This window comes from Allosalinactinospora lopnorensis (genome assembly GCF_000981225.1).
Taxonomy (GTDB): domain Bacteria; phylum Actinomycetota; class Actinomycetes; order Streptosporangiales; family Streptosporangiaceae; genus Allosalinactinospora; species Allosalinactinospora lopnorensis.
Window position 1 is genome coordinate 1 of the sequence record NZ_LAJC01000017.1, and the last position, 57,333, is coordinate 57,333.

Genomic DNA, 57,333 nt, shown 5'->3' on the forward strand with positions numbered 1-57,333 from the left:
CCCTGGCCGAGGCCGGCCCGGCCCTGGCCGACGTGGCCGCCACCGCGGCCCACCCGCCGCGACCACCACCCCTGCCGGGCTGTTGTGGTGGCCTGCAGCACCGGCGAGGCCGCCGCGGCACTGGAAGCACTGGCCGCAGGAGTGCCCCATCCCGCCCTGGTGGGGCCGCGGGCGGCTGCGCGGCGCCGTCCACGCGTGGTGTTCGTCTATCCCGGCCACGGCCACCACACCGAGTCCATGGGGCGCGGCCTCAGCCAGCACGAACCCGTCTACGCCGAGGCGCTGGCCCACGCCCACACCGCGCTGGAGCCCCACCTCGACCAGCCGCCGTGGACACCGGGAAGCGGCCGACCTTTGGTGGGCATGCACACCACCCAACCGGCCGGGGTGGCCCACCAGATCGCGCTGACCGCGTTGTTGGCCCACTGGGGTCTCACCCCGGATGCGGTGGTGGGCCACAGCGCCGGCGAGGTCGCCGCCGCCCATGCCGCCAACATCTTGTCCCTGGCCCAGGCCGCGCATCTGGTCGCCGAGCGCAGCCGCCTGCTGCAACGCGCCGCATCCCGGGGCGGGATCGCAGCCGTGATTCTCGGCGCCGAACAGGCGCACGCCGCGTTGGCCGCCTATCCCGGGCTGCGTGTGGCCGCTGTCAACGGGGCGCGCTCCTGTGTGGTCGCCGGCCCGCACCCCGACCTGCACCACCTGTGCGGACGCCTCAACGCCGATGGCATCACCACCCGTCTGATGCCCGATGCGACCCCCGCTCACCATCCCGACCTGCTGGCCGACGAGGCCGCCCAACTCGCCGCCGCCCTGCAGGGCCTCGCCCCCCAGCCGGGCACGATCCCGCTGTATTCCACCGCCACCGGCCGCCGCATCACCGGCACCGACCTAGATTCGGCCTACTGGGAACACCAGCTGCTGAGCACCGTGCAGCTGCACCCCACCATCCAGACCCTGGCCCAGGACGGGCCGCCGTGCGTGTTCATCGTGCTGGGTGCGCGCCCGGTGCTGGCCGCCGACCTCGCCGACACCCTGGCCCGCCTGCCCGGCCATGAGGCCGCTGATCCGCCGGTCATCAGTCGCCGCGCCGAGGCCGCCGAACACACCGGTTGGCTCGGTGTCCTGGCTGCGGCCTACACCCGCGGCCTGGTCCCGCGCTGGCCCGCCCCCACCGGCCTGCCCGCCGCTGAGTTGCCCCCGCGCGCTTGGGCCCGTCCCACCCCGGGACGTCGTCCACACCGTGCGGATCTCAGCCAGCGTCTGGCCCAGGCTCGCACCGCCGGCCAGCGACGCGCGGCCATCACCGCCGCCCTGACCGCCTTGATCGCTCCCCTCCTAGCCGCCCGCCGCGGCGACCCCACCGAGCTGGCCCCCGATGCCGACCTCACCGAACTGGGCCTGGAATCGCTCACCGTGGTCGCGCTGCGCTACCAGATCACCCGCCTGGCCCCCGAGCTGGCCGACCTGCCCACTACCCACCTCCTCGTTCCCGGTGGCGCCACCACCGTGCAGCGCCTGGCCACCGCCATCGAGAACCACCTCACCGCCACCGAGCACCGGGCCTGCGCATGAACACACCACCCCCTCACCACTTCGGCCGCACCCCATTGCTTGGGCCGGCGTGCCGGCACCGGGGACGAAGTCCACACCGCGTGCTGCCCCCGGGCGTCCACCACCGCCGGACCAAGACCCCCGGCCTGACCTCCTGGGGCACTGCCGGCTCATGGCCGCGCCCTGCTTGTTCCCCTCGGGCTTCTGCTCCCCGGCGGGGCGTGGCCACCTGCCCATACCCGCCCACACCCTCGTGAGGATTCCATGCACCACCTCTCCGACGATGATGACGAGGTCTGCCTCACCGCCTGTCCTCAGATTCCCATCAACACCGGTGAACCCAGCATTGCCCGGGTCTATGACGCGGTGTTGGGCGGCAAGGACAACTTCGCCGTAGATAGGGAGGTCGCGGTCAAATTCGTTGAGGTGCCAGGGGCCGGCGAGATGCCCTTCGACAACCGGCGCTGGCTGGCCCGGGTCACCCGGTGGCTGGTGGGCGAGGCCGGAATCCGCCAGATCATCGACCTGGGTTCCGGCCTGCCCACCACCAGCAGCATCCACCAGTTCGCCGGCCAGGTGGCCGGCGACGTCCGGGTGGTCTATGTGGACAACGACCCCATCGTGCTCGCCCACGGACGCGCCCTGCTGGTGGAGAACGACCGCACCACCGTTGTCACCGCCGACGTGCGCGACCCCGACAGCATCTTCACCAACCCCGACCTGCGGGCGCTGATCGACCTGGAACAACCGTTCGCGGTGCTGCTGGCCAGCGTGCTGCACCACCTGCCCGAGGGCGAGGACCAGCGGGTGGCCGCCGAGTTGCGTGCCTACCTGCACTCCGGCTGCTACCTCGCCATCGCCAACTTCCACGACCCCGGCCCCAGCGACCCGCGCGCCCGCGGGATCGAGACCGCGCTGGTCGAGGGTGGACTGGGCTCGGGGTGGGTGCGCCCCTGGCCCCAGCACCGCATGTACTTCGGCGGGCTCGACCTCGTTGAGCCGGGGCTGTGCCCGGTCAACGAGTGGAAACCCGACGCCGAGACCCCCACCGACTCGCCCGTGCACCACCTCTACCTCGGCGGTGTGGGCTACCACCCCTGACCCGGCACACACCCTTTCCTTCTCACTCATGCGCCACCGAGTGCTGAAGGCAGCGCACCGCCCCGAAACCACAAAGGACTTCCCACCGATGACCGATGATGCCGATCCGTGCTCCAATATCCCGCCGAGGATCGACACCAGCCACCCGCATTCGGCGCGGATCTGGAACTACTGGTTGGGTGGCAAGGACTACTACCCCATCGATCGGGAGATGGGCGAGCGGATCCAGCAAATCTTTCCCGGCATCGTCGACTACGCGCTCCAGGATCGGGCGTTCCTCGGTCGCGCGGTGCGCCACCTCGCCGGGGAGGTCGGCATCGACCAGTTCCTCGACATCGGCACCGGGTTGCCCACCGTCGACAACACCCATGAGGTCGCCCAGAACATAACGCCGCGGGCCCGCGGCGTCTACGTCGACAACGACCCTCTTGTGCTGGCGCACGCCCGCGCGCTGCTGGTGGGTTCTCCTGAGGGGGCGACCGACTACATCGACGCCGACCTGCGCGAGCCGGAGACGATCCTGCGGGAGGCCGCTCAGACGTTGGACTTCCGCCGCCCTGTGGGGTTAATGCTGCTGGGGGTCGTCAACTTCATCGCCGATGACGCTGAGGCGCGCTCCATCATTCGCCGGCTCAGCGACGCCCTGCCCCCGGGCAGCTACCTCGCCCTCGCCCATCCCACCATTGCGGTCGCCGATGCGCAGATGCGCGCCGACTTCCAGATGGCGGTGCAGGCGTGGAATCGGTCCGGCGAACCCAAGCTCGTCCTGCGCTCCCCAGAGCAGCTCGGTTACCTGCTCGACGGCCTGGAGCTGCTAGAGCCCGGCATCGTCACCTGCGCCCGGTGGCGGCCCGATCCCCTCGACATCGGGGAGATCCGTGAGGTGCCCATGCTCGCGGTGATGGCGCGCACGTGAGGCCACCGCATACCCCCGCGCGGCCACCACGACCAGCCCGCCGACCTGCGTGGTGACCGCGCGGGCCCAGCCGGGCTGCGTCCCCGCGAGGGGCGCCGCCCCTCCACACCGTCCTTCGAAACACCCCTTGATCAGAGGAAAACCTGACATGGCTCCTTCTCCTATCGACCCCGGTAGCGCCCGCGCCTCCCAGTCCAAGGGCAGGAAGTTCCACACGCAGGGACGCACTGGGGAGCGGGAATGGTTCTGCCGCTCATGCGCGACCACCGAGATCAGCACTGAGATGCCGGTGGGCTGGTACCGGCTCGATCGCAAGTTCGCTTACATACAAGGCCAGGTTGGCAGCGAGAGCCCGTTTGTGCGGCTGGGCCTGTACTGCTCGATCGCATGCTTTGAAAAACAGATTCCGCGTCTTGAGGGCATCGAGGCTGAGGTGGATTCCGGCGAGGTCGATCCCAGAGAGTTCGACGAGATGAGGCGTCGGCGCTGACTGCGCCGCATACAGGTTCCCGCGCGTTAGAGGCCGGCCTGCCACACCGACGCCATAGGGATCCGGGCTACTCCCGGGCAGGCAAGAGGCACCGCCGCAACCGAGGTCGAAAGGAACACCATTGTGCCACCCCTGCGTCTCCTCTCCCGGAACTTGCAGTACGGAGAGGGCCGCGACTCCACCGGTGCCCGCCATGACCGGTGGGAGGCGCTTGCGGAGATGATCCGCGCCAGCGGCGCCCATATCGTGTTGCTGCAGGAGGCTGCGGGCTGGTGTGAGCACAATTTCCAGCAGGCCGCCCGCGCCGAACGGGACTTAGGGATGCAGGTGCCTTGGGACGCGCTGGAGCCGGGCCAGTCCACCACCATGCCGATTCGCCCCTTGTGGCCCCTGCGATGAAAGCCCTTTGAGCGTCATGGACGTCGACACTCTCGTCTTCGACTTCGCCGGCACCCTTACGTTGCGGCGCAGCACGACGGGTGATCATGTGTACCGGAACCCCACTGGTGCCCACCTACACCAGGTCCTCGCCGAGTACGGATGCGCGTTGCCCCAGCAGGCGGCCTGCGACCTCGATGACGCCTTCCTGCGGTATCGGCGGTTCGGCGATACCACGGTGATGGCGCTGCTGCTCGAGCAGACGCTGCACCGCCACGGCATCATCCCGCCCATCTGCCCCAGCGCACTCGCCCACATGGTGATCGAACGCGCCGGAGACCACCCCGTCGATCCCGCGGCTGCCGCGACCCTGCAACGCCTGCATTCCCGCGGTTATCGCATCCTGATCGCCGCCAATTCCACCCGCACCCGGCGCCAGCGCCAGCGCACGCTCGACCAGGCGGGACTGTCCTTCATCACCCCGGTGCTCTCAAGCAACGTCGGTACCGCCAAGCCCGACGATGCCTTCTACCAGCACCTCCTCAACACCGCCGGCACACGCCCGCAGCGGATGCTCTTCGCCGGAAACCAGCTCATCGAGGATGTCCTCGCCCCGCTCAGCCACGGCATGCACGCCTGCCTCGTCGACACCCACCCCGAGCGCGGCCAAGCAGAGCGCGCCCGCCGTTTCGACACCGTGGTGATCAACCACGTGCGGGAACTGCAGGAGATCCTGCCCACCCGAGCCGTGCCGCACCGCCGCCAAGCACGAGGGGGGCCAACCACGCAGAAACGTGTGCGCTGGCGCCTCACCACAGCATTCCGCCGGGTTCCGCCCCCATCAAGCAAGGGAGTGATCTGCTGATGCACCTGCCCGTGGCCTTGTTCAACTACCAACGCGGCGGAAAACAGCCCGACGGCAGCTACGACTTCACCAGGCTGGCTGCGGCGTTCTCGATCGGGATCCCCACCCCGGCGCTCATCGTCAGCCTGCCTGGTACGTTCCCACGGCCAGAATCGGTCACTTTTGGTGACTTTGTTCGTTAGATGCGTTACCGTTGCCCGGTGCTCGGGGCCTCCCCAAGTCGGAGGAGAGGCGCTGAGCGTGAGGCAATGCCCGATCGACGTCACGTACGTGGGGTGGGGACGCTGGTTAGCGACGCGAGCGCATGTCGCGTGTTGCTGTTGGATGCTTGTGGTGTTCTCGTTGGTGAGCCGATGGGGCCGCTGTTCTCGGCGGTGGTTGTGTCGAGCGGTCTCCATGAACGGGTCGTGAAGGACGTCTTCCGCGATCAGCTTCGGGATGATCTCTGGAGCGGCCGGATCTCCACCGGTGAGTTCTGGGAGCGCTTCGCGTTCGCGGTGGGGCTTGATCATGCATCACCTGAGTGGCATGAGGTCCTTGTTGATGCGATGGAGCCATTGCCTGCTGCTGCGCTCGTTCCCGACTGGGCTAATCGGGCGCGGTTGGCCCTCATCTCGAATCACCGGCACGAATGGTTGCTCCCCGTACTGCGCAAACACGGGTTGGAGCAGTACTTCCATGCGCTGGGAATCTCCAGCGCGACCGGTGTGGTCAAGCCTGCCCCCGAGGCGTTCCTCCGCGCTCTTGGCGACCACCCGCCGCATGCGGCGTTGTACGTCGATGACAAGGACGCCAATGTGCGGGCGGCACACGGGGTAGGTATCGCCGCCGTTCAGGCTGATCCGGGTGGGGCGTGGATCGACGAGGTGGAGAGGTGGCTTGGACCTGAGTCCGGCAGCGTGCGTGTTCGACCGGAAGTTCATCGACCAGATGCCCGAGATCGTCGCGGGTCTCTCCAAGGAGGTTGATGACCTACCCGTGCTGGACCGGCACTGGGTGTTCTACGGAAGTCAGCCCTTGGGGGCCGCACAGGCGACCAGTGATCTGGACGTGCTCCTGGTCCACGACGAGGCAGGGTGGCCAGTCCACCGGCGCAGCGCGGTGTGGAATGGCATCCCCGTCACGATCTATGTGCTGAACCGCCAGGACCTGTACTCCGACGGAGCGGATCGGCGGTTCGGCGGGTACTTCGCGCTGAAGCTGTTCGGCCCCTTCATCACCGACAACTCCGCTGATGAGTCAGCTTTGGCCTCGATGGTGGCCGACTTCCTGGCGCCGATTGCCCACGCGAGCGCGCTGAGGTGGGGCCGGTCGTCATGGAGCGCTGACCAACTTGTCGCTCATGCGCATCTGGCGTTCCTGGACCTGTACCCCGATGCGGCCTCCTACTTGGCCCGGCTGCACCGGGATCGCGAGCTGTTCCGGCGGGTGTGGCACCACCAGCGTGCTGTCTATCTGACAGCCCTTCAGGCCAACGGGCACGTCCAAGACACTGGTGATGGTCTCTGGCGCTACGAACCCGATTCCCTCGTCGATGACCTGCCACGGGAGCGGTCGCGGTGCGCGGCGCGGTTCTGGGCATGCGGTGCGGTGTTCCACGAGTCCGACCCGGGCTTCCCGGACCTCTACTTCCACAAGGCGGACGCCGCGGCGACACGGGCCGAGCAGGGGCACATATACCGCGTTCTTCAACGCGTGGTGGCGGGCGGTGTTCTGCCATGACGCGAGGGCTGGAGTGGTGGCACCGCCAGTGCAACGCGGCGACCGCGCGGCGCGAGCAGCAGCGCGTCCGCCAGTTCGGCCTGCACCCGGTGGTCTCGGAGCCACGCACAGACGTCGAGCTTCCCGGTGAGGTGTGGGCCTGGCAGGTGCCGGCGCCTCGACGCGAGAGTGGTGACGTGGGGATCTCGCCTCCGGTCCGGGTCGGCTTCGCGGGCAGCCACCCCCATACCGGGCACCTCGGGTTGGCGCGCGCTGCCAGCGAGCTCACCGGCCACGACGGAACGATCCTGGTGTTCGATGCCTCCGGCGATGGCAACCGGCGGATGGTCGATGCTTTCCGCGCGGCCTTGGACTACTTCGCTATCGAGGTACCCGAGGTTCGCGTCATTGGCGATGACCCTGAGGTACGTCACTTCCAGCGGCAGGCGGCTCGCTCGCTGCCGCTGGCTCGGGTTCGCCGGATCTACGGGTTCGACGCAACGACGAACCTGGCCTCAGCGCTCGACGTCGCTGACATGCTCGCCTTCTTCCTCTTCACCCCCGGTGACAGTGATGCTGCTGGGGTGGCGTTGGTCGATGCCCCGCAGGCGCCGCACTCGGCCGCGCTCAACCACGCGGCCCGGGCGCTCGACATGACACCGCCCGCGCTGCTGTACCGGCGCCTCTTCCCGCACCTGCGCCGTGCTGGCGAACGCGGGAGTGTGCGCGAGGCCGCCTCGGTGATGTTCCTCCACGATGACGAGGACACCGTGCGCGCCAAGTTCGGCCGCGCGATCACGGGCGGGCGTCCCACCATCGCTGAACAGCGTGCCTACGGCGGCGATCCCACCCGGTGTTCGGTCTTCGCGACCGTTGAGCTGCTGTGTTCTGCGCATCGGGCACAGACCATGCTGGATGAGTGCCGGGCGGGCGAGGTCACGTGCTCTGGGTGCAAGGCGAAGAACACCGATGCCGTGGTCGCCGGGATGCGTGCGATCACCGAACGACTCAGCACGCGCCGCGCCGGGACATCCCCTGATGTTGGGCCCGCAGTGCAGAGAACTGCCCGGGCGCTGCATCGGCCCCCGCCGCGCGAGTGCGAGGAGCTGGAGTCGGCGATCGCCGCGCGAACCGGCGCCCGCAGTGATCAGGTCGTGGCGGGCAACGGCTCGACCGAGGTCATGGACTGGCTGTTTCGGCTGCAGGCCCAGCCCGGCACGGAGGTCGTGGCCACCGAGCCCGCCTTTGAGCTCCACCGTGACCTCGCGCAGCGACACCGGCTCACCTACGTGCCAGTCCGCTGGGATCCCGCCACGTTCACCCCCGACCTCACGGAGCTGGGGCGCGCCATCGGGGAGCGCACGGCGCTTGTGGTCGTGGAGCTGCCGCATTCGGTCTCCGGAACCGCCGTATCCCTCGATACCGTCGTCGAGCGTCTGGTGCCCAGGCTGCCCAGCGGCGCCCGGCTACTCCTCGACTTGGCCTACGCCGACTTCATGGACCCCCCACCCCAGCTGTCCGCTGAGTTCGTTGAGGAGCACCCGGAGATCGTGGCCTGCGGCACCCTGTCGAAGGCCCACTGCCTGCTGGGGGCACGCGTGGGTTATGCGCTGACCGCAACGGTCACAGCCAAACGGCTGCGTCAGCAGCGGCTGCCGTATGCTCTCGATGCGCTCGCCACTGCCGCGGCGGAAGCATCGCTTGCCGATAAGGCGCGGGTCGAACAGACGATCCAGGCCAACCGCATTGCCCGTGCGCGCCTGAGGGCCGCACTCGACGAGCGCAACATCCCCTACGTTCCCAGCCAGGCGAACTTCCTGCTGATGAATCTCACGGGCTTGCACCAACCGGTCGTCGATAGACTTCGAGCGCGGAACGCCCGGTATCGAGACGGTCACCGCTGGGATTTGCCCGGGTGGATCCAGGTCCACCTGATCGATGTCCCCACGGTCACCCCGGTTATCGAAGCGATCGAAGCTGCCGTGCCGGGCCGCCCGTGACGCGCGTGTACATCGACGACCGACCAACACCTACGAAGGACCCCACCGCCATGACAGATCAGCGGATGCTCACCGGTGACCGGCCCACCGGAAAGCTGCACCTGGGCCACTACGTGGGCAGCATCGCCAACCGGGTCAAGCTGCAACACCAGTACGAGACCTGGCTCATCATCGCTGATCTGCACATGCTCACCACCAAGAACACCCGCGCCGACATCGACCAGGTCTCGGCCAACGCCCGCCAGATGGTGCTCGACTCCCTGGCCGCGGGCATCGAGCCCGAACGCGCGACCTTCTATCTGCAGTCGGCCATCCCGGAGATCGGCGAACTCAACACGCTCTTCCAGAACCTGATCACGGTGGCGCGCCTGGAACGCATCCCCAGCCTGAAGGACATGGCCCGCGACGCCGACAAGGAAAACGAGATGCCCTACGGGCTGCTGGGCTACCCGGTCCTGCAGGCCGCCGACATCCTCTGCGTCAAGGCCAACGCCGTCCCGGTGGGCAAGGACAACCACGCCCACGTGGAGGTCACCCGGGAGATCGCGCGCCGGTTCAACCACCTCTACGGCGAGACCTTCCCGATCCCCGAGCTCATCACCAGCGAGGTGTCCTCCCTGGTCGGCACCGACGGCCAGGCCAAGGCCAGCAAGTCCCTGGCAACGTCATCTACCTCTCCGACAGCGCCGAGGAGGTCCGCACGAAGGTCTCGGCCATGTACACCGACCCCAACCGGGTGCGCGCCGACATCCCGGGCACGGTCGAGGGCAACCCGGTCTTCGTCTACCACGACGCGTTCAACGACAACCCGGCCGAGGTGGCCGAGCTCAAAGACCGCTACCGGGCGGGCACGGTCGGCGACGTCGAGGTCAAGGACAAGCTCGCCGCCGCGCTCAACCGGTTCCTGGACCCCATCCGCGAGCGCCGCGCCACATTTGAGGCCCAGCCTGGCCTGGTGGACCAGATCATCGTGGAGGGCACCGAGCGCACCCGGCGCGAGGTCCAGCAGGTGGTCTTCGAGGTGCGCAAGGCCATGGGACTGGCCGGGGCCTACAACCAGCTGCGCCGCAAGGCCGAGCGGGCACAGAAGAAGGCAGCAGCCCAGACCTGACCCCGGCCCCACCCCCATGACGCCCAACCTCATAGGCACCAACCCCACCTGCGGGAGCCGCAGGAACGGCACGGCGCGCAGCGGCTCCTCCGGTGCGGCGGTGCACATCGTCGAACGCCCCAACGGCTCACGCGTAGCAGTCAAGATCGCCGAGTCTCCGCGGGTCTCGGCGCTGCGCCAGGCCGCGGCCCGGGACCAGATCGTGCCGTTCTTCGGCGATCGCCTTCCCCGCGTGCTCTACGCGGGGCGTCATGCAGGCCACGACATCCTGATCAGCGAGTGCCCCTCCCCGGACACCTTCGCTGAGACGGTCAGCGAACACGGCCCCACCCCCGACCTCCTGGACACCTGGGCCGAGATCGTCGACCAGCTGGTCGCCGTGTGGAAACAGTCCGCCCGGCCCGGATACAAGCCCGCGAACGCGACCCGCAGCCACCAACGCCGACTCCAACGCGCGGCCGATGGGCTGGCCTACACCTTCAATGCCCTGGGAGAGCGCTTCACCGACCAGCACCGCTTCATCGTCAACGGTGCTGACCTCGGCACGTGGAACCAGCTACAACACCGCCTCGCCGCACTCCCCCCACCGGACTTTCGTGTCGCCTGCCTCGGCGATCCCCAACCGGCCAACATCCTGCTCACACCGCAGCTGCAGTGGTACCTCATCGACTGGGAATGGGCAGGACGTCACCATGACTGGCGCATGATGGCCAGCCACCTGCTCGCCTGGTGGTTCGTCGAGGAACTCCTCGACCGCACCCGTGGCACGCTCGCCACCGCGCCGAACCGGATCGCGCTGACCTACACGCCACCGGACCTCGACACCGTACGACCGTGGGCGAGCCGCGCAGCACACGCCTTCCACGCCATGACAACGCGCCGCGAGCACGACCGCGACCACGCCGCGCTATGCCTGCACATGGCCATGCTGCTACTCCGTGAGGTCCCCCGTAGCGCGACCAGCGGCAACCATCTCATCGCCCCGCTGCTGGGCGAGGCGCTGCGCCTGGTCGACGCGGCCCACGACGGGCCTGCCCACCCGCTGCAGCCGGCACCCACCGCCCCGTCCCCGAGGAGCAGCCAGTGACCACCTTCGGCCTCGCCCTCCCGCACTACGACGCCCTCTTCCCCCAACACGCAGTCACGGGAGCCCACCGAACCCAGGCAGCGCTCGACTACGCCCACCACGCCGAAGAGAACGGCTTCACCGAGGTGTGGGTCTCCGACCATCTCTGGCTCGACCTCGACGCTGGCCCGCGACGGCGCTCTCCGGACTGCTGGACCCTGCTCGCCGCCCTCGCAGCAGCGACACGCCGCATACGCCTTGGCTCACTCGTGACCAACGCGTCCCTGCGCCACAGCGCCCTTTTCACCCACCAGGTCGCCACCGTCTGCGACATCGCCGGCGACCGCGTCGACGTGGGGCTCGGCGCCGGGTGGAGCGCACCGGAGTTCACCGAACTCACCGGAACCGTGCCCCCCGTGCAGGAACGCCTCCAAGCGGTCGAACACAGCGCTGATAGCGTGCGTCACCATCTCGGAGCCGACGCGCCCCCGATCTGGGTCGGGGGAAAGCGCCGCGGGATCCTGACAACCGCCGCACGCATAGCAGACGGGTGGAACCTCGCCTGGGATCCCACCCCGCAGACCTACCGCCACCGGTCACGCATGTTCGCCAACGCCGCCAAAGAGGCAGGACGCGACGCTTCTGGCATATCGCATTCGGTCGGGCTGACCACCTTCCTCGGCAGCGACGAGGACGACCTCCACCGCCGCTGGAGGCACCTACAACGGTGGGTACCCGGAGGCTACCTGGACAACGCGAACTTCGACGCCTGGCGAAAGCGTGGCCTCATCGGCACCCCCGAAGAGGTTCGCCACCGAATCACGCAGTGGAAAGAACTGGGCGTCAGCCACATCGTCTGCGCCTTCGGGATCCCATACGGTATCTGCGACGACGAACAACTGAACCTCTTCACCAAGACCATCCTGAAGTAGAAGGGTTCATGCGGGTGCTGACCAGGGGAAAGGCGGCCTGCCTCCCTGAGGCTCTAGAGCTGGCCGTTTCGTACGTCGGCGAGGAAGCGCGCCCACTCCGCGGCCGGGAACTCCAGGTGCCCGAGGTAGCGATTCTGGGTATCGCGTACTCGGGTAGGTACTCCTTCAGCTACCTCGACGCAGCTGCCCTGGGGTCCGCTGTAGCTGCTGGTGGGCCACCCAGACTACGTGTCGCCATCGAGTCTTTCCTGGGCTCATTCCATCAGGTTCAGCGTGGCCTCGCTGGACAGTGCTTCGCTCCGCAGAGCTCGGAAGACGGTGCCACACTGCCTCATCTGGTCCGGGTCGTCGATGAGCTACTCGCCGACCATGTACTCCGCGGGGGCGACCGTAGAGCCAGCACCGCCGAGGCGCTCCCTCCGGGTCGACCCTTTCACCGCGACCTGGGCGCCCTCACGACGGTGCAGCAACCATAGGCCATCTGCCAGCCCCGGGGTGTGCCGGGGCAAAGCTGGTGCTGCGAATCCGACCACGTGAGCCTGCCGCCTGGCCCACTTCCCGCTCACGTGGGACGCGAGGCGCGGATGTGAGGCAAATGCGCGGCGATGGTGCGAGCGTAGTCGACCAGCCGCGCAAGCAGTTGTTCGGCACGCTCGTCCAAAGTCTTGTCGTCCTCCTCGGCCCAGGTGGTCTCCTCAAGTATCTCGCCTGCGGCCAGTCGCCGGTGGGCCTCGACGAGCCCAAAGGCAGCCGCCAGCGCCTCCTCCACCGCCTGGGAAGCCGCCCCCACCGCCGCAACGGTGGCCTCCTTCACGCCCCGGTTTCGCAGGGCCTCGACAAGCTCGCCTGTATCCGGCAATGCTGGCGCCTGGCACTGATCCCACACCGCGCCCCACAGGCGCTGGCGCAACGCCTCGGGCTCTCCCGATTCCACCAGGATCACGCCACCGTCAGCGTCAGAACGAATCGCCAACCCACAGCGCCTGGCCGCCGCCTGTGCCGTAGTCACCGGATCGGCGGTGCTGCCCGCATCACCGCCCATCGGTCCGGTGGCCAGGTGCAGGCTCAGCTCGGCGAGCTGCCGGTCGGATTCGGGGATGGGCGCAAGCCGGTCAAGCTCATCTGGCCGCAGCCCAACGGGGTTGGCCGCCATCACCCGCACTGGATCCGGGGAATTGTCGCCGATGGCCGATTGCACCGCGAGGGCGGCGACGTCGGCCCACCAGGACACGAACGCCCGCACCGCCCTGCGGTGACGGTGAAACGCTTCCAAGGCCAGATCCTCGCGCAGGGAGATCACCGAATCGGCCGGGGCCCAGAAGGTGGCACCGTCGTTTGAGGTGCGCTTCAGCAGCCGTTCCACCTCCTCGACCCTCTGCTCGGCGGCGGCCTGATCGGCCAGCAGGGCCTCGGTGGCCGTGTCCAGCTCGTCCAGCAAACGATCGAGGTCTTCATGCGTCATTGCGGTGGCCGAACAGCTGATCACCACTGGCTGGGGCGAGGCGGGTGAGATCAACTTGGCTCCTTGTCCGTGGGACCTACGGCGACCGGGTCAGAGTAGCGAGGCATCCAGCTCGTAGGGGCCAAAACGGTGAAACCCCCCACACGGGATAGGCCCTGGCCGCCCTCGTCTGGCATGTGCGCCCCCGTGGGATTCTCGGCGAGTGCCGCTAAACGCGCCGCCTGCTGAGCCTGCTTTTGGGTGATGTCGGTGGGGCGGGAGTGGACGCAGCACACTAATAATGCGAACATGAGTTCGAATCTGCTGGTCTTCCCCCTGGTGGATGACGGTGCTGTGCGTGCGGTCATTGTGGGAGGGGGCTTTTGTCGGGTTCGGGGGCGATGCAGCGCGCGCACCTACGAGCGGCCGGCACCCCAGGCCAGGTGGTGCGCCCTGCTGCGGTGGCTGCGCGTTTGGGGGTGCTGCCGGCGCTGCGCCCGGTGGTGGGTGAGTTGTCGGCGGGGGCGTTGGTGTCAGTGGGGGGCGCTGGCGCGGCGTCGCTGGGGGTCGCGTTGGCGGCCGGGGCGTGCCACGAGCAGGCCTGGGCCGCGGTGGTGGGCCTGCCTGAGTTTGGGGTGCGCGCGGCTGCTGGGATGGGGGCTGACCTCTCGCGTCTGCTGCCGGCCTGTTCCAGGCGTTCGCTGTAGCGCAGCGACAGATACTGCGACCCGCGGTCGCAAGTGATGGATGAGCCCGGTCCCAGAGCGGACGCCGTGTGCCCACAGCGCCTGCTCCAACGCGTCCAGCACGAGCTCGGTGCGCATGTGCGAGGCGAGCTGCCAGCCCACGATCATCCGGGAGTAAACGTCGAGGACGAAGGCGACATAGGCCCATCCCGACCAGGTGCGCACATAGGTCAGATTGGCCACCCACAGCCGGTTGGGGCCCCTGGCGTCGAAGCACCGGTCTACCAGGTCGGGCGGAGGCGCGGTTGAGATCTGGGCTGAGGTGGTAGTGCGGCGCCGCCGCCCGCGGATCACCCCTCCAGCCCTGCGGTGCGCATGAGCCGCCCCGCGGTGCAGCGGGCCACATCGATGCCCTCGCGCCGCAGCTGATGATGGATGCGCCGAGCACCGTAGACACCGCCAGAGGCGGCGTGGACGCGCTCGATGTGCTGGGCCAGAACCCGGTCGTGGTGGGCACGCATGCAGGCGGGGCGTTTCCTTCGCGCGTAGTAGGCCGATTCCGACAGGTTGAGTTCCCGGCATAGGGGCCCGACCCCGAAGCGTGCACGCAGATAGGTGAGTCAGCGCGTCGGCCTTGTCCGGGGTTGGTCGAGCTCGGTGGCGAAAAACGCGCTCGCCGCCTTGAGAATGTCGTTAGCACGTTTGAGCTCGGCGTTTTCCTTGCGCAACCGGCGCAGTTCCTCACGTTCGACAGTGGTGAGCCGGTCGTCGCGCCCGCCGGTGCCGGCTTCACCCCTGGCGGACCCAGTTGCGCAGGGCCTCACGGTGGATGCCCAGATCCTGGGCCACATGCGCGATCGGACGGCCGGTGGTGCGAACCTCGCGCACCGCGCGCTCGCGAAGCTCCTCGGGGTAGGTGCGTGGTGGTGCCATCGTTCGCTGACTCTCCAATCACCAGAGGCTAACCCCTGGTCAGAGACTCTACGAAACCCAGTACAGGTCAAGTGGCAGGAGTGCAAGCGCTCGCGCACTGTCGTTTGGCAGCAACCGTGGCCCGTCGGGATCTGCTTCCCCGCCTCTCATCACGATGGCGCCAAGCGATCCAGCCACGATAGCAAGCCCAAACCCCAACCCGTCGTTGACGACGCGCATAGTTCGGGCCAAGGGATCCTGCAGACTCCGTCCTGCTTTACCTCTGGGGTTCTACTGCGAATCCTTGAGCAACCGAGGACCAGGCGCGGGGCAAGTTGGCACGTATCGTGCGCTAACGCTCCTTGACTTGTGAAAACGCGCCCAACGAAGGAATGCGTGGCCACCGCCGCATGAATTGGTCATCTACCGGTCGACAAGGGTCCGCCCGACCAGCATCCTCTAGGGCAAGCGTCGGCAGGAGCGGCCGGCTCGGAGGACCGTGAGAAAGGGCGGCATGGGGCGGAGGCGTGCACCGGCGGTGGGAGATACGACGCTCATCGCGCTGGTCGAGTGGATCCGTGGGCTGATGGATGAGCGAGGGCAGACCTACGCGGCAGTGGCGAGCAAGATCCCGTGCCACCCGTCTACGCTCTCTCGCGCGCTGTCAGGACACAGCATCCCGTCCTGGCCGACGGTGCAGCGTATCGTCGAGCGGTGCGGCGGCTGCGAGCAGCAGGCATGGCGACTGTGGAAAGACGCCGACTCGGCTCGCCATGCCCAGCAGGTCCGTGAACTGGAGGGCTATCCACCGCCAGATCTCTGCTCCTACGATGATCTGGTAGAGGCCCTGCGCGATCTGCTGGTGCGTCGGCGGATATCTCAGCGGGAGCTGGTACGCCAGGACGACAGCGGGATTCTCCGCCGCTCGACGGTCGGAGCGATCTTGCGCTGGGAGCGCAGCCTGCGCCTAGAGGTGACCATCGCCCTTGTCCAGTCATGCGGGGTGCCGGAGGCAGCCGTTGACGACTGGGTGGCCGCCTGGCTCCGCCACGGACTGCCCTTCGAGGAGGCTATGGATCGCAGGAGGCGTCGGATCGCCTACGTGCGACTGCGTCCCCCGAGGCACTGGCGAGGTAGCTGGCGGTGACATCGACGAGCCAGCCGCCCGTCGCGACAGGTCATCGAGAGATCCCTCCTCAGCCGTGGGCACAAGCGCTGAAGTCTGGTTCCGTGGCCAGTCTTCTCGCGCTGGTGTGCTGGCAGGGAGGTCCGTGGGCGGTGCTCGCCTTGGCGCTGGTCTTCCTCACGGCCGTTGGCCTGCTCATCATTGTGCTGGTGTGGCTCTCAGATGAGAGCGTCAACCGACTTTTCCGTGCCGCTCGGCTTGTGCTGAACCGCGCTGAGCCCTCGGAGCAGCACCAGCGTTCGTAGTCGGTCTTGTCCCTCGGGCCACGCAGCAGGGAGCGGCTTCGGGACGCGGCCTCGCTCCCCGGACCATTGGCTGAACGAGCTGCTCGGACGGGACAATGACTCAACGCGCAGCGACCGTCGTTCACGCCTGGAATGATGGTGCGAAGCAACTTCAGGCAGGCCACCGGGCCCGCGTGCATTCCTCAGTCAACGAGGTAGTGGGCTTGGATGTAGGCGACGGTGGAGTCATACGGCTCTCCCACCGGCTTCAAGGCGTACTTGCGGAAGACCGCGGCGGTGGCACGGCGAACGCCGCGGTTGCGAGCCTCGGCGTTGTCCCATGACTTGGCGAGGGTCTCAGTGACCACCCGGTCGATCTCCTCGGCCAGGTTCCTCTCCGTGATGGTGAGTCCGGAGGGCGCGTGCTCGCGGATAATCCTCGACAAGACACCCACGTGGTCGTCGTCCAGCTTGACGACGGCTTCGTCGGGGTGCTTCTCGGCGTCCACGATTGTGCGGGCAATCCGGAGCGCTTCGGACAGGAACTCCAGCGCGTCCTGGGCGTTCTGGATGATCCGGTCTCGCAGTTGCTTGATTCGCTCCGCGAGTGCGGTGTACTTCGCAGACTCCGGTTCGACGCCCTTATCGAGGGCGGCCTTGATGCGGTCCAGGATCTCCGCCGCCGACGGCGGCGCCTCATCCTCGTCGTCCTTGCCGGGCTTGGGACGGACGAGGGACATCAGCTCCTTAAGAAGGGCGATTCCCCGGGCATCCAGGACGAGAGGTTCCTCTTGGGAGGCAACCACGGAGAAAGAGTGGACGTGGGCGTTGATGATGTCCAGGACCATCGGCCCCAGCTCGCCCAGCCGTTCCTTCCTCTCCTCGTCGGAGGACTTCTTGAACAGGGTCGTGTACACCGACCCGAACAGCCCGATACCGTCCCGGTACTTGGCGATCCGCTTGTCGGTGTTGATGAGCGGATACAGGCGGGCCAAGAGCCGGTAGTCCTTGGCGAACGCCTCGGCGGCGCCGGGGTTGGCGTCCAGGAAGGCATTGATGGCGCGCACGGACTCGTAGCCGTGGACCGTGAGGTCTAGGCCGTCCACGTCGGTGAGGAGGTCTTCGATGCGGGCGAAGGTGGTGCGGAATTCGGCGACCAGCTCCGACAGGTCGGTGACGAACCCTCCTCCCTTGTCGGTTCCCTTCACGGTGGGGTCAGCGACGGCGCGTTGGACCTCTTCGGCCAGGCCGATGTAGTCCACGACCACGCCGGAGGTCTTCACGAAGCCGGTTGGGGACACCCATGTGCGGTTCGGGCGGGTGATCGCCTGGAACAAGGTGTGGGCCTTCAGCGGCTTGTCCAGGTAGAGGACACCCTCGTTGGGGGCGTCGAACCCGGTCATGAGCTTTGCGGTCACCACTAGGAAGCACAGCGGGTCGTCCGGGGTGAGGAACCGCCGCTTCTGTGCCTCCTCCTCAGGCCCCGAGAGCTGGAACGGCCGCATGGCGGGGTCTTCGTCCTTGGAGTCGGAGACAGAGATGTTCACCTCGGCGGTGATCCGGTCATGCTCCCCGACCTCGGTGAGCACCTGAGACGCTCGAAGCCCGCCAGCAGCTCGTTGATCTTGTCGGTGTAGGCCACGGCCAGCTCACGGTTGTAGGTGACGACCTGGGCCTTGAGGCCGTTGCGGTAGGCGCCGGCCAGGTAGTGGTCGACGATGTGCTGGCAGACCGCGTGAATGCGGTCGGGGTTGGAGAACACCGAGGTGAGGCGCCCGAACTTGCGGGACAGGGCCTCACGGTCGGGATCGTCGAGGTCGAAGTCGTCGGCGAACTGGTCGAACTCCTCCTGCAACGCCTGGTCGTTCATCTCGAAGGAGACCGGGTGCGGGTCCAGCATGACCGGGACAGTCGTCTCGTCCAGCAGAGACCGGGACACCGAGTACCGGTGCAGCACCCTGCCCGGATCGGTCTCCTCGCCGAAGAGGGCGAAAGTGTCGGTGGCGAGGTTCTTGACGGGGGTGCCGGTCATGCCGAAGAACTTCGCGTGCGGCAACGCTGCGCGCATCTGCCCGGCCAGGGAGGCCGACCTGGTGGACTGGGTGCGGTGTGCCTCATCGACGAGCACGATGATGTTGGCCCGGGTTGACAGGTTCTTGCCGGCGTCGGCGAATTTGTGGACGGTCGTGGAGATGACGCCGCGCACGTCGTCGGCCAGCAGGGAACGCAACTCCCCACCGGTGGCGGGCTGGTGGAAGTAGGCATCCCCCATCGCGGAGGTGAACTTCCCGGAGGTTTGTCGGACGAGATGGAGGCGGTCTGAGAGCAGGATGATCGTGGGCGAATCGGTGCGGGGGTCGGCCAGCAGCAGTGAGGCGGCGAACACCATCAGCAGCGTCTTTCCGGACCCCTGGTGGTGCCAAATCAGGCCCTTCGACCCGCCTTCCAGGACCCGTTCGTGGACCAGCCGCGCGGCCTCCATCTGCGGGTAGCGGGGCAGGTACTTCTGGTCCGCTCCACCTCCGGAGGTGGCGAAGAGGGCGAAGTTGGCGAGCATGTCCAGGATCGTGGCCGGGTTAAGTAGCAGCTGGACCGAGCGCTGCACGTCGGCTTGGCCGGACAGGTTCTCATCGTCGGCGGTAGAGCGGAACGGCTGCCACAGGTTCGTGGGCGCGCCGACGGCACCGAACCGCAGCTTCAGCCCGTCGGAGGCGACAGCGAAGACATTAGGGGTGAAAAACCACGGGTACTCGGTGGCATACACGTTGTTGATCTCGCGGGCGGCCTCGGCCCACGCGGACTTCGCGGTCGGGGACTTCACCTCGATCACGACCAGGGGCAGGCCGTTGACCCAGTACACGAGGTCGAACCGGCGGGAGGTCTTACCGGGAACGGTGATGGTCACCTCGTCTGAGACGACCAGTGTGTTGGTGGTCGGGTGTTCGAAGTCGATGACCTTCAGGGCGTGCCACACGCCGTCGGCGTCCCGGAACTCCTTGCGTCCGCGCAGCAGATGCAGCACCTGCTCATTGGCCCGCACCAGGCCGCCATCGACGGCGTTGACCGTGGCGACGATCTCTTCGACCACTGCGTGCACGTCGAACCCGTCGATCACCCCGGGGTTGAGCCGGACGATGGCATCCCGCAGCTGGCCGACGATCACCGTCTGCGTCGTCTCACGCGACAGCGACCTTCCCGCCGTGAAATCCCAGCCCATCGGGAGGGACCACTGGATCATCAGGTTCTGAAACTCACGCTCCCGAATTCCCTTTGCCACGGCTCAAATCTCCGACTCAGCGAACTCGATGTCGATAGTGCGATCCAACAGGCTGCTGAGCAGAGATGCACGAACCTCACGTAGACGGGCAGCCTCCGCGCGGGTCGCCTTCAACGCAGACTCCATCGCTTCAAGTTCCATCGCCATCTCGCGTTGGCGGGCGATCGAAGGTAGGCGCACGGCCATGCCCTTAACCCGCTTGGCGCTGATGTGCTTGATGTTGGTGCCCCCCGCAACGTCGAGGAAGGCCCTGGACTCGTAAGCCCACATGCTCCAGTGGAAGGCGAACTCAGGGATGCAGACCCCTTCCAGCGCCCGGAGACGGAGCAAGGTCATCTGGGTACAGACAGGCCCTGGCAACTCGTCTCGCCACATGGCGGGCATCCCGACCGCATTCGCGCTTGCGCTGCCCTCGGACACCACGACGTCGCCGTAGCGGAGGCCGAACTTCTCGCGCTCTGCTGGGTCGTAGTTCATCTCCAACACGTCGGTCAGGTCGAGCGTCCCATAGCCGACGTTCGCGGAACGGAGGTAGGGCGTCATGTACGGGCCGGTCGCCCTGTCGGGTGTCCGGCGTACGCCGGTGGAGAAGTCGAAGGCGTGCTCGGCCCTCACGGCTTCAACCGAGTCGTCCGTGATGAGGTCGGCTCGTCGGCGACGCAGAACCGCTGTCAGCGCCCCCGCTTCGGCGTCGAGTGCGGTGATCTGCTCGTCGACCGCGCCGATCACCTCGACGATCCGCTCCTGTGTCGGCAGCGGAGGCAAAGCGAACGGGATGGCACGGAATGAAGCGTCAGAGATTGTCTTGCGGCGCAAGACTGTTCCCGAGGCACGGTTCTGCATCTCGTCCCAGAACGCTGGCGTCTGGAAGTACAGTCCCAGGAACTCCGGGAGAGCTCTCTGGTCCACCTCATAGGTGAGGAATACACCGGAGACGTAGGTGCCGTCATGCTCTGCCCGCGCGACGCCTGCAGGAGCCTCGAACGCCGTGATCGTGCGGAGCACGACGTCGTTCTCTCGCACCGTGTTCAGCGTCGTGTACTTCGAGACACCGCCGGTGAATGGCTCCTTCTCACCTAGGCCGCGCCCGTACATCTGGACACTGACTGCGGGGTAGGTGACGCCATCCTCCACAACTACCTTGCGGCGCACACGGGTCAGAACGTCACCGAGGGTGATTCGCCGCCAGTCACTCATCGAAGCCCTCGATCCCAGCGGCGGCGAGCACTTTGAACATCCGCTCCTCGGTGATCCGGCGCTCAGCTCGGGCGATGTTGTAGGCGTCGATAAGGGCACCGAGGTCTTCCTGTTCGACGGCCGCCTGCTTGATGTATCGCCCGATGTTGAGGTCGTAGCCGTTCGCCGCGATCTCCGCGGCGGGGACGAATCGCGCCGCGAGTCCGCCATCGCCGTCAGCGTCGACCGGATTGCCGTTGGAATCGAACTTCGAGTGGTAGGTGGTCACCGCATCGGCGATGTCCGCGTCAGTCAGGACGTTGCGGTTCTTGCCCTTGGTGAACCGTTTGGAGGCGTCGACGAACAACACCCCGTCCCGGCGCTCCTCAGCCTTGGTGTCACGGGAACGGAACACGAGGATGCAGGTCGGAATGGTAGTCGAATAGAAGAGGTTCGCTGGCAGGCCGATCACGGCTTCGAGGAGGTCGTCGTCCAGGACGCGTTGGCGGATGGCTGCTTCCTGGCCGCCGCGGAAGAGGACGCCGTGGGGCAGGACGACGCCGGCGCGGCCCTTCTTTGGGTCCATGCTGGCGATCATGTGCTGTACGAACGCCCAATCCGCTGAGGACTGTGGGGCGACTCCGCCGAGGGCGCGCGGGTCATTGGTCCAGGGCTTCCACTTCAGGCTGAACGGTGGGTTAGCCACGATGACATCGAACTGCGCGGCGGACCCGTCCGGCTTCTTGAAGCGCGGGTCTTTCAGGGTGTCGCCAACTTCGATCTGGAACTGGGTCAGGTTGTGCATGAAGAGGTTCATGCGGGCCACACCCGCGGTGTCCGGGACCGCCTCCTGCCCGTACAGGTTGAGTGTGTAGCCACGCCCGCCGCGGGCCTTCAGGAGGTTGGCCGACGCGATGAGCATGCCGCCCGACCCGCAGGTCGGGTCATACACAGACTCGAAGCCCTTGGGATCCAAGAGCTCGACGAGCAACTCGACGACCTCGCGCGGGGTGAAGAACTGGCCGGCGCGGGTACCAGATCCGTCAGAGAACCGTTTCAGCAGGTACTCATACGCCCCGCCGAGCACGTCATGGGACATATTGCCCTCATGCATTTTCGGGGTGCGGTCCATCGTCTGCATGACCGCCGCCAACACCTCCGGTGACAGCACTTCTTCGGAGGTCCAGGTCATGGACCCGAACAGGCGGGAAAACTTGTCAGGGTTGGCCGTCTCGATCGCCTGCAAGGAGGCGCGGATCCGCTGGCCGAGGCCGGGCTGAGTGATGGTGGCGAGGATGGACGACCAGGAGGCACGGCGCTCCCGAACGGTGTCGGGATAGATGAACGGGATCTCGAACGACTGGTAGTCGCGATACTCGATCTCTCGGGCCTCCTCGGCAGAGAGATCGCCCAAGCCCTCGTTCTCGGCCAGAAACTCCTGGTGATGATACTCCCAGGTGTCCGACAGGTACTTCCAGAACATCAACGGGAAGACGACCGAGGAGTATTGCGCTTCGGGCAACGCCACGCGCAGCTCATCGGCGGCGTCCCACAGCCGACTCTCGATCTCCTGTTGGGTCACTGCCATCAGTCGGGGGTTTCCTTGCTCGTCAAAGGGGGACGACCCGAAGGCCCTGGTGGTCTGGTTCTTGCTCAACGTAATTCAGGCATGCCCGGCACGTACATGACAGGCGTGTACGCTACACGCGGCCGCCGACACTCTGCTTCATATTTGCCAGGGCAGGTTCAGCGGCGCCATCGTTCTCCATGCTGCCGAGCTCTGTCCGAAGGTAGCCTGCTTCCCCGCGCCGTTTGACGATGCGTCCCCACCGCTCGCGACGGCTGTGCGCCTCGGCGTTGCGTGGGAACCCGGGCTCCACACCCCTGACTGGGAGATCGTGGGGATCGGCCAACAGGTGCGCGACTCTTCTCCCAGCACAGCCGACAGATCGCTACTGTAGCCCCACGTGGGGCAAGCGTGCGGGACCGCATCCGGATCGGCTATAGCACCGCCCGGCCGGCATCGCCCACTCCCTTCCGTGAAGGCCACGCCTGGGCTCAACTGGCCACCCATCACGGCATTGATCCGGAAGCTGTGGTGTCGCCTCAGTGGTGAGCCGACATTCCGAGGGCGACGGCGACATCCCGGCGCGGCTGGCCGACCAGTTGTGGGATCCGCGCCGTGGCCCCGTCGCCGACCGCGCTCACGTCACCCGTACTCAGATCCTGACGTCCGTCGCTGCTCTACTGCGAGAAGGAGTGCGAGACCGAAAGGAGCTAGACCGCCTCGTTTCCGCAGCTCTGGACGACAACCGAGTCGTGAAGCTCCCTTCTGTCGGAGCGGCACACCTGAGCAACAGCGACCGATTCGCCCTACACCAGCCGCAGTGCTATAGCCGCTCTGCGATGTGTCACTGGCCGCGCTTTCCGGCAATCAGTAGTTGTGGCGCTGCCTGCCGGTCAGGTGATCTTCGTGGCCCACCGACCGCCCAAGCGCATGGTTGGCGAACTCGGAACCGGGCGGTTCGACGCCGCGCGTGCCCGCACATGACCGAGATCACCTTCCCCTCGCTGTCCAGACCCTACGCATTTCCCGCAAGCGGCCTCGCTCCACCATGAGGGCCCCGCTACCAATTCGGTCGGAGCCGGCCACCCACACGTCTCTCCAATCCTGAGCGCATCATGCAAGGAATATTTCGTGCTAATCTTATGAGAGTTGATGCGAGGTGATGGACGGTGGAGGAAGAGCTGCGGGCTCAGGCGGCGATGCTCACGGTCGCCCGAGAGTCACGTGGCCTCACCCAGGGGGAAGTGGCCGCTGCGATGGCCGACGCCGCCGGGAATGCAGGAACGGCCGTGTCCCAGGGCTATGTCAGCAAGGCCGAGGCGGGACGCCTGCATGTCACCGGGGAACGCCTCCAGCTCTACGCCGCCGCGCTGGGGTACCCGCCCGAGCTACTGTGCCTGGACCCGCAGGTCCACGGGGTGGGTGTGGGCTTGATCCACCACCGCAAACGCGCCTCCCTACCCGTCAGTGCCGTGCGTCGCATCCACGCACAGATCGCTCTGACGCGGATCCAGCTCGACGGGTTGGTGACAGCAACGCGGGGAGTTCCCCCTGCGTCGTGCTTCCCCCACGTCGAACTGAGTGATCTGACGACGCCAAAGGACGCGGCGCGTCTTCTGCGTACGGAATGGGGCTTACCTGAGGGGCCTGTGCCCGACCTTGTGCGTGCAGCCGAAGAGGCGGGAGCATGGATCGTCTTGCGAGACCTCGAAAGTGACCTGCTCGATGCAGTCAGTCAGCGAACCGGGCAGAATGCACCTCTGTTCTTGCTGAACGATCGGGCTCCCGGGGACCGCTGCCGGTTCAGCGTCGCTCACGAGATCGGCCACATCGTACTGCATACGCAACCTGGGGCAAGTTCGGAGCAGGAGAAGCAGGCCGACGCCTTTGCCGCAGAGTTCCTCATGCCGGCCAAGGATATTCGCGGGGACTTCTCCGGTACCGTCACCATCTCGAAACTGGCGGACCTCAAACGCAAGTGGCGGGTGTCCATGGCGGCACTTCTTCGCCGCGCACAGGCACTGAGCGCCGTCACCGAATGGCAGTACCGCAACATCATGGTCGAAATGTCTACCCTGGGATACCGAACCGCAGAACCTGTGGACCTCGACCTGGAACGCCCCTGCCGTATATCGCGCCTCCTCAATAACTTGCGGAAGGAGTACGGTTTCACCGACCAGCAGGCAGCAGAGCACAGCTACCTGCTGCGGGAGGAATTCGTGCGCCTCTACCGCGACGGTATCGATCCACTCGCTCTGAACACTTCGTCGAAGGTGAGGCCATGAACGACGTCCCCCCTCCTCTACCACGTGATGGCGAGCCAAGTTCCGCTGCATCCGGCTTGCTCTCCTCGCTGAAGGATCGTGTGCTGTTGCACGTCGGCCAATCGCGCCTGTGGCAGGTCCGCGACCATATCGATGCCGACCGTGGTGGCTGGTCCTGTGCGGGAGCGGCGCCTACGTCGAAGCTGCGCAGCTGCGCCGCAAAGGGTTCTCGGCTCCACTTCTGGTCGATCCCTGTGTCTATGAATCGCAGTTCGCCACCGAAGACGCGCCCTTTCCTTTGCCCGAGGTCGTAAAAAACTCCGAGGTCATGCTGACCTTTGACGACCCTCACTACGATGATCCCCTGCGCTCGTCTTTGTATGGGCAGCAGTCCGCGGGAATGACGGCCGCGATGACACCGACCGGATACATCCGGGCCGAGGATTCGGATGCGCTTCTTGCCGCGGTGCGCCAGACCGTAGCGCTGGATGACCCCTCGGTCATCTTCACAGCACCGGTCGATGTCAGCTGGCTGCGCGACGATAACGTCGGTCAGCTCATCGCGGCGCTCAAACTGCTCCCGGGAGGAAAGGCTCTGATGCTGGGGGGCCAGATGGATCCGCTCGGGCATTTTTCCCAGGCAGTGGGCAACCTGATTCGGATTTTGGGGGAGGTTCCGAACTGTGCATTGATGCGCAGCGATCTGGCGGCCTTCGGCGCTCTGGCCCACGGAGCGTGGTTCGGATCCTTCGGCGCGACCGCATCGGTGCGCCACATCGTGCCCCCTGGAGAGCCGGTAGACAACAGCAAACCTGTGGTGCTCTCGCCCCACGTGCTATTCCCCGAACTGATGGGGTTTTTCCTGGGAGGCACGATCGCCCACCGCTTCGCCGCAGCCGAGACGCCCTGCTGCAGCTGCTCGGTGTGCGACGGCGCTGGCCTGGACCGGTTCACCACAACTAAGGGCGAGCTGAAGCGGCAAGCGGCCGGGCACAACATCGCGGTCATGGGGCGCTGGGTGGAGGATCTGATGTCAGTCCCCCCGGGTTATGCGCGCCAGCAGAAGTGGCACGAGCTGTGCCACGCCGCCAAGGAGCACCACCAGGTTCTCAACACTTTCCTTGGTCTGAAGAAAGGGTTTGAGGCCAGCGATCAGCTCAAGCGATGGGCGTCGTTGACCCCGACCACCACGGGCAGCACACCAGCTGCTCAGCGCACGCGCTGATACACCGTCTCGACGAAGCTCCAGGCTGCCGGGGTGTGGCGGATCGGGCGGTGCATCTGGGGCTCCAGGACCAGTTCCGGCCCGGCGGAGGAGTTCACTAGGACCCCGACCCCGTAGAACGATGCTTCATTGAGGTAGTCGTCCATGCGCGGGGCCGGCCGCCGAAGGAGTACTGCGCGGCGGCAATACGGAGCGAACCGAGTGGCGGCCTCCAGCCCTTGTCTGGGCCGTGCCGCGCGCACCACCACGAGGTCCACATGCAGGGGACGCACCGCATGACGCGTGACCTGGCTGTGATCGCGGCCCACAGCTCCTGCTGGCAGTCGGCCAATACCGGCATGTTCCGTCGCGCTCAAGGAACTCATCGGTACGGGTATATCCACCGGCAGGGACATCAGCGTCTCCAAGTCGGCCAAGGACGTCAACGGCTGCGCCGTGACCCGGCGTCGGCGGCGATGCTCGGTGGCATCGACCGAGTAGAAGACCACGACGTTGCTCCCCAGAAGCGACAGGGCCTTCGCCTTGCTACTGGAAGGCAGCAGGACGTCCGAGGCGGCCTTGAGCGAACCGTCTGCGGTTCCTAGGGAGGTTGCCATGGAGCCCACCTTGCCTTACCGGGAATAGCGCGCTAACAGGGGCATGCCGATCTGATCAGTGCGTGTGTGCTAGCACGTCGTCAGCCAAGTAGTCCAGCACCGGACGAAGCAGGGGCCACAGCGGATCCTCACCGGTGATGCGGTGCCAGCGCCGCCGCTGGCCGGGAACCGGCGCCAACGCCTCCACCGCCCCCAACTCCATCAGCGCCTTCATGGGCTGGCGGTAGACGCTGGGCTGGACACCGTTGTGGGCGGCCAAGTCGCCCATGCACACTCCGTCAGCATCTGCCTCTACCAGCGCAAGCATCAGTTCCGCCCTATAGCGGTTACCGAAGAGCTTCCGGGAAGCCTGACGCATAGCCTCTAGAGACATGATTAATTATTGGTTAATCATGTCTTATAAGTCAACTTCTCAAGTACTTCGAACGGTGATGGAGCGCTCAGCCGACACGAGCGCGGACTCGGGGGCGGATTCGTTTGGGGTCTGGTTGGCACGCCTGCGGTGCCTCGCCCTCACTCAGCCGTCACCAGCCCTCTGCGACCCGGGATCCGGTCTCTGCTTAGCGCTTCTCAGCCGTGATGATTGCGCGCACCAACGGCCACCTGCTCCGCGCCTAAAGTCGACCGGCCCGAGCACAACAGGCGCGCACACTGCGACTTCTACACCCCGAAAGACTCCTCGAAGGGCCAGCTCCTGGAGGCCAAGGCCAACCTCCAGCGCATGCTGGCCTCGATCCCGCTGAGCGACGACGAACGCGCTGCGGTGGACGAAGGGCAGTCTGCTTTGGACAAGCTGCTCGACCGGCTCGTCGATGTCCCAACGCCATCAGGTCAGACACCGCGAGAGCTCGTTGCTCCCACCTCAGCGACACTCCTGCCCATCGTCGACATCACCAAGGACAGGCAGGACGGACTTGACAATCCTGATTCCACATAAGACTCAAGATGCTCAAACGAAAGATGTATGGGCGCCACGCCTGACCTGCTGCGGAAGCGTGTCCTGCTTGACGCCTGATCGGAGGAGAGCGAGGATTCACCGAATCCGTGCCAGAACCGGTATTCACGTGTTGCCGGCACGTAGCGTCTGTGTGCAGTTGGCTCTCGTACGTGCGCCCCGCCGGGTTTCGGGCACTGAGCTTGCCACGATTGCCAGAAGGTCCTGATTTACAGTTCGCTGGGGGCATGCCGTTGCCGTCGCGCGGGAGCAGCCCGGAGCGCATTGCAGCCCTGCGGGAAGCAGCAGGGCTCTCCAAAGCCGAGCTCGCGCGGCGCATCGGAGTGTCTCCACGCATGCTTTCTTTCTACGAGCAGGGACGAAGTACCCCCCTCCGCAGCGTCTCCAGCAATTGGCTGAAGCGCTGCGGTGCCCAGTCCAGGAGCTTATCGGAATCCGACGCGGTGAAGAGCACCTCCTCGACCTGCGGATGGCCGCAGGACTCACTCTGGAACAGGCGGTGGAGAGACTGCGCCGCGCAACTCCCGGACGTGAACCGACACTCTCAGCATCACAGCTCTCCGCCCTAGAACAGGGGCAGCCCATCGGCCGCACCGGGAACAACGCTTGGGAGGCAGAGGAATATCTTATTGGCGCGCTGGCCAGGCTCTATGAGGTGCCGACGCGCATGGTCGTCGACGCCTGGATGCGCACCCGCCCCGCCGATCCTGCACCCGTGCGGCCCCGTCTCCAGAGCCCGCCGACCCCAAACGCGAGCAGTCGGAAGACGTGGGAGTCGCTGAACGAGCGGCAGCAGACCTACCTCGGCGAGATCCTGCGGGATGAGCGAATGACCGAGACCGAAGTGTGGATGCGCCGAGTCCACCATATGCCTGCATCCAGCCCTGCCCAATGGCGCAAACTACCGCTGGCACTGCACGAGCCAACACGCCTCGTCGGCTACACCCGGCTGCAGCAGCGCCTAAGCAGAAGCGGCGTCCACGACCCTGGTGCCGGCTCGACCGTTCAGGCGCTTGAGCGCCGCGGCCTGCTGACCACTAGTACAGATGTGGTTCACCATCCGGCTGTCGGTCAAGTGCGGCGCACCTTGGTGGAGTTGACCCGCCGAGGGCGGGCCGCCGCCCGCGCCGGGCTGGGGGAGCCGGCTGAGCCGAAACCGCCGACCCCACTGCTCTCGGAGTGGCTGTGGAGCGTTGTGGCCCGAGTGGCCCGCGCCGGCCCAGACGGACTCCAACGGGACGAACTCTCAGGCCGGGCCCCCTTCTTTGTGGGAGTCGGCTACAAGAACAAGCCTAAGGGCCGCCCGAGTCGAGGTTTCATCGACGATGTGCCGGTGCTCGCCGACGACGGCAGCCACGTCATCGACTACCGATGGCGGCTCACCCCGCTCGGCTGGCGGCACGTCGCCACCTATCTGCAGGAGTACCAAAAGCGCTATCCGCAAGTCGACACCACGGGACTTGCCGATCTTGCCCGGAACACTCAATAGCCGAACTTCATTACCAAAGAGCCGGGCGAATGTCAGCGGCGCCCCCTAGTCTCTGGGCGCATGGGTAATGCGACGAACAACGAAGTTCGGCCCGAGTGGGTGAAGTCCCTGGTGGCGCGCGCTGTGTTGCGGGCTGCCGATGCGGTCACCACCCCCGGGGTTGCACCGGCTGCTCGCCTGGACACTCTGATGGAATGCCACGGCGCTTTGCTAGCCGCACGCGGCCCTGGCAGCCCGCTGTCCTTCGCCGACTTCCGCAATCAGATCCGTGGCGATCCCTCCTGCCTCCTGCCGCCTGGCGTGGACGGCTGGGATATCGACGGGTTGCGCATGGTCGACGCCGATGGACACGTCACCGAGGACGCCTTCGACATCGACGCAGAGCAGCGCCTGGTACTCGGGGTCCTGCGCCGGAGCAACCGCGGTACCGGTCTGATCAGCGGATCCGATCTGGAGGACGAAGTCGCTCAGGAGACGGCTTTCGCGCAGCTGAGCAAGACCGGAGACCAGAAGAGCTACGAAGACGGCCGCAATGCGCTGATCCGCCACCCCTCAGGACCAGTAAGCATGCTGAGCGAACTGCAACTTCCTCCCCTCATCTCTGATCTCTACGGAGACATCGCATATGCCTCGGCCTACCGTGACTGGTGGTTCGCCTGCCCGGTGTGCCAATGGCCGATGCGCGTCGCCTTGCGCCGGGAGTCGAGCCGCGTGATTGGCGCGGTCGCCTGCTGGCACAAGCCTCACCAGCGCATCGGAGCGGCTTATCACTTCCGTCCCACCGAGGGACCCGAACCCCCCGAACTGCAGCCAGAACCGCCCGCAGCTCCACCGGGGCCTCACGAAGCCATCCTGTGGCCCGATCTGCAGACGGTGCCGCCCGCCCAGCCGATCGAGGGGCACAAGGCACTGGCTCGCGGCGTATGGCGCTACACCTGCGTCCCCGGGCTGGCCGAGATCGCCCTACGTGACCGCCTCGTCGAGCGTGGTCTGCAAGTGCAGCTGTGGCCTTCACTGGACGCCTATGACCTGGCCGTGCACATCGAGAATCGCAAGGAGACGCTTCGCGTCGACGTCAAGGACTACACCTCTGCTACTGCACTTTCCGAGCTTATCCACGCCCAGGAGGGCGACCGCGGGGGCGCGCAGTGGCTGGTGGTCCCCGATCACCGGGCAAGCCAGGTGCCGCTGCTGAGCGGGGTCGGGCAACGCTACGGCCTCCAGGTGGCTACGGCTTCCGCCTTCGGCGCGATGGTCTGTGAGCGAGCGGGGGTGGCCTGGTCATGAACACCCCTTCGCGGACCGAATTCGCGCTTTGCGCGTCCCTGGCGCTTGCCGCCCACTACTTCCCCGAGACCACGCCGGAGGGCGGGGCCCCCGCCGGCCCCTTCGACCGGGCGGCATACCTGCTGTCCGGGCAGTTCCAGGCATGGCCGCAGTGGGAGAAGCTGACGAGCGAAGAGCGCCGCCGCATCGTCGACGTCTTCGCCAACGCCCCCGGCGGACTCGCCGACCCGCGCCGATTCTTCAGCGCTGCCCGCGCCATGCTCGCCTCGCTCGCTGAGGAACCTCCCGGCCAGGCGCAGCAGCTGCGTACCTTCAATGCCGCAGGAGGCGACCCCTTCACCGCCCGAGCAGCCGTCCCGCACGTCGGTGATGACCTGCTGAGCTACGTCGACCGCCAACTCCAACCCTTCCGCCGGCCCAGCGCACGCCCCAAACCTCCCGAGTTCGCCGGGCCTGGAACCTGGTCAACCGGGGAAATCTATGTGTCCCAGAGCGGGCGCGTGCACGGCCGAACCACGATCCCCACCTACCCGGGATACACCGAGCCCTTCGGCCACGAGAGCCTCCCCCGCGCTGAGACCGCCGAGCCGCTCGAGGAACTGCCAATCCCCACACGCGAACTGCTCTACCTGGCCGAGCGCATCGAAAGCCGCCGCCCCGAGGACCAGCGCTATCTGCGCACGACTCTGAACGAACTGCTGGACGCGCTGAACACCTCGGACTCCATCAGCCCGCAGGAGGCCCTGCGGATGGCCGCGGGCGGGCTGGAGATCTTCCACGCACCGACCGGGACGGGCAAAAGCATCCTGGTGCGGGTCGTGGCGGCCTGGATGGCCCAGCAGGGGCACCGAGTGGCCATCGTGCTGCCCGACATCAAGGCGTGCTTGAAGACCACCCGTGAAATCCAAGCGGATCTGCGCATCCTGCGAGAGCTCGGAGACATCGAGCACGAGACCGGATGCGCGCACCTGATGTCCTCCAGCGGTATGCAGGAGCGCGCGCTTAAACTGTCCCGCCTCATCAGCGAAGACCCCGACGACCCCGGAGAATGGGGCGAACACGGCGACCGCGACATCGACCCGCTGGCCTACGGGTGCGCCCAACGGCCGCTCATGGAATCCAGTGCCCCCTATCCACCGGGCCGTGAGCCCTGCATGTCACTGCATCGCCAAGGCGTTGGCGCCGCAGCCTGCCCCTGGATCCCCACCTGCGGCAAGTTCGCGCCCGTCTATGAGGCCTGCTCGGCACACGTCGTCGTGACCAACCACTTCGCCTTCCTCAAAGGCAACCTGGGTATCGGCCTCAACCTTGACGGCCGCCCAGTCCGCGGCGTCAGTGTCGCCGAGTTCACGCTGCGCACCTGCCACGCAGTGTTCGTTGACGAGGTCGATCAGTTCCAGTCACGGGCGGTGGACTGCTGCGCCGGCGAGGTGGTACTGCACTCGCGACGGCACTGGACGTCGGCCCCTCAGGAGATGGACACCGACGCCAAACGGCTGTCGATCGCCGAGGAGGCCGAACTGCTGACCGCGATCGGGCAAGTGCGCCTCATGGCCGAGTTCCTCCTGCTCGCGGTTAGCCGCAACGCCCTGAGCTTGGAAGCCATCGACGACGCACGCGTCCGAGAACGCGTTCCCGACCGGACCGGAGTGCGCTGGCACCTCGCACGGGGCCGTGACCGCCAATTAGCCCGCCTGCTCTGGCCCAACGAGGAGGAAGCCGCAGGGGAGACGGACCTGCCGAGCGACATCGCCGCGCGTTTGCAGCGCTTCATGCCCGTCCGCTACGGGGACGAACCCGCGGCGACCGCCAACGACGAGCGCGCGGTGAGCCGAGCCCTGGAAGCGTTGGTCGCCCCGCGAGGCGAGTCCGTGCTCAACGAGGTCAAGATCCGCCTCCATGAGCTGCTGGCGCCGCGGATCAGTGACCCGCAGCGCCGCGCCCAGACCGTCCACCTACTCATGGCACGGGCGATCATGGGCGAGCTGGACGAAGCGTTGTCCCATCTACGCACCCGCGCCCAACAGCACCGCCCCACTGGATTGCGTTCGGCCCAGCGCATCTCCGAAACCCTCAGCCGCAGCGCCGTCACCGACACTCTTCCCCTGGGACTGCTGGGGCGATCCCTCACCGGCTACCGCGTGACCGGCCTCGAAGACCGTGAACGCAGCGCCACACTGGTCGCGCAAAGCCTCGCCGGCGACCCGCACACCTTTACCGCCGAGCTTGGGGGACTCGTCGCACTGAGCCTTGCCGGGGCCGAAAGGCCGGTTATGGGTCTCTCAGCCACTGCGTTCTTCCCTCAGGCCGTGCGCGAGCACGTGGCGGCACCGGTGCGCTGGTGGATGACCGATGCCCAGGCGCGCTCGATCCTAGCCCGGCGACACCGCATCGACTACGGGGAGGGACACCCTCTCTTCGGCGAGCCGATCAAGATCTCCGGACAGCACCCCAGCCGCAAGAAGAACGCCTCGATCGAACTCGGCACCCAGCTCTACGACCGACACATCCACGGCGAGCTACAGCGCCAGCGCGCCAAAGACCCCGACCGCGCCCACGTACTGGTCGTGGCCAATTCCTACGAGCAGTGCGCCTGGCTCGCCCGCGGCATTTCTCAGGCGGGCAATTACCGCGAGGGACTCTGTGTGGCCGTCCGCGACGGCGATACCGACCACACTGACCTGCCTCGGGAGAATATCGCCGCGCGTCTGACCGCAGAGCAGTTCGAGGACTTCCCCCAGCACGGCAGCATCCTGGTCGTTCCCCTGGCGCTGATCGCCCGCGGACTGAACATCGTCGTCGGCACCCGCTCCGCCGTGCGCTCGATCTATCTGTGCGTGCGGCCCCTTTCGCTATTCACCGATCCCGCACAGATGTATGCCAGTGTCAATGCAGCCGGGATGGCTGCCCTCGCCAAAGCCAAGGCGAACTCTATGGACCCCGGGGATGCATTGCAACAGGCGCGTAACGCCGCACAAGTGCGGCTCGACTTGATCCTGAGGGCCTCCCCACAGTTCACCGCCATGCCCCATGTGCTGCAAGAGGAAGTGGTTGCCGGCGTCATCGTCGACTTGATTCAACTGGCTGGGCGAGCCCGCCGCGGGGGCACCGAAGCCATCCTCCACTTGGTCGACTACGCCTTCCACGAGGACACCTGGAGCTCCGATTTGGAGACGATCCTGGGCCGCATTAGCGAACAGTGGACCTCGGAAGTGCGCGAGCAGATGAACGGTCTCTACGGACAGGCGCTGGACGCCTTCCTCTCCTACGCCGGGCTCGCCTGAGGGCCCGGTGCGGCGGTGGCCCCGCGAGGCTCGGCCGAACAGGGTAGAGCGCTCTCGCAGGGCCACGCAGAACCCGCAGTCGAATCCGGTGCTGGCCTGGAAGGGAGAACGGCACCTGCCGTTCCGCGACGCACCGAGAGGGATCGTCTCGCGATCAGTCGATCGTTGCCGGATCAGTCTTTGAGGTGGAGCTGATAGCCACGAGTGCGGACCCTGCTGCCAGCCAATTCGTCGAAGTCCGCCGCACGGGACGTGGGCGCCTGATAGGACATTATGCACCAGACCCCACCCACGCCCCCGGGCAACTCTGCGCGGGCGGGCCTCACTACGCGCGCGGCAGCCGCCCTTCCGGGCTGTCGCCCTCAGGGCCCACCGCCAATTAGGCCCGCGGAGCCGCCAATAAGCCCGACGTGGCCGATCTGAGCATCCGAGCCACGCCGCCTTCGGGCGCCGTAGGGAACCCTCGTCAAAGGAGAATGAGTACCGTGCACGACCACCCCCCAGAGCCGGGCAAGTACCTGCGCACGCTGGCCTACCGCTGCACCCCCGAGTTACTGGGGGATACCGCGGTCCGCCTCCGCCGGTTGGACGCCGAGACCACCGCGCTGTGGCGTGCGTTCACCGTCCAGTGCCGGCGGCGCTTCGGCAAGCAGGAAGCTCAGGCCCCCTACAGCATCGCCACAACCGTGCTGCAGGCGATTACCGGCGGCTATGTGTCCTTCGAGCCGACGGGTGAGGCCCCTTTCTTGGTGTCGCGCGTGCCTATCGATAACGGCCTGCTGTGCAAAGCCTTCGCACTGACCTACGGACTGGCTCTGGGCGGCTCGATCGAGGCGATCGATCTGCGTCGGCCCCCCGAGCTCGCCGAGCGCATCGCTCAGACTCCCGAGCAGGACCTCGCCTTGAGGGACCACCTGGACAGCGGAAACTCCACCCAGCCGAACGCGCCGAACTGGCTGTACAGGAGCGTGAGCTGGGGACTGGCCGAGCGTCTCTCCTCGCGGCCCTTCATCCTGTCCAACGGACGCGAAATCACGCTGCGCCCCGACACCACGGGTGGCCTGGTGGCCGTGGACGATCCTTGGGAAAACGATCGCGGCGGCCGCTATGCGCTCTGCCGCACCTCGGTGCTCTTGAAGACGCTGCCGAACATCCATCATCCGGTGCTGCTGCTGAATGCGCGCGTCTCGCGCATCTCCCAGTCGCTGATCTTCAGCTCCACCGCCTTGGCCGTCCAGTCCTATGAGGGGCGCCCCATCCTGCAGATCGATCTCAACGGGCGCGGCGGCGCGAAGACCATTCCACGCCAGGCTCTGCAGGCGCTGGGCCGATTGGAGCTGGACTACTCGATCCTGCGCGCCATCGACGAACGCTCCCAGAACGAACAGCGGCAATACAAGCAGGCCAAAGCCGACAACGAGAAGCCGCGGTTCTCCTCCGAACATCCCGGCCGGATCTGGCCCATCCCCAAGAAGAACCACCAGCATCCCATCGGCACCGGCGTCGGCATGCACCATCTGCGGCTGCTGCACAGCCATGCAAGAGAGGTTTTCGGGGATGCGGCTGCACCCCTACGGCTGCGCCAGACGGCGATGACGATGCCTCGACGACCGACCGATCCCGAAACGATCTCGAGTGCCGAACTGCAGCGCCGTAAAGCCGAGCGCGAGCAGTCGGGCAGTAAGGAACCGCTGCGTCGGCGCGGCAGCCTCTTCCCTTCCCCGGAGTCGCTGTGGGCATCGGTCGAGGACACCGGATTCAAACAGTTGCGCATCGTCTGTCTCTGGTACCGGGATGAGACACGCCAGCGCATGCTGCAGACCCTGGCGCGCGCTTCGGACTCGACCCCGAAGGACTCGACTTCCGGGACGGCCGCGAGTTGGACCTCCATCAGGGTCGCATCCTGGCCGTCTTCCACAACGCGCCCGACTTTCTGCGGCCCGGCCCCAACCCCGACCGCTCCGAAATGCTGGGGCCTGCGGAATCCTCGCTGACACCGGAGGAGGACACCCTCATCGGCGCCTGGTGCGAGACCGAGATGCCCGATGCCGAGGACTTCCCCGACTGGGACCCCCAACAGCTTGATGCCGTTGACGCCAAACCGCAGACGAAGTCGATCCTGGCCCGGCGCGATATCGCATCGCAGTACCTGAAGGGCTACGACAGCGACGGTGTGATCACGCCGCAGGCCGAGGACCACCCCGCCCAGATGGCGCTACTCGACCTCTTCCGTTCTCTCGGGGCCACTGACGAACGGATCGCCAACGCCGTGGAGGGAACGAGCACATTCGCGGTCGAGAAGCTGGCCCACATCGGCGTCCACGTGCGCCAGCAGAACCGGCGCCCTGGCGAACGCGGTGAGCCCAAGGTCGTCATCACCGCCACCGCGCTGGTCCCTCCGCACACCGCATCACGCACCTGGTCCCTGCTCGGATGGAGCAGCACCGACCCGGTGTGGAAGCCCTACCACGCGGCCCAAAACGCCTTCCACGCGAGTAACTATCCTCCGCCCTCCGTCGGTGAGAAGAGCTACCGGGCGAAGTGGGACGAGGCCGCCCAGACAGTCGAGCAGGCGCTGACCGACTTCGTCGATGTTCAGGACGGTCTGCCTTACACGGTCACCGTCGATAGCAATGCCGCACGCCGGATGTGGGACGGCCTGCAGAACATGCGGCTCGGCACCCAGCCTGCGCACACCGGGTCCTCCGACAGGGGCAGCCGCCTGCGACTGCCCGGCGAACGGCTCGGCACAGATGCCCCGGTGGCAGTCATACGCCTCAACACCGACGACAAGGAAGTCCCCCGGCCTATCGGGGTCATCCACCGCGGTAAGAGGCCGGGCGCTACGCCGGTGGACCAGGAGACCTCGACGCTGCTATTCGAAATCGACACCGACTTCGGTACGCCGGCATGGCTGCTGAGCAACGTTCCACGCAACTACGACGGCAACAGCGGCAGCGGGCGCCGGCTGGGATCCAAGCGCACTCGCTGGGAGGTGAACCGGTCGGTGTATTCGGACGAGCCCGCGCAGCGACGTAAGGGGGAGATGAGCCAGAATTTCTACGGCATGACCGCCACTGAAATCTTGCCCATCGGAGGACCCTCGGACCAGGCCCGTGAGGCTCTGGCGGCGATGACCGCCCGCCTATGCCATCAGACCATGTTCTGGTCCGACCGCGCCCGCTACCCAGTGCCCCTGCACGCCGCTCAGCAGATGGACGACGACCACCCACAGCATCGACGCGAAGCCCTCCAGGACGAGCAGTGAATGCCCATTCGGCCGCCATCAGGGCCGACGCCGCGCCTGCTTCGCCTGCTCTGGTCCTACGATGGCGAGGCCTGGGTGGCCCTGACGGTCGGCGAATCGTACGGCGATGGTGGTCAGCGTGAGGTGAGCGCGATGGTCAGAAAGACCGTGTCGTGGTCAGAGAGCTGGCTCGTTCCGATCTGAGACGTGCCGGCGCAGACGTCGGTGCTCAGCCGTGCGTAGACGTGGGGAGCGGGGTCGTCGTCCAAGACGAGGGCGAGCGATATCTCGGACGATCCAGCCGAGGAAGACGCCTTGGTGTCGGACTCGGACAGAATTCGCGTCCGACCTATCGAGCGGGGTCTCAGCGGACAACTGAGCGAAGTGACCGGCGTTGCCAGCATGGTGAAGGCCGCGCAAAGGGCAAGTGAAGTGCCATTATCGCTGAGAATCGCAGCCTGCGCGATGCACGGGCTACGACGTTCCACGCTGCGGATAGGGAGACGCGCGGTGTCAGGGTCCGTGATCCTGATGATCTCGTTGGCCGGAGCGTATGACCGCGGTGCGTGCCGGGCGGTCGGGAAACCGCTGGGCGATGGCCGTGACGCGGAAGGCGGAGAAGCGGGCAATTGGAGCCAAAGGCCAATCCCAAGAGCCGAGCTGGTGGCCGGCGAGCGTGTCACTAAGAAGATCCTGGGCGGCCTGTTCGAGGAGGCGTTGGTCGGGGTGTCGATAATCTCCTCGGCAAGGAGAGCCAGGAGCTGGATGTCCAATCCCTCGACCGACCCGGACAGTGTTCCGTCAGCGGGCTCGTCCAAGTCCAGTGCGCTGAGATTCTGTCCGTTCGCAGGCCAATGACCAAGGCGGGCGCGGACCAGCTCGCGGTAGAGGCAGGCGAGCGTGGAAATGACCGGTTCGATGTTTCACGGTTCATGTTCCCCGGCGGCGGAGCCTTCGGGCGGTGTTGGCATCCTTTGCGATCAGGATGACGTGGCCCTCGGTCTCTAGCCCGGCGCGGCCAGCCCGTCCGACAGTGTTCCAGAAATCGCGGATGCTGACCTGGTTGCTTGGGCCGCGCCAGGTGTCAGGGACGAGGACTGTCTTGGTCGGCAGGTTCATCCCCTGGGACAAGGTGCAGGTGGCGCACAGAACCCGAAGTGCGCCACTGCGGTAGGCCGCGCTCGAAACAGTGGCGGACGGCTTGGGGAACCTCGGAGTGGTGGTAGGCGTAGCCTTGCAGGACCATGGCGGCCAGTTCGTGGTCCTCACCGATATGTCGCCCGATCTCAGCAGAAGCTTCCCGGCGCCGCTGTAAGACGTCGGAGCTGAAGGAATCATCCGAGACGCCGAATTCTGGAGCGCCTTCCTGCTTCAGGGCTGTGCCCAGGGCATTAGCGGCAGCACGGGCCATGATCTTGGTGGGCTGGGCGATGAGCACGGGGCCGAGCCGATCGAAGTGCAGCGCCAGGGCAGTAGCGACGTCCTTGGGCGCATTCGGGAAGGGCTTGGTCCGCTTCAGGTGCCGAGTCAGCACGTGGGGAAGAACCGACGGTTACGTAGCCCTTCCGACGCGGAGATCATTCGGCATTCGCCAAGGCGGGTTCGGCGGCGCGGTCGTGCTCCACGCCGCCGAGTGTGCCCCTCAGATGGCCTGCTTCGCCGCGCTCCTTGACGATGCGTCCCCACCGCTCACGGCGGTTGTGTGCCTCGGCGATCTGCCTACCGGTGGGAAGAGACCCGTGCTCGCGCTGATAGCACAGCGCCCAAGCCCACGCCTCGCACTGGATACGTGGTGGGCGCCGATCCGCCCCCGATACCTCGGCGAATTCCGCATGCTCGGAGGAATCAGGCTCGACCACCCGAAGGTGTGCGTGCGCATCGTCCTGCGGCTCCTGCGCAGGCGTCTCGTGCTCCTCTGGCACTTCGGTGTCGTAAGGGGTGTGCGTACGCCTGGCGTTCGCCGGGGTCCATGGCTCCGCCGGGCAAGGCCCAGTTGCCGTTGTCGGCGCGACGGATCATGAGCAGGTTCCCGGCCTCGTTGAACACCGCGACGTTCACCGAGGGGACGATGCTGTTGGCCTTCGGGGCGGCGGGATCGTTGAGATAGTCGATGCGGCGTCCCACAGGTTTGCTGTGCTCCCGCTCGCGGGGGACCTCCATATCCCCTACGTTACAGAGCTTGCAGGCCGGTGGTTGGGAGGTTCGAGGGCCGCTCGTGGCCTGACTCTGTTGCGGTGTCTTCCCCTCTCGGCCCGGGGCACCCCTTGACGCACTGGTGTGGAAAACGGAGCGCACACAGCGCGTAGAGCGACAGGTGCCGGCCTGAAGCGGTGATCGATGGCTGCCCAGCCCCGAGGGGGCCAGGGCTGGGCAGCCCTTGGGAAGGCCGCTCAACCAGGGAAGAATGATGAGCGGCCCTGAGGAACCTCCAGGCGACCTCCGTTGGTCGATACGTGGTCCCGGGGCTTGAGGTTTTCCTGGCGTATCGACGCCGTTCCGAGCAAGGACGCGGTTGAACAACCAGTCCCGACGGTCGGGGCCTTGGGGTTTCTGCGCTATGGCGGTCACGATGATTGGGCCAAGTGACGTTCGGCCTCTCCGATGGTGTGGGAGAGCTGGTCGACGCTCGGTGCGGAGAGGTATATGGCCGTGGTCGCCCCGACGAGGTAAGCCCAGTAGCGGCGAGAGCCTGGCTCCCAGAGGATCATCCACCGTTGGGGACCGAGTTCCTTCTGGAGGCGAGCTGCGTCTCGATACTGTTGCGCGTCGTGCTACTCCACGCCATGACTCACCCTTGCCCCTGTTGGCGCAGGAGTTCGACCCAGACGGTCATGTGCTGGCGATCGGCGATGACGCCCCAGCGGTGAGCGTAGGCGTGTACGAGGAAGAGCCCGCGGCCGCAGTCGCTGGCGGGGTCGAGGGGGCGCAGGTGCGGCGTTGAGGCGGCCTTTGCGCGTGGCCCTTCGTCGATGACTTTGAGCTGGACTCGGCCGGACTCGCGGATGATCGCCACCGTGATCTGACCGTTGTCGCCGGATTTGGAGTGGCGGATGCTGTTCGTGAACAGCTCGGAGATGACCAGTTCGAGGGTGTCTTTCTCGGTGGTGTGCAGCCCAGGGGCGAAGCGGACCCAGCGTCGGGCTGCTCGGACGTTGCACGGGTGGCCGGTGAATGTGGCGCAGCGCCCCTGAGCAACAGCCGAGAAGTCGTTGGGAACATCGATCGGGGCTGCGTGGTGGGGCGCGCTGCGCTGGGGAAACAGGGGTGAAACTCCCTCTCCCTCATTTCTGGCTACAGCTGGTCGCATCTCGTTTACCGTCCTTCGTTCGCGACGCCGCCTGGTGGCGTTCGGTCATCGATGCATGGCCAACACCCTGGCCCGATTCAGGCAGAATTCGCTATGGCCACCAACGGACAGTCACAAGTATTCAATTTGGGTGGCGAAAGGTGGTCCTCTAGTGATCAAGTGTCAAAAAACATGGACGAGGCAGGCGCAGTGGAGGTAACACATGAGTCGCACCCCCGGCCCTATGTGGCACCGATTTGGCGCTGAAGTGCGCAAACGCAGGTCAGGTACGGGGCTTTCCCAGGCTCAGCTCGCCGGAAGAATCGCTCTGTCCGCGTCGATGCTGTCCTACATCGAGACCGGGGCGAAGACTCCACGGTTCGAGCATGCCCAGGCACTTGATGCCGTCCTTGATACGGGAGGGGCCTTTGAGCGCCTGTGGCATCAGTGCAATAACCAGGGCGCGTTCCCTGTGGGTTTCAGCCAGTTCCTCGATTTGGAACGCACTGCACTTGAGCTGCATGAATTCCACAACGCCCTGGTTCCCGGCCTGGCGCAGACCCCGGAATACGCTCGTGCGGTCTTCGTCAGCACCCGCCCCTGGGATAACGAAGAGTCGATCGAGCGTCTGGTGGAGGGCCGGGTCAAGCGGCAGGCTCTTCTTGACCAAGGTGACCGCCCGCTAATCTGGATGGTGTTGGATGAGGAAGTCATCCGCCGCGTGATCGGAGACGTGAACATCGCCAAGGCGCAACTCGACCACCTGCTGACGCTGGTGGAGCAGCGAAAGCTTCGCCTGCAAGTGGTGCCGCGCGACGTCAGGTTCCATCCTGGCCTCTCCGGGCCCTTCCGGGTCTATGTGTTCCAGGACCGCCCGACCATCGCGTCCGCCGAGTACGTGGTAGACGATCAGATCATCGATGATGCGGATCAGGTCCGGCAGTGTGCCACCATCTTCGGGGCGCTCCAGGCGGAGGCACTTTCACCCCAGAAAAGTGCCGATCTGATCAAGGAGGTACAGGGAGAACTCGATGGCTAGCACGCGCGAGTGGCACAAGAGCAGCTACAGCAACGGCAGCGGCGGCAACTGCGTCGAAGTGGCCGAAGGACCCGAGGTCGTTAGGGTACGGGACACCCAAAACCGCCAGCTCGGTCACCTCGACTTCAACACAGCTGAGTGGTCCTTCTTCCTGCGAGAGGTCAAGGCCGACCACCTGTAACCCCTGCCCTACTGTGGTGCTGCACAGCCGGAGGAAGCCCCACCACGTCACGTCGGTCCCACCGTTTGCCGCCCCCGCACGCCTTCTTAAACGTTGGCTGCTGAGCGAGGTCCCCGGCCAATGGCAAGCGCGCGGAAGGCGGTGCCTGCGTGCGGCCAGTCGGCTTTCCCAGGCGAGTCAGGAAAACCTTCCCGTCCAGGTATCGCCGTCCAGGGCTTCCAGCGCGCGTTCTTCGTGGGAGGTCAGCACAAGGAGCACGAAGGTATCCCATGCGTGCAGCTCGGAGAGCTCGGCGCCTGTGGCAGGCTGCACCACGGCGCTTTGGCCGGTCACCAGGCTGAAGCTGATGCCTGTAGTAGTGACGCTCACCTTGCTCCATTTCAAAGCGCGGCGCCTGCTCACATTGAGGTTGAAGACTCGCAGCCCTGTGGTCCGGTCCGGGCTTCCGGGGATGATGGGGCGGATCCACAGCAGCGTGGGATCGTCGTCATCGATGCGGTAGTGGCGCGCGAGGGCCGCGCGGAAGACTTCCCTGCCCTCCTCGTCGCAGACGACCAGTTGCGCCCCGGCGTCTGTGGAATCTCCCGTATCGCTGTGCCCCCCGGCCAGGAGGCCGGCCAGGCGCTGTTGCCAGTCCATAGTCGCTCTCAGGACCTCTCTACTTGACAACCTGGTCGACGGGCTTGCCTGCGAGGTGGGTGATACCTCGCTTCTTCAGCAGGGACAGCACCTGCTGCTTTTCCTGTGCGCTACCGCAGAGGATGCGAGACGGTGCTTCGGCGCCCAGGAGATCGAGGCCGTTGCGGAACATGATCTCGTTGTCGGAGGCATTGAAGTCGGCCATTTTCATCGGGTCCTTGGTCAACCCGTTCATGGAGTGGTGGCCTTCGGGATTGAGCGCTCCGAAGTGGTCGCTGTTGTAGCCGTAGATCGAGGTGTTGTTGAGTAGGCGAGGCGGGTCATCCCAGACCAGGCGTGCGCCCGGGCCGATCGATGAGGTTTTCCGGACGCGGGTGAAGACGGAGTTCGCGCCTCCCGACATCTTGTCGGATCCTTCGCTCATTCCTTTACCGGATGTGATCCCCATGGCGCTGCGGCGCTCGGTCGAGGCGAGAACGCCTGTGGCCAGGAGTTCTGCGAGATTTCCTCCGCTGACCTCGTGGACGAGGCTCCTGCCCTTCCAGGCCGACTCGATCGCGGGCTGCTGGTTGCCCACATCGAAGCGGCCCCAGGTGAGCCATCCGCCCGAGGCTCGGGGGGCCGGGTCGTATCCTGGGCTGGCGGCCAGCCCAGCTCCGTCGGTGTGTCCGGTCGCCTGAGCGACCGCCTCTCGGATCACCTTTACCTGCGCGGGAAGGCAGGCGGCCGAGGCTTCGATTTGCCATTCCTTGGCGAGCTTGGTCAGCCCGTCCTGGTCGAGCCCTACCGCCTGGTGTGCGTGGGTGTGGAACAGCTCTTGGAGCTGGGCCTCTTCGAGTGCGTTGGCTTGGTTGAGGGCTTTTTTGATCTTCGGATTGCTACCGAGTTTCTGCGCCTCGATGTTGTTCTTCAGGTAGGTCCATTCGCCTTCGGCGTGTGTCATCGCTCGGTTGACCAGGTGTAGGTCGCCGAGCCGGCGGACCATCTCCTCGCCGTTCCCAGCGCCCTGCGGTGCATGCACCTCCAGTTGACCGCGCAGGGTGTATTCGTGTGTGGAAGGGTCGTTGAGGCTGTAGGGGCGGTAGACAGCGCTCCATCCTTCGCCCATGTCGATGAGGTATTCCTTCCCCCATGCCTTGGAGCGGCTCTTGCCGTCCCAGGAGGTCGTGCCAGTGGTTGTGTCGATTTGGGGGTGGATGCGGCTGGCGTCACGGATACTGGCCGACAGCCCCGAGCCCGGGTCCTCTTCGGGCGCTGGCACCATCTTGGTGACAGTGGTCGTGCCGCTGTGCTCATAGGGGGAGACGAAGGGAACCTTGCCGCCTTCGTCGTAGGGCTGCGCGCCTGCGGTGTCGATCTTGTGGCTGATGTCGCCGAGCCAGTTGCTGTAGTAGGCGGCCATGGTCAGTTCGGCCTGGGTGCTCTCCGGGTTGTTCCATACCTCCTGGATTGCCGTCTGCGCCGTCGCCAGGTATTCCTTGGTGTGCTGGGGGATCGGGACCTCGTTGTTCTTGAGCTTGTGATTCACGCTCTTGGCGACCTTGGCGACGAGCTCGTAGAGCTGCTTGTCCTCGTCGACGGGCAGCCGTCCAGTGACCTCCTCCTCAACCTGTGTGGGAACGAGTGTCGGCTCGTTCACGGCGAGTGCCTCCAAGAGCTTGTCCTCGGCTTGTTCGTTGAGTGTGGTCAGCAGCACCTCGCGCGGGTCTTTCCCCTCAGGATCGGTATAGGAGACGAGCGTGGCGGTGGAGTCGACCAGGTCGGCGCCCCCCACCAGCACCGGGACTCCGGCCGCGGCGCCTTCGGGGGGTGTCTGGGGAATCGGGGTAACCACATCGGGCGGCGGCTCGATGTACAGATCGGCGAGCGCTTCCGCGTTCTCCTCGGCCGCCGGTGCCGCGTCCTCTGGTTCCTGCTGGAATGCTTGCTCTTCGACCTCGGAGCCACTCGACTCGTCGCTTTCCTCCTCAAGGAGGGGAATGTCCTCGGCGCCGGATGCGCCCGCTGCGGTGGCGACACCTTCGTCAAAGTGCTCTGCGGATTCGCCGGAAGGAGGAACCGGATCTGACTCTTCTGGCTGGATGGCCGCTGCGGTCGGGGCGGTCTGGTAGGTCTGGTGCGTTGTTTTTCCTCCGCTGCCCATGCTCAGGCTCCGTACTTCAGGGCCGCGACACCGTCGACCCCAAGATCTTCGAAGAATTTAGTAAACGCAGAGCGCAGGTTTTTCTTGCGTTCGCAGGCATGGTCGAGGAACGCATCGGCGATCTGATTTGTCGACACAGATTTCTCTGGGATTCCATGTTTATTCGCGGCCTGCTTGCGCATGGTGGGGACCCATGAGATTTCGCTGCTCTTAGCGCCTTGGTGAGCGGCAGAGTGCAGCATCGCGCGCCATTGAGAATCCGGGATCTTCTCGATATTCGCGATCACTGGATGGGCAACCGCTGGATTGATTTTCACCCCCTTCGCGAGCTCACCAGATTTGTAGCCTTTGTAGGCTTGATGATGGGCGGGCAGGGGGGATCCGTACTTGGCGTTGGGGTGGTAGTCGGTTGCGAGCTTGTCTTTTCCGAAGTATTTGAATGCCTGGCCCGCGTCAACGGGCACGAGTCCGCCTGCGGGCGTTTTGATGATGTTGGCGTGGTTGCCGTCGTGGTCGCCGATGGTCCAGGAGACCACGTGCGCGCGCACCAGTGCGTCGATGTCGCTCTGGGTCCATGAGCTGGTATCGGGCGAGAGCTGCACGGCGTTGGGCACCAAGGGCTGGACGACGCCGTTCTTCCCGTTGATCGTGGCGGTGTAGACCGGTACGGCCGGTACCCCTGCCGCTGCGAAGATCGAAGAGGCGGCGGCTTCGGCCGAGGCTTTGGCTCCTTTGGCCTGGTGGTCGGGTTTGAACATCCACTTGTTGCCGTCCGGGCCTGTGTGCACGGACTTGGTGTGCACTCCGCCGAGGACGCCCCCGGATGTCCCTTGCCCGAAGTCGTGGTTGGCGACGATCGTGGGGTCGACCGGTTTGGGAAGCTCGGTCCAGAGGGCTCCGTGCTGCTGCAGCGCCTGGACGAGCTTGGCGTGCTTACCGGCCCACCCCGTCTTCTGCGGTGTCTCGGCGGCCACGGGCTTGGAGGAGGGTTTCTGCTCCTGTGCCGCACCGCTTGTTGCCATTTCCCCGCCGCTTTCAGGACTCCCTTTCGACTTCTTGTCAGCTGCCTTCTGCTTCTTGGCGACGATGTGTTTCTTGATCTCCTCCTTGTCAAGCCCCAGGTCCCATTGCGCCGCGATCCACTTCTTGGCGTCGTATACGTGGACGCCCGAATCCCCTTCAAGGCCGAGCTGACCAGCGACCTGCTTCAGCGCCTTGGTATCCTTCTTGTTGGCCCACTTGGTGAACTTGTCAGTCAAGTTAATGTAATCGTTTTGGAGGCCCAGTTCTTCTGGTGATACTCCGATATCCTGAGTTGCGCTAGAGAAGTTGATCGGCGCCCCGGGGAACCACTCTAAGACGTCGACTTTCGTTTGAACGTACTCATTTGCTGCGTGAGCGAATCCGGCTACTTCAGAGATCGAATCCGGGTCATTGACACTCAGGTTCTCAGGGAGCTGGAGTCCTCCTTCTGCGGGGTCGATGTACTGGGTGATTTTTGCGTAGGCGGATTTCAGCGCCATAAGCTGGGCCATCCGCTGGTGCGCTGTCTCTTCGAGGTTTTCCTTCTCCTTGCTGGGGGTGGAGTCGCGCGCCAGCCGCAGGCTTGCTTGCATCGACAGGACTGCCCATTGCTCGTCTGTGAGCTTCCCGGCGGCCTTGGCCGCCTCCAAGGCGGGGTGCAACGCCGGCGAGTACGGTGAGATCTTCTCCAAGACCGCATCGACCTTGGCGGTGCTCTGGGCCTTCAAGGCAGCGACCGACCCACTGTCTTTGGCAGGGCAGTAAGCCGTTACCAGGTGGTTCTCGGTCTCGATCAGCGCGGCGAGCTGCTGTCCCGCCGCTTCGTTCCCCACAGCCATTTGGTAGCCCGAGGCGTGCTCCTGAGCCTGGGCGGTCAGCGTGTCCATCTGCTCGGGTGTGGCCGTCCAGGTCCCATGCTGTGCGCTGGGAGGTTCGATGTCGGAGTAGCTCAATCCCGCTACGCTCTCGCCCGCGCACAATGCGGCGAACCGTTCGAGGGCCTTGGCTTGGATGCGCTCCTTGACCTGGTCCTCGCTCATCGGGCTCAGCCACACCGAGAGTGGATGTGGCTTCCCGTCCTGGGTGGTAATCCCGACCAGCTCAGGGTGTTCGAACCCCTGCGCCTTTGCGAGCTCCTTGAGCTCCTCAGGTGTCAGCGAGTTGAGCGCATCAGAGACCGCGCCGTGGAAGGCCGCTCCCTCCTCGATCAAGGGTTCGTTGGGGGTTTCGGCCTGGCCCATCGTCTCGAGTTGGGTCCACGCGTGGGCGGTGGCGGTCTGGAAATCCTGATACCAGGAGCCCAGTGCGTCATCGGAGGGGTTCTCGAGGGCGTGAGCTCCAACCCCCTGCGCCAGCTCTTTGAGGGAGTCGATGGCCTCCTCAAACTCCGCCTGCTGCGGTTTCCATTGCCCGTTGTCGCCGCCGGCCGCAAGGAGCTCGGTTGCATCCGGGGCGGGCTCTTCTGCAGTGGGTGCCGTGGCATAGGTCGCGTGCGTTGTCTTCCCGCCGGAGCCCACTTAGTCCTCCTCCCAGATCGAGCCGGTGAGCAGGCGATCGAGTGCTTCCTCCGCGAGATGTTCAGTTGCTGGCGCCGACCACGGCGCCAGCTCGATGAGCTGATCGGTACCGCTGCCGTCCAGCCAGGCCCTGAGCGTTTCGGGGGTATGCTCAGCGGCATCGAGGCGCTGGCGCCACCCAGCAGAGGCCCCGTAGGTAAGCGGCACCCATGACACGGCGGATTCCAGCGCCCCGCCGATGTGCTGGACCGCGAGCACCCCGACCGGCTCGACCGCTGCGCCAAGCGCGGGGGCCCAGGTGAGCAGGACGAACAGTCGGCGGGTGAGAACAGGGTCGTCGTCTGTCATGTCAGGCTCCGGGTGGGCATGAGGGAGGCGAAGTAGGCGACGGAGGAGCGGAATGCGTCGCTGGTCTTGGCGTGGACTTGCTGGCGGCCGTTGGGCCCCATGACCTCGCCGTGCAGGCCATAGGACTGGGCGGTTGTGTTGACCAGGGCCATCCGGTGACCGAAGAGGTCGACTGCTGTGGCGATGCGGTTGGGGCGCGACAGGCCGGTGATGATGACCGGGAGGGTCGCGGGGATCTCCCTGGCCAGCCAGTGAAGACCGGGCAGCAGCCAGCTCTGCCAGTCCTCGGTGGTGCGCATGGTTTGGGCGTTGATCGCGATCGCTGGCGGGTGGCGTCGGTGATCCACTCGCCCCAGCGCTTCAAGTCCTCCAGGCGAAACCAGTAGACGTTGGGCACAGCCGGCAGCCCAGCCTCGGCGAATTCCGAGGCCACGATCAGTGAGCGCCGCATGTTGAGCAGCTGCTCGGCGCGGGGCCAGTTGCCGTAGACGCTGTAGTTGCAGGCCAGCACCAGATCCCATCCCTGCTCGGCGATGCGCTCGATCAGGCCGTCGCGGCGGCGTCGGGTCCAGAACGCCTCGACCAAGGGGTCCTCGCCGTACCCGCTCAGTACGGCGAGCTGGCCCGGTTTCAGTCCCAGGAGGTCGTGGGCGCTGGCATCGACCCAGCGCTGGTAGATCTCATAGCTGTTGGCAGAGAAGATCCGACGCAGCCCGATGGCGTAGCCGGCCAGTTGAGGTGCGCGTCGAGGTCGTCGATGCCGGTCCCGTCCGTTTGGGGGATGTAGGTGGGCAGGCCTGCGGGAAGCTGCGGCTCGATCTCGATGTCGTCGAAGGTCAGGGTGCCGCCGACGTCGGCCATCCAGGCGGCGATGTTGTCGCGGGAGGGGCAGCGGATGGGACAGGTTCCGCACACCCCGGCTGGCGCGTCGGCCTCGGTTCTGGCGCATCCGCAGTAGGAGCAGTCGGTGTTGCAGCCCGAGCACAGCGGCTCGACCGTGGCGGGGCCACCAGCTCCGTCCTCACCAGTCCAGAAGGCGCAACGGGTGCAGTCGCAACCGCGGCCGGGCAAGGGCAGGGCCGCAGTGGGCATGGGCAGATCGATGCGTGTCACGAGTCATCCTCGGCGGTGTTGAGAAGGGGACGCACTTCGTCGAGGAGCAGGCGCAGTGATCCGCTCGTGTAGCGGTCGAGCCGAGCATCCTCCCGCAGGTGGGCGCAGAGCGCTCGCAGCGCGATCAGGCACTGCTCAGCAGCCGCTCGCGTGCCTTCGTCCACATGCGCAGGCTCAAGAGTGGCCTGGCGCTCCTCAGCGCCGTCATCCTCCAGGGCGGAGAGCTCTTCGGAGGACCGGTATGTCTGCTGGTCTTCCTGGGACGCTCGCGCGAGTTCGGCAGGAAGCCCCGCGGTGGCGGTTCGAGACAGCGCATGGGAGCGGGCGTCGTTGGCTCTTTGGTGGCGCTGCTCGGCCCGATCGAGTGCCTCTTGTGCCGAGGCGGTGGGATCGTCGATGGCGGCCTGGACGGCCGATGGCAGCAGCGTGGTCTGCTTGCGAGCATTGACCGCGGCCCAGATCCCTTCTGCGGCCTCCCGGCGCCCGGCCATCAACTGGCCGAACCGGATCCGGGTGTGGAGACGAACCCGTTCCTCGTCCATCTCTTCGGAGATGTGTCGCGGCAGCGCCTTGAACGCCGCGACCAGTTGCCGCGCCTTGCGTGGGGAGAGCTGCAGACCGATCCGGCGTAGGACTTCGGGCCACGAAGCGGCGCACCTTGGGTCCTGGCCCCGGATGCGCTCCAGGGCCTCCCAGCGCTCGACCGGATCCTCGATCCCATACACCTCTGCCGGGATCGGGAGGCCTGCGCGCAAGAGCTTGCCCGTGAGCACCGCGCAACGGTGCAGCAGCAGCGCCGCAGCCTGCTCTCCGGGACGCAGGGGTTCTCGGGCGAGGTTCTCCACGATCTGCCACACCCGCCGTTCCTCCGCGCTGAGCGGGCCAGGGCAGATAATCGCCGGCAGCGCCTCGAAATGGGGATTGTCTGGCATATGGCTCGCCCCCCATCGGCAGGCGAGCAGGCGGCGCTCCCCCGCCACCAGCAGCAGGCGCGGTGGGCCATCGTCCTGCTGGACCTCCTCGGCCAGCACGGGCTGGAGCACCCCCACGGTGCTGATCGAGCTGATCAGCTCCGACAGCTCCGCGGGCGTGGTGGAATCTCCGGGCCGGCGCCCCTGCACCTCGGTAGCCGCCGAACCGAGCCCGCGCAGCGGAATGGAATCGAAGCGGCGCTGCCGCAGGCGCGGTGAATCGAGCAAGGCCATTAGCCCGTCAGAGGATTCGACTTCTGCAACCATGCCCCTGGAAAGGCAAGGCGGGGGAGGCTTGTGACAGCCTCCCCCGCGCAGCTATGGCCTCAACCTCTGGGAGCGCGGTTCGCCGCACAGCGCTTCCGGCTGCGTCCTCATGTCTTGGGTGTGAGCGTGAAGTCGGTGTAGCCAGATGAGGGGCGAGCAGCGGCAAGAAGATCTCCGCAGTCGGGCCGTACTCCTCCAACTGCTCCAAGGTGGTGGCGCCGACCTGGAAGCCGGAGCGCTCACTGGCGAGGTAGGGGTTCTCTTGGAGGCGCGCGGCCAGATCGAGCCGCCGGTGCTCCAAGCGTTGCGGGCGCGCGCCGGTCAAGATGATCAGCACCCTGGGGAACCGGTTGTAGCGCATACGCCACGCAGGTCTGGGCGAGCCCCTTCGTCGAGAATGGGAGGCTTTCGTTGGCTCGGGGACGTAGTCGTAGTAGGAGGCGTAAGCGGTGACCTTTGCGGCCAGGCGCGGCAACGGCATGGTCGCGCGATCGACTTCGAGGAAGAACTGCATCTGAGCGCGCTGCTTCCTCTTCGCGTCGACGAGCAGGTAGTGCAACAGCGCATCGGAGACGAGGTGGGTGGTTTCAAAGGGCCCGTTGCCGCTGCGAATACGGTGGGCGATCTCTGGTGACCAGTCGAAAGGATCGACGTCATCGCCGCGTCGACGCCCGTGCCGCAGGAAGGCCAGACCGGTGTCGACAACGGCCAGCGCATGATGGCGCAAGGGGCCGCTGGCGCGCTGGCGGTCCATCCGGTAGGCCCGGCCTGGGATATCACCGCTGAGCTCGACGACGGCTGCGCCGTCAGGTGTGGCGTACCAGAGGCTGTCTTTTCGTGTGCCCCGGAAGTTCACCCGACCGGCAAGGCCCGCCTGGTGCAGCTGGTTCAACACGAACAGCACCTGGCGTGTCCACTTCGCGTGCGGAGTCGCCATCTCGTGCACGTGCCGGGTCTTCAGCAAACGGTGGTGGTACAGCAGGTGGAGGACATGTGCCGCAGCTGGGCTCAGCGCGAGGTCGGCTCCTGTCTGGGCCTGGGTGGCGGAGGCAAGCTCAGCAGCCTCATCCGTCGGTCTGGTCGTCATCTCGTGGTGTTCCTCTCCCACTCGCCCTCGGCCGTTATCGCGATTGAGTTGTCGCTGTTGCCGGCCAAGCGGCCCTCTGCTGGGCGCTTCCCACCTCCGTGGGCGACTGTGTCGCCTCGGTGAGCATGGTCGACATTCGGACTACTGGGCTTGGCTGCTCGCTCCAACACGGCGCTGAGGATGCGCTCGTCCAAGGTCTCGAGGTCGTCGAGTACGTCACGTATCCGGCGGCGCCTGAGGTTGGTGTCGATCGCTTTCTGCTGCATATCGAGCCGGTCTGGCCGGTTCTGTTCGGCGAAGAGTTCATCCAGTACCGCACCGCGGACCCGAAACGGCGTGGTGGTCTGACCGCGGACGGTGGCGGAAACGATGTGGTGGAACCTCGGCAGGTCGAGGAGCGTGTCAGGGTGGACATGGCGTTGCCACTGCCGCGTCACGACGCGAACGGCATCGATCTCGCCAGCGGTGGAGGACAGCAAGCTTTGGTTCTGCAGGAGCGCGTCGCGGGTGGTCTTCGTCAGGCGCTGGGCCATCTGGGTCATCGCGTGAAGCCTGACCCCGTACTTGCCGAGCTGCTCCAAGATCGCGGCCAGATACCCCTTGGAGGCACCGTCGACGGCGGTCACCTCGTCGATGAAGGCGTCAAAGCGGATACGTTGCTCCGGTGGGAGGTCGGCACGACTGCGGCCGGCCCTGAACAGGTCATAGGTCAGGAAGCAGGCGAGCAGGCGGTCGATGTCGCCGCCGGGAGTACACAGGAACACCACCCTGCTCTGGTCCATTGCCACGCGCACGTCGTAGGTGCTCACGCTGGAACCGAAGAACGCCGAGAGGGTCCGGCTGGATCTCAGACGGTCGATGACGTTGGTGACCGTAGGGGTGGCTTCAGCGGGGTACTTCTCGTAGATGTTCTCCCAGTAGGTCTGGATGTGCCGGGGCAACGGTTGGACGACCGTGTCCCGCCAGGTCTTGTCGTGCAGCAGCGTGGGGATCTGGAAGAGCGTGGGCGCCACGTCAGCAGGCAGCCGCAGGGCCAGGTGACACAAGGTCTCCACAGCCTTGGTCAGGATCGTCCGGGCACGGGATGCTTGATCTCCCCACGACAGCGCTGAGGCGATGGCCGTCACCACGGCATCGACTTTGTCCTCCACGTGTTCGACGCTGAGCCCGTGCATGGACAGGGGGTTGTAGCCCGCGATTCTCGAGTCATCGCCGCGTTCGGTCAGATCGATCTCCCAGAGCCGTCCCAGGACCTGTGTTGAGTCAGGAGGGGGGCCGCACGTCGCCAGCCGTCGGCATGCGGATCCAAAAACCACACACCGTGCCCGGCGAGCGCGAGGGCCACCGCCTGGACCAGGGCGGTCTCTGTTTTTCCGTAGCGCGATTTGCCGATTCGGAAGCTGAAGAACAGATCCTCCAGGGGCATGCCGTAGAGGCGTTCCAGCGTGTCGGGGCCGGTGGCATAGCCGATCGGGAGGACATCGGCCTGGCCGGTGTAGACCGGCAGCTCGCGCGGTAGTGGGGGCACCACGCCCCCTGAGCGCTTCACGTTCAGATGGCTGCAGTGCCGCGTCGGTGGCTTAAGCAGCCCGGCCAGCTCCGAGGCAGTCAACAGGTTGGTCTTGCGCGGGCGGAACAGGCCGGTGCGCAACCTGCGGTCGAAACTGCGGCGCCAAGGCCACCAGTCGGCTCCGATGTGGATGAAACCGAGGTTGAACCCAGCAGCACGCCAGTAATTCTCCGCCTTCCAGGCGTCGAAGGCCGCCTGGAGCTGGTGCAGGTGCGCCTGAGCCCGCCCAGGGATCTCAGATTGTGTTCTCAGAAGAACCTGGACCTCAAAAGCCGGCTCTCTCAGGTCGAACTTCGTCAACACCGGAGCGGTCGTTCGACCTGCTGGGGACATTTCACCGGGAGATGTCTGGCGGACGGGCCCAGCAGGACCCGGGGCTCCCCCGGGAACGAACTCATTGAGAAGCTCTGAGCCGAACGAACCGAGTTCCTTGCCCAGCTCTGAGAAGAATCCACCCATGCCTCCGCGACCGCCGGCCACACGCGCGTTCGCCTGGCGGCGCAAATAGGCCATGCGTGCCGGGGTCAACGGCAAAAGATCGATGTAGACCTCCGCTCGTTCCCCGAGCTCGGGGCGCACATCGTGGACAGCGGCGGCAACCTGCTGCAGCGGGTCGGGCTTCAGGGGTAGATTCCGCAGCCAATGCGTCTCATCGGCGGCGAGGACGAGTTCCGCCCGCGCCACATGCACCGGCCGCTCCTGCTCGTATGACTCAGTCCGTCGGCCTTCTGTGGCCGGTTCCTCCCGAAGGGCGATGTCTTCCACCTCTTGGTTCGCCATACCTCTTCCCCATGTCGTGGACTCCATGGCAGGAGGAAAGAGTGAAAAGCGCAGAGCTGTGACAGAGCGGGCGGGCCGAACTTCGAAGGCCCTGCCGCAGGCATCGGGAGGTCAGGTTGGGCGGCGGCGGATTCGCTGGCTGTCCCACGTATCGATGCGGCTCTTGCGCCAGACCTGAGGCACGCCCTCACTGCGCTTGTTTCCCGCCATCGACAGCAGTTTCCGCACAGCCTTTGCGACCTCTTCATCCGCCACGATCAAGGCGACGGGGTCGTCCTCAGGGTCGGGAAACGGTCGTGCGGCCGTCTCACGCTGACCAAGGTGAGCGAGCAACGTACCCCACTTGATCCCGAGATGCTCGGCCACGGCAGCAGCGTTGAGCAGTTCGTCACCGTCATTCAGCGGGATGGACAGTGGCGTCCAGCCACGATGCACCCCTTCCATGAGGGCGCCAGATCGCCATCCCGGCGCGCCTCGTGTTCTAGAGTGGCACAGTCTTCCTCCGCGTTTTCGCGCGGTTCTCGGACGACATGGAAGCGCCGCGTGCCGTCTCTCCCAAGACCGGCACGCGGCGCGTTGTCCGCGAGGGCTACAGTGATGCGACCTCGTAGCTCTTGCGAGTCTTCATCACCAGCTTCAGTCCACTCCAGTCGTCTGGAACCGCTTCGACCCCGACCTCCAGCGCCATCAACAGGTTGTCGGCTAGGGTGTCGCGCGCTTCGGCGAAGGTTCCGCCCTTCCCCAGGCATTCGCCCAACCCCGCGTAGGGCGAATCGGTTCCAGCCATCCATCCTTCGGGGGTGAGATCAGCGACGGCCTGAACCGTGACCGGGGCGCCGGAGAAATCCCCCTTCCGAGGGAAGTCGAAGACCGTGTGCGCATAGACCCGAACCTTCTCGATGGCGGTCATCGGGACGGAGACTTCTCCGCCCTGGATCAGTTTCCACACCTGCGAAGCAAGGTCCACGCGCGCCGATTTAAAGTCCACCGCGGTGGCGGTCGGAGCGTCGATCCCGAAGAGCTGGCCATGCCATCCCTCCTTTGAGGACGCGACGATGGCGTGGACGCACACAACGGACTCTCCGGCCATATTCCAGACGATCATTTTCGCTTCTCCTCTGGGGTTCTCGGACCTTGGGGGTCGTCTCTCCCCTCGACCCCCAATCTGCGATCAAGGAGATCCTCCCTCCTCAATCTCTGATACTAATAATACATTATTATCAAGTGTGACACAACCGGATCCGGCTAACACCGGAGTAGAGGAACGTCTAAGTAGGGATGTTTATCCGGGGTGGTTGAAAGACCCTGAAATGCTTTCACCCCGAGCGGGTAGGGCGCGCATCTCAACCTGGCTATATGTCGGGTGGCGTAGCACAGAGCTGGCTTGACGAGGCCCGGAGAGGGTGAATCCAAGGTTGCCGTCATCGTCGGTCGCCAGCGTGATCCGCACGCTTGCCGCCCGCCTCGGGCGCATGCGCGACTCGGCTGGCCTCGTGCGGGTCAGCTGCAGGGCGAAGCGTTGGGTCTCTTCCTGGGTTGGGTCGAAGGTAGACGAGGGAAGGAGTTCGTACTCGACGCGTGTGGAGAGCGATCTTTTGATGATGAAATGACGGATCAGTAGAACCGCGATCAAAGCAGCCGCTGCCGCACCAGCTATCGCGATCACCGGCATGAGGACGTCTGCTGTAAGGAGAGAGTGGAGCGCCTTCGGCGCACTGAGCCCATCCGGCGCGGCCAAGCCGCGCCCGAGTGCCCTCTCATGCAGGACAGGCGGGGCGGCTATGCCAACCGACGGGCACTGAGAGAGAGATGTCGCAGATTCCAGAACCACGTCCCCTCCTTTGCTGGCAAGGCCTTGGGAGTCGCCTCTTTGGTTGCCGAATGAAGTAATGTCTGAAGTGTTCATTGAAGTGCTCTTTGAAGCATTCTTCGAAATTCCGAGTGAAGTAATGTCTGAAGTTCCGGACAAATAATCGAAGGGCCACAGGTTCAACAAGGCACAGAAGGCCTGTATGCCCGAGGGAGTGGAGCAATCAATTAACTGGGATCGGCGTTTCAGGAAACTTACCTGTTCCATTCAGAGCGAGGCCTCGAAAGATGCCTGCTCCACAGCCTCCTCCTGCCGACTTCCCCTCCCGCCCACCCTCAAGGCGAAGAATCTGCTGGCGATCAGCCCCTGCATTGACTCCCTGCGCTGCTGTTCAGCGCTTCAAGAACCAGGAAGGAAGACGCATCGGGAGTTGTGACACCGCAGGGGCTTCCTGGCCTTCGGGACTGGCAGGAGTCGGTGATCGAGTGATCTGTACTCTCCGTGACGTAGATAACTGATCGTGCAAACGTCGGATACTGGCTGCGTGTAGAGCGGCTTGGGCGTGGTGCCCTGCCCGGCCGGGCAGGGCACCTCCGACAGGGCTACCGGGGAATCACCCCCTCCCCCTGGCACATTTCGCAGACCTCGCGAGTCGTGGGGTGGGCACCGGAGCCGTTGCAGTCCGGGCACGTCCGGTTCGTCTTGTCGATCGCCATGGCGGCACATTCGCTGCCGGCCTGCTCTCCGCGATGGCCCCAATCTTTGTTTTCCTAGGTCAGAGCGGTTTTTCTGGGACTCGTCTCCCGCGTAGAGGCCGGGGCGCGATACTGCGGACATGGTGAACATGACTTCGCTTAGGGTGTCGACCGCCGGTGTGCGGGTCGGCGACATCGCCGGCTGGCCCGGCTGGGAGGCCGAGGTCCCCATGGACTGGCGCACCGGACGCGCCCGGCGCGACTTCGAGGGCCGGTGGATCATCCACGACATCCCGCCCGAGGAGCCCGACCCGGTCGACGCCGACCGCCCCAGTGCCGACCGGGCCGCGCGGCGTGCGATCGTGGGCCTGGCCGAGGCGGCCGGAGGGCATGGCAGCGGAAACCTCTTCCTGGACCTGCTGGCCGCATCGGTGCCGACCCCGGTCGGCACCCGGGACGTCTACCAACGGGCGCGCGCCGTGGCGCTGATCTACCAGAGCGCCCACCACCATGGGCTGGACCCGCGCCGCGCGCTGTGCGCCGTCTACGGTCTGACGGTGGTCAACGATGTCCCCGGGCAGCGGGCCGAGTTTCCGAGCACTCTGGACAACTGGCTGCGCCAGACACGCGCCGCCCGGCGGCCCGACGGACAGCCCTACCTGCCTGGCAGCGCTCCCCGGAGCGCCTGGCCGCGCCGCTGGCCGCTACGGCGCCAGCGCCCACTTGAACACAGTCAGGCCCACCCCGAGCCTGCCCCGGGCACGACCGCACAGGGCCCTTACGCTGGACGCGTGCTGAGGGTGAAGGCTCACCCGACGCGGCCCGCTGGGCACGACATCGACGGGGTGCCCCTGGCCGACATCGCCCTGGAGGGCGAGTGGGACGACGGCCAGGAACTGGAGCTGGAGGAGCTGCCCGCGGTGCGCTATGCCGACCTGGTGGCGGTGCATATGGTGCGCCTGAGCGAGCGCCTCAAGGAGAGCTACCCTGGCGTGCGGGTGGAGGTCACTGGCGCGGCGATCCCGCACTGAACAAAAGCCCCAAGGCCGTTAACGAACGTGCTGCCAACCGCAGGCGCGGAACCAGCACATCGGCCAGGTCGTCATATGAGATGTAGGGGAGTCACTCCCTTCCGCGCCTATCCCCTGGCGCCCGTCGATGTCATCGCGCTCTGCGCACACATCGACGGTCTCGTCCCACGCCTTTCGAGGGTGGGAGATCGAGAGGAAGAGGCCGCCCATGGACCCGAGTGTTGTCGATTCGGTCCTCATCTTCCTGGTTGTGCTGCTCATGGTGGCTGCCGTCGAGCGGTACATCGGCAGGTAGATGAGGCCAAGAGCCCCCGCCGGAGGACCGACGGGGGCGTTCCTATGCCCTCGCCTGTCCGAGAATCGATCGTTTTACAGACAGCGGCCGGGGGTGGCCCCGCTGCCGTTTCCGTTTGGGCTGCCGCCGCCGGGTCTTAGTGGGCACACTTTGGTCATGTCGGTTCTTTCCCGGGTGATGTACGTACTGGGTGGGGTGGCGGTCTTCGCCGCGGTGGCACTGGCGCTGTGGCGCCAGGATGTGGAGTTCGCCAGCTGGGTCGCGGCGATCGTGGGGGCGGGGGTAATCGGTGGCGGGTGGATCCTGCGCGGCCTGGCCGCCCACCCGGCCCCCGGCGGTGGGGTGGGCGGTGATGACATCACGCTGACCGAGGTCGTGACTAAGGGCGGCGTCACCGGCAAGCGCGGCCTGGCCGCCCCACCCCGCGACCCCGAGGCGCCCCCCGGATCCGGCGGTGTGGGCAACGACCGCATCCGTATCGAAGGGGTCCAGGCCGGAGGGGACGTCGTGGGCAAGGAAGAGCGCCCGGCCAACCCCGACACCTGAACCCCCCTGTCCCCTGCGACCGATGCGGAGCCGCCCATGCCCGCCGCGCCTGAGCCCGCCGG

55 protein-coding genes and 2 pseudogenes (1 of these 57 only partly in view) are annotated in these 57,333 nt (G+C 66.0%); 29 read left to right on the top strand and 28 right to left on the bottom strand.

Features of this window, described 5'->3' with window-relative positions; genetic code table 11:
• From VS93_RS08490 to VS93_RS08545, 13 genes and pseudogenes are all read left to right on the top strand, one after another.
• A partial coding sequence (locus tag VS93_RS08490) for an acyltransferase domain-containing protein (protein WP_156184722.1) occupies positions 1-1,575 on the top strand: 1,575 nt, incomplete at its 5' end.
• A gap of 243 nt (positions 1,576-1,818) precedes the next feature.
• Complete coding sequence (locus VS93_RS08495) at positions 1,819-2,655, top strand: SAM-dependent methyltransferase (RefSeq protein WP_046469439.1); 837 nt, start codon at positions 1,819-1,821, stop codon at positions 2,653-2,655.
• A gap of 88 nt (positions 2,656-2,743) precedes the next feature.
• Positions 2,744-3,571 carry an SAM-dependent methyltransferase gene (locus VS93_RS08500; RefSeq protein WP_046469440.1) on the top strand — a complete coding sequence of 276 codons (828 nt, stop codon included), beginning with the start codon at positions 2,744-2,746 and terminating at the stop codon, positions 3,569-3,571.
• 148 nt (positions 3,572-3,719) lie between these two features.
• Entirely contained in the window at positions 3,720-4,061 is a 342-nt protein-coding gene (locus VS93_RS08505) for a hypothetical protein (protein WP_046469441.1), read from the top strand.
• 219 nt (positions 4,062-4,280) lie between these two features.
• Entirely contained in the window at positions 4,281-4,460 is a 180-nt protein-coding gene (locus tag VS93_RS08510) for a hypothetical protein (protein ID WP_156184723.1), read from the top strand.
• Between the two features lie 16 nt (positions 4,461-4,476).
• Positions 4,477-5,304: an HAD family hydrolase gene (locus VS93_RS26790; protein ID WP_052745607.1), complete on the top strand. Its 828-nt coding sequence runs from the start codon at positions 4,477-4,479 to the stop codon at positions 5,302-5,304.
• On the top strand, positions 5,304-5,486 hold the full coding sequence (locus VS93_RS08520) for a hypothetical protein (RefSeq protein WP_046469443.1): 183 nt from the start codon (positions 5,304-5,306) through the stop codon (positions 5,484-5,486). Before VS93_RS26790 ends, VS93_RS08520 begins: the two co-directional genes overlap by 1 nt.
• Before the next feature lie 129 nt (positions 5,487-5,615).
• Positions 5,616-6,272, top strand: coding sequence for an HAD family hydrolase (locus tag VS93_RS27825; protein ID WP_162231657.1), 657 nt, complete (start codon positions 5,616-5,618; stop codon positions 6,270-6,272).
• Entirely contained in the window at positions 6,184-7,026 is an 843-nt protein-coding gene (locus tag VS93_RS29705) for a hypothetical protein (protein ID WP_162231658.1), read from the top strand. The genes VS93_RS27825 and VS93_RS29705 overlap by 89 nt, the downstream gene beginning before the upstream one ends.
• Positions 7,023-9,005 (top strand): aminotransferase class I/II-fold pyridoxal phosphate-dependent enzyme, encoded by a 1,983-nt coding sequence (locus VS93_RS08530; protein ID WP_046469445.1) that lies wholly within the window; start codon positions 7,023-7,025, stop codon positions 9,003-9,005. The genes VS93_RS29705 and VS93_RS08530 overlap by 4 nt, the downstream gene beginning before the upstream one ends.
• A 65-nt stretch (positions 9,006-9,070) precedes the next feature.
• Positions 9,071-10,116, top strand: a pseudogene (gene trpS, locus VS93_RS31235) (tryptophan--tRNA ligase).
• 16 nt (positions 10,117-10,132) lie between these two features.
• Positions 10,133-11,203, top strand: a complete 1,071-nt coding sequence (locus VS93_RS31240; protein ID WP_156184725.1) for a protein kinase family protein — start codon at positions 10,133-10,135, stop codon at positions 11,201-11,203.
• Complete coding sequence (locus tag VS93_RS08545) at positions 11,200-12,114, top strand: LLM class flavin-dependent oxidoreductase (protein ID WP_046469447.1); 915 nt, start codon at positions 11,200-11,202, stop codon at positions 12,112-12,114. The genes VS93_RS31240 and VS93_RS08545 overlap by 4 nt, the downstream gene beginning before the upstream one ends.
• Before the next feature lie 53 nt (positions 12,115-12,167).
• On the opposite strand, the pseudogene VS93_RS27830 reads toward VS93_RS08545, so the two are convergent.
• The 5 genes and pseudogenes from VS93_RS27830 to VS93_RS27850 all read right to left on the bottom strand — a co-directional run.
• A pseudogene (locus VS93_RS27830) lies at positions 12,168-12,323 on the bottom strand (DUF397 domain-containing protein); the annotation flags it as partial.
• Between the two features lie 353 nt (positions 12,324-12,676).
• On the bottom strand, positions 12,677-13,630 hold the full coding sequence (locus tag VS93_RS28950) for a hypothetical protein (protein ID WP_156184726.1): 954 nt from the start codon (positions 13,628-13,630) through the stop codon (positions 12,677-12,679).
• A 458-nt stretch (positions 13,631-14,088) separates the two neighbouring features.
• Positions 14,089-14,595: a DDE-type integrase/transposase/recombinase gene (locus VS93_RS29710; protein WP_162231659.1), complete on the bottom strand. Its 507-nt coding sequence runs from the start codon at positions 14,593-14,595 to the stop codon at positions 14,089-14,091.
• Entirely contained in the window at positions 14,592-14,762 is a 171-nt protein-coding gene (locus VS93_RS27845) for an IS3 family transposase (protein ID WP_082126726.1), read from the bottom strand. Before VS93_RS27845 ends, VS93_RS29710 begins: the two co-directional genes overlap by 4 nt.
• Before the next feature lie 268 nt (positions 14,763-15,030).
• Positions 15,031-15,174 (bottom strand): transposase, encoded by a 144-nt coding sequence (locus VS93_RS27850; protein ID WP_082126728.1) that lies wholly within the window; start codon positions 15,172-15,174, stop codon positions 15,031-15,033.
• Positions 15,175-15,691: 517 nt separating this feature from the next.
• Between VS93_RS27850 and VS93_RS08570 the strand changes: the two genes are divergently transcribed.
• Both VS93_RS08570 and VS93_RS28955 read left to right on the top strand, forming a co-directional pair.
• Entirely contained in the window at positions 15,692-16,300 is a 609-nt protein-coding gene (locus VS93_RS08570) for a helix-turn-helix domain-containing protein (protein WP_046469449.1), read from the top strand.
• A gap of 83 nt (positions 16,301-16,383) precedes the next feature.
• Positions 16,384-16,584: a hypothetical protein gene (locus tag VS93_RS28955; protein ID WP_156184727.1), complete on the top strand. Its 201-nt coding sequence runs from the start codon at positions 16,384-16,386 to the stop codon at positions 16,582-16,584.
• Positions 16,585-16,766: 182 nt separating this feature from the next.
• Here VS93_RS28955 and VS93_RS31245 read toward each other — a convergent pair whose 3' ends face one another.
• The 4 genes from VS93_RS31245 to VS93_RS08585 are packed head-to-tail and all read right to left on the bottom strand — an operon-like array spanning position 16,767 to position 22,604.
• Entirely contained in the window at positions 16,767-18,152 is a 1,386-nt protein-coding gene (locus VS93_RS31245) for a type I restriction enzyme subunit R domain-containing protein (protein ID WP_236700422.1), read from the bottom strand.
• Positions 18,107-19,840, bottom strand: a complete 1,734-nt coding sequence (locus VS93_RS31250; RefSeq protein WP_236700423.1) for an HsdR family type I site-specific deoxyribonuclease — start codon at positions 19,838-19,840, stop codon at positions 18,107-18,109. The genes VS93_RS31245 and VS93_RS31250 overlap by 46 nt, the downstream gene beginning before the upstream one ends.
• Before the next feature lie 3 nt (positions 19,841-19,843).
• Entirely contained in the window at positions 19,844-21,037 is a 1,194-nt protein-coding gene (locus tag VS93_RS08580) for a restriction endonuclease subunit S (RefSeq protein ID WP_082126729.1), read from the bottom strand.
• Entirely contained in the window at positions 21,030-22,604 is a 1,575-nt protein-coding gene (locus tag VS93_RS08585) for a type I restriction-modification system subunit M (RefSeq protein WP_046469450.1), read from the bottom strand. The genes VS93_RS08580 and VS93_RS08585 overlap by 8 nt, the downstream gene beginning before the upstream one ends.
• A 1,148-nt stretch (positions 22,605-23,752) precedes the next feature.
• On the opposite strand from VS93_RS08585, the gene VS93_RS08590 reads away from it, so the two are divergent.
• Both VS93_RS08590 and VS93_RS08595 read left to right on the top strand, forming a co-directional pair.
• A complete protein-coding gene (locus tag VS93_RS08590; RefSeq protein WP_201776581.1) occupies positions 23,753-24,868 on the top strand; it encodes a helix-turn-helix domain-containing protein in 1,116 nt (371 codons plus the stop codon).
• A 307-nt stretch (positions 24,869-25,175) separates the two neighbouring features.
• On the top strand, positions 25,176-26,072 hold the full coding sequence (locus VS93_RS08595) for a hypothetical protein (protein ID WP_156184728.1): 897 nt from the start codon (positions 25,176-25,178) through the stop codon (positions 26,070-26,072).
• Here the strand turns inward: VS93_RS08595 and VS93_RS08600 are convergent.
• Positions 26,057-26,668, bottom strand: coding sequence for a hypothetical protein (locus VS93_RS08600; RefSeq protein WP_052745609.1), 612 nt, complete (start codon positions 26,666-26,668; stop codon positions 26,057-26,059). The genes VS93_RS08595 and VS93_RS08600 overlap by 16 nt on opposite strands.
• Positions 26,669-26,723: 55 nt before the next feature.
• Positions 26,724-26,936 (bottom strand): hypothetical protein, encoded by a 213-nt coding sequence (locus VS93_RS08605; protein WP_046469452.1) that lies wholly within the window; start codon positions 26,934-26,936, stop codon positions 26,724-26,726.
• Between the two features lie 315 nt (positions 26,937-27,251).
• Here VS93_RS08605 and VS93_RS08610 point away from each other — a divergent pair, with 315 nt between their 5' ends.
• From VS93_RS08610 to VS93_RS08635, 7 genes are all read left to right on the top strand, one after another.
• A complete protein-coding gene (locus VS93_RS08610; protein WP_046469453.1) occupies positions 27,252-27,605 on the top strand; it encodes a hypothetical protein in 354 nt (117 codons plus the stop codon).
• Positions 27,606-27,850: 245 nt separating this feature from the next.
• Complete coding sequence (locus VS93_RS33310) at positions 27,851-28,192, top strand: helix-turn-helix domain-containing protein (RefSeq protein ID WP_082126730.1); 342 nt, start codon at positions 27,851-27,853, stop codon at positions 28,190-28,192.
• 98 nt (positions 28,193-28,290) lie between these two features.
• Positions 28,291-29,112, top strand: coding sequence for a hypothetical protein (locus VS93_RS28960; protein ID WP_156184729.1), 822 nt, complete (start codon positions 28,291-28,293; stop codon positions 29,110-29,112).
• Positions 29,113-29,211: 99 nt separating this feature from the next.
• Complete coding sequence (locus tag VS93_RS08620) at positions 29,212-30,399, top strand: restriction endonuclease-related protein (RefSeq protein WP_201776582.1); 1,188 nt, start codon at positions 29,212-29,214, stop codon at positions 30,397-30,399.
• Entirely contained in the window at positions 30,396-33,683 is a 3,288-nt protein-coding gene (locus tag VS93_RS08625) for a DEAD/DEAH box helicase family protein (RefSeq protein ID WP_046469455.1), read from the top strand. Before VS93_RS08620 ends, VS93_RS08625 begins: the two co-directional genes overlap by 4 nt.
• A 485-nt stretch (positions 33,684-34,168) precedes the next feature.
• Positions 34,169-35,677, top strand: a complete 1,509-nt coding sequence (locus tag VS93_RS08630; RefSeq protein ID WP_156184730.1) for a pPIWI_RE module domain-containing protein — start codon at positions 34,169-34,171, stop codon at positions 35,675-35,677.
• Positions 35,650-36,951 carry an RNaseH domain-containing protein gene (locus tag VS93_RS08635; RefSeq protein WP_201776583.1) on the top strand — a complete coding sequence of 434 codons (1,302 nt, stop codon included), beginning with the start codon at positions 35,650-35,652 and terminating at the stop codon, positions 36,949-36,951. Before VS93_RS08630 ends, VS93_RS08635 begins: the two co-directional genes overlap by 28 nt.
• 113 nt (positions 36,952-37,064) lie before the next feature.
• On the opposite strand, the gene VS93_RS32450 is transcribed toward VS93_RS08635, so the two are convergent.
• The 5 genes from VS93_RS32450 to VS93_RS08650 form a co-directional block, all read right to left on the bottom strand.
• The gene (locus VS93_RS32450) at positions 37,065-37,199 is read right to left on the bottom strand and encodes a hypothetical protein (protein WP_269082814.1); all 135 of its coding nucleotides are present in this window, start codon (positions 37,197-37,199) and stop codon (positions 37,065-37,067) included.
• 815 nt (positions 37,200-38,014) lie between these two features.
• Positions 38,015-38,464 (bottom strand): hypothetical protein, encoded by a 450-nt coding sequence (locus VS93_RS08640; RefSeq protein ID WP_046469457.1) that lies wholly within the window; start codon positions 38,462-38,464, stop codon positions 38,015-38,017.
• Between the two features lie 43 nt (positions 38,465-38,507).
• On the bottom strand, positions 38,508-38,789 hold the full coding sequence (locus VS93_RS08645; protein WP_052745611.1) for a hypothetical protein: 282 nt from the start codon (positions 38,787-38,789) through the stop codon (positions 38,508-38,510).
• On the bottom strand, positions 38,776-39,090 hold the full coding sequence (locus tag VS93_RS33315; protein WP_394298804.1) for an NUDIX domain-containing protein: 315 nt from the start codon (positions 39,088-39,090) through the stop codon (positions 38,776-38,778). Before VS93_RS33315 ends, VS93_RS08645 begins: the two co-directional genes overlap by 14 nt.
• A 628-nt stretch (positions 39,091-39,718) precedes the next feature.
• Positions 39,719-40,237: an ATP-binding protein gene (locus VS93_RS08650; RefSeq protein WP_052745612.1), complete on the bottom strand. Its 519-nt coding sequence runs from the start codon at positions 40,235-40,237 to the stop codon at positions 39,719-39,721.
• A 202-nt stretch (positions 40,238-40,439) separates the two neighbouring features.
• Here VS93_RS08650 and VS93_RS08655 point away from each other — a divergent pair, with 202 nt between their 5' ends.
• Both VS93_RS08655 and VS93_RS08660 read left to right on the top strand, forming a co-directional pair.
• The gene (locus VS93_RS08655; protein ID WP_046469458.1) at positions 40,440-41,255 is read left to right on the top strand and encodes a helix-turn-helix domain-containing protein; all 816 of its coding nucleotides are present in this window, start codon (positions 40,440-40,442) and stop codon (positions 41,253-41,255) included.
• A complete protein-coding gene (locus VS93_RS08660) occupies positions 41,248-41,436 on the top strand; it encodes a DUF397 domain-containing protein (RefSeq protein WP_046469459.1) in 189 nt (62 codons plus the stop codon). The genes VS93_RS08655 and VS93_RS08660 overlap by 8 nt, the downstream gene beginning before the upstream one ends.
• Before the next feature lie 177 nt (positions 41,437-41,613).
• On the opposite strand, the gene VS93_RS08665 is transcribed toward VS93_RS08660, so the two are convergent.
• The 12 genes from VS93_RS08665 to VS93_RS08710 all read right to left on the bottom strand — a co-directional run bounded on the left by VS93_RS08665 (position 41,614) and on the right by VS93_RS08710 (position 53,999).
• Entirely contained in the window at positions 41,614-42,075 is a 462-nt protein-coding gene (locus tag VS93_RS08665) for a hypothetical protein (protein ID WP_046469460.1), read from the bottom strand.
• 19 nt (positions 42,076-42,094) lie between these two features.
• Positions 42,095-44,218 (bottom strand): hypothetical protein, encoded by a 2,124-nt coding sequence (locus tag VS93_RS08670; protein ID WP_046469461.1) that lies wholly within the window; start codon positions 44,216-44,218, stop codon positions 42,095-42,097.
• A gap of 2 nt (positions 44,219-44,220) precedes the next feature.
• The gene (locus tag VS93_RS08675; RefSeq protein ID WP_046469462.1) at positions 44,221-46,758 is read right to left on the bottom strand and encodes a hypothetical protein; all 2,538 of its coding nucleotides are present in this window, start codon (positions 46,756-46,758) and stop codon (positions 44,221-44,223) included.
• Positions 46,759-47,106 (bottom strand): hypothetical protein, encoded by a 348-nt coding sequence (locus VS93_RS08680; protein ID WP_046469463.1) that lies wholly within the window; start codon positions 47,104-47,106, stop codon positions 46,759-46,761. It abuts the gene before it with no gap.
• Positions 47,103-47,405, bottom strand: a complete 303-nt coding sequence (locus VS93_RS31260) for a hypothetical protein (protein ID WP_236700427.1) — start codon at positions 47,403-47,405, stop codon at positions 47,103-47,105. The genes VS93_RS08680 and VS93_RS31260 overlap by 4 nt, the downstream gene beginning before the upstream one ends.
• A 331-nt stretch (positions 47,406-47,736) precedes the next feature.
• On the bottom strand, positions 47,737-48,219 hold the full coding sequence (locus VS93_RS31270; protein ID WP_236700424.1) for a hypothetical protein: 483 nt from the start codon (positions 48,217-48,219) through the stop codon (positions 47,737-47,739).
• Positions 48,216-49,424, bottom strand: coding sequence for a ParB/RepB/Spo0J family partition protein (locus VS93_RS08690; protein WP_046469464.1), 1,209 nt, complete (start codon positions 49,422-49,424; stop codon positions 48,216-48,218). The genes VS93_RS31270 and VS93_RS08690 overlap by 4 nt, the downstream gene beginning before the upstream one ends.
• A gap of 7 nt (positions 49,425-49,431) precedes the next feature.
• The gene (locus VS93_RS08695; protein WP_082126731.1) at positions 49,432-50,544 is read right to left on the bottom strand and encodes a replication-relaxation family protein; all 1,113 of its coding nucleotides are present in this window, start codon (positions 50,542-50,544) and stop codon (positions 49,432-49,434) included.
• On the bottom strand, positions 50,541-51,719 hold the full coding sequence (locus VS93_RS26800; protein ID WP_052745613.1) for a hypothetical protein: 1,179 nt from the start codon (positions 51,717-51,719) through the stop codon (positions 50,541-50,543). Before VS93_RS26800 ends, VS93_RS08695 begins: the two co-directional genes overlap by 4 nt.
• Before the next feature lie 47 nt (positions 51,720-51,766).
• The gene (locus VS93_RS26805; RefSeq protein WP_052745614.1) at positions 51,767-52,894 is read right to left on the bottom strand and encodes a hypothetical protein; all 1,128 of its coding nucleotides are present in this window, start codon (positions 52,892-52,894) and stop codon (positions 51,767-51,769) included.
• 111 nt (positions 52,895-53,005) lie between these two features.
• Complete coding sequence (locus VS93_RS08705; protein WP_046469465.1) at positions 53,006-53,338, bottom strand: hypothetical protein; 333 nt, start codon at positions 53,336-53,338, stop codon at positions 53,006-53,008.
• 145 nt (positions 53,339-53,483) lie between these two features.
• Positions 53,484-53,999 (bottom strand): hypothetical protein, encoded by a 516-nt coding sequence (locus VS93_RS08710; RefSeq protein ID WP_046469466.1) that lies wholly within the window; start codon positions 53,997-53,999, stop codon positions 53,484-53,486.
• Between the two features lie 1,549 nt (positions 54,000-55,548).
• Here VS93_RS08710 and VS93_RS08715 point away from each other — a divergent pair.
• The 3 genes from VS93_RS08715 to VS93_RS31275 form a co-directional block, all read left to right on the top strand.
• Positions 55,549-56,430, top strand: coding sequence for a hypothetical protein (locus VS93_RS08715; protein WP_156184732.1), 882 nt, complete (start codon positions 55,549-55,551; stop codon positions 56,428-56,430).
• Between the two features lie 451 nt (positions 56,431-56,881).
• Complete coding sequence (locus tag VS93_RS08725) at positions 56,882-57,271, top strand: hypothetical protein (RefSeq protein ID WP_156184733.1); 390 nt, start codon at positions 56,882-56,884, stop codon at positions 57,269-57,271.
• 36 nt (positions 57,272-57,307) lie between these two features.
• Positions 57,308-57,333 carry the beginning of an NB-ARC domain-containing protein gene (locus VS93_RS31275; protein ID WP_052745615.1) on the top strand. Its footprint extends 1,426 nt past the window's final position, so the window shows 26 of its 1,452 coding nt (coding positions 1-26); its start codon is at positions 57,308-57,310; the stop codon falls past the right edge of the window.

What these genes read in the sequence shown, in the direction of transcription:
- VS93_RS08495 (WP_046469439.1), top strand. Translation starts at nt 1,819, where the DNA reads ATGCACCACCTCTCCGACGATGATGACGAGGTCTGCCTCACCGCCTGT.
- VS93_RS08500 (WP_046469440.1), top strand. Translation starts at nt 2,744, where the DNA reads ATGACCGATGATGCCGATCCGTGCTCCAATATCCCGCCGAGGATCGAC.
- VS93_RS08505 (WP_046469441.1), top strand. Translation starts at nt 3,720, where the DNA reads ATGGCTCCTTCTCCTATCGACCCCGGTAGCGCCCGCGCCTCCCAGTCC.
- VS93_RS08510 (WP_156184723.1), top strand. Translation starts at nt 4,281, where the DNA reads ATGATCCGCGCCAGCGGCGCCCATATCGTGTTGCTGCAGGAGGCTGCG.
- VS93_RS26790 (WP_052745607.1), top strand. Translation starts at nt 4,477, where the DNA reads ATGGACGTCGACACTCTCGTCTTCGACTTCGCCGGCACCCTTACGTTG.
- VS93_RS08520 (WP_046469443.1), top strand. Translation starts at nt 5,304, where the DNA reads ATGCACCTGCCCGTGGCCTTGTTCAACTACCAACGCGGCGGAAAACAG.
- VS93_RS08530 (WP_046469445.1), top strand. Translation starts at nt 7,023, where the DNA reads ATGACGCGAGGGCTGGAGTGGTGGCACCGCCAGTGCAACGCGGCGACC.
- VS93_RS31240 (WP_156184725.1), top strand. Translation starts at nt 10,133, where the DNA reads ATGACGCCCAACCTCATAGGCACCAACCCCACCTGCGGGAGCCGCAGG.
- VS93_RS27845 (WP_082126726.1), bottom strand. Translation starts at nt 14,762, where the DNA reads ATGCGTGCCCACCACGACCGGGTTCTGGCCCAGCACATCGAGCGCGTC.
- VS93_RS27850 (WP_082126728.1), bottom strand. Translation starts at nt 15,174, where the DNA reads ATGGCACCACCACGCACCTACCCCGAGGAGCTTCGCGAGCGCGCGGTG.
- VS93_RS08580 (WP_082126729.1), bottom strand. Translation starts at nt 21,037, where the DNA reads ATGAGTGACTGGCGGCGAATCACCCTCGGTGACGTTCTGACCCGTGTG.
- VS93_RS08585 (WP_046469450.1), bottom strand. Translation starts at nt 22,604, where the DNA reads ATGGCAGTGACCCAACAGGAGATCGAGAGTCGGCTGTGGGACGCCGCC.
- VS93_RS08595 (WP_156184728.1), top strand. Translation starts at nt 25,176, where the DNA reads ATGCTGACCTTTGACGACCCTCACTACGATGATCCCCTGCGCTCGTCT.
- VS93_RS08600 (WP_052745609.1), bottom strand. Translation starts at nt 26,668, where the DNA reads ATGGCAACCTCCCTAGGAACCGCAGACGGTTCGCTCAAGGCCGCCTCG.
- VS93_RS08605 (WP_046469452.1), bottom strand. Translation starts at nt 26,936, where the DNA reads ATGGGCGACTTGGCCGCCCACAACGGTGTCCAGCCCAGCGTCTACCGC.
- VS93_RS33310 (WP_082126730.1), top strand. Translation starts at nt 27,851, where the DNA reads ATGCCGTTGCCGTCGCGCGGGAGCAGCCCGGAGCGCATTGCAGCCCTG.
- VS93_RS28960 (WP_156184729.1), top strand. Translation starts at nt 28,291, where the DNA reads ATGGTCGTCGACGCCTGGATGCGCACCCGCCCCGCCGATCCTGCACCC.
- VS93_RS08625 (WP_046469455.1), top strand. Translation starts at nt 30,396, where the DNA reads ATGAACACCCCTTCGCGGACCGAATTCGCGCTTTGCGCGTCCCTGGCG.
- VS93_RS08635 (WP_201776583.1), top strand. Translation starts at nt 35,650, where the DNA reads ATGCTGGGGCCTGCGGAATCCTCGCTGACACCGGAGGAGGACACCCTC.
- VS93_RS33315 (WP_394298804.1), bottom strand. Translation starts at nt 39,090, where the DNA reads ATGGAGGTCCCCCGCGAGCGGGAGCACAGCAAACCTGTGGGACGCCGC.
- VS93_RS08650 (WP_052745612.1), bottom strand. Translation starts at nt 40,237, where the DNA reads ATGCGACCAGCTGTAGCCAGAAATGAGGGAGAGGGAGTTTCACCCCTG.
- VS93_RS08655 (WP_046469458.1), top strand. Translation starts at nt 40,440, where the DNA reads ATGAGTCGCACCCCCGGCCCTATGTGGCACCGATTTGGCGCTGAAGTG.
- VS93_RS08660 (WP_046469459.1), top strand. Translation starts at nt 41,248, where the DNA reads ATGGCTAGCACGCGCGAGTGGCACAAGAGCAGCTACAGCAACGGCAGC.
- VS93_RS08665 (WP_046469460.1), bottom strand. Translation starts at nt 42,075, where the DNA reads ATGGACTGGCAACAGCGCCTGGCCGGCCTCCTGGCCGGGGGGCACAGC.
- VS93_RS08670 (WP_046469461.1), bottom strand. Translation starts at nt 44,218, where the DNA reads ATGGGCAGCGGAGGAAAAACAACGCACCAGACCTACCAGACCGCCCCG.
- VS93_RS08680 (WP_046469463.1), bottom strand. Translation starts at nt 47,106, where the DNA reads ATGACAGACGACGACCCTGTTCTCACCCGCCGACTGTTCGTCCTGCTC.
- VS93_RS31260 (WP_236700427.1), bottom strand. Translation starts at nt 47,405, where the DNA reads ATGCGCACCACCGAGGACTGGCAGAGCTGGCTGCTGCCCGGTCTTCAC.
- VS93_RS08690 (WP_046469464.1), bottom strand. Translation starts at nt 49,424, where the DNA reads ATGGCCTTGCTCGATTCACCGCGCCTGCGGCAGCGCCGCTTCGATTCC.
- VS93_RS08695 (WP_082126731.1), bottom strand. Translation starts at nt 50,544, where the DNA reads ATGACGACCAGACCGACGGATGAGGCTGCTGAGCTTGCCTCCGCCACC.
- VS93_RS26800 (WP_052745613.1), bottom strand. Translation starts at nt 51,719, where the DNA reads ATGCACGGGCTCAGCGTCGAACACGTGGAGGACAAAGTCGATGCCGTG.
- VS93_RS26805 (WP_052745614.1), bottom strand. Translation starts at nt 52,894, where the DNA reads ATGGCGAACCAAGAGGTGGAAGACATCGCCCTTCGGGAGGAACCGGCC.
- VS93_RS08705 (WP_046469465.1), bottom strand. Translation starts at nt 53,338, where the DNA reads ATGGAAGGGGTGCATCGTGGCTGGACGCCACTGTCCATCCCGCTGAAT.
- VS93_RS08710 (WP_046469466.1), bottom strand. Translation starts at nt 53,999, where the DNA reads ATGATCGTCTGGAATATGGCCGGAGAGTCCGTTGTGTGCGTCCACGCC.
- VS93_RS08715 (WP_156184732.1), top strand. Translation starts at nt 55,549, where the DNA reads ATGACTTCGCTTAGGGTGTCGACCGCCGGTGTGCGGGTCGGCGACATC.
- VS93_RS08725 (WP_156184733.1), top strand. Translation starts at nt 56,882, where the DNA reads ATGTCGGTTCTTTCCCGGGTGATGTACGTACTGGGTGGGGTGGCGGTC.